Source organism: Methylobacterium jeotgali (assembly GCF_022179345.1).
In the GTDB taxonomy this organism is placed as follows: Bacteria; Pseudomonadota; Alphaproteobacteria; order Rhizobiales; family Beijerinckiaceae; genus Methylobacterium; species Methylobacterium jeotgali.
Genome location: NZ_BPQR01000020.1, coordinates 1 through 55,492 on the forward strand (window position 1 = coordinate 1; position 55,492 = coordinate 55,492).

At 71.1% G+C, this 55,492-nt stretch carries 54 protein-coding genes and 1 riboswitch (1 of these 55 cut by a window edge); of the genes, 36 read left to right on the top strand and 18 right to left on the bottom strand.

From position 1 onward, the window contains the following. The 9 genes from MFF04_RS06190 to MFF04_RS06230 form a co-directional block, all read left to right on the top strand. The coding region (locus tag MFF04_RS06190) for an amino acid kinase family protein (RefSeq protein WP_444543502.1) at positions 1–298 on the top strand (298 nt) is incomplete at its 5' end. A 139-nt stretch (positions 299–437) separates the two neighbouring features. Then, complete coding sequence (frr, locus tag MFF04_RS06195) at positions 438–1,001, top strand: ribosome recycling factor (protein ID WP_238274580.1); 564 nt, start codon at positions 438–440, stop codon at positions 999–1,001. A 231-nt stretch (positions 1,002–1,232) separates the two neighbouring features. Beyond that, on the top strand, positions 1,233–1,994 hold the full coding sequence (locus MFF04_RS06200; protein WP_238274581.1) for an isoprenyl transferase: 762 nt from the start codon (positions 1,233–1,235) through the stop codon (positions 1,992–1,994). Continuing rightward, the gene (locus MFF04_RS06205; protein ID WP_238274582.1) at positions 1,994–2,854 is read left to right on the top strand and encodes a phosphatidate cytidylyltransferase; all 861 of its coding nucleotides are present in this window, start codon (positions 1,994–1,996) and stop codon (positions 2,852–2,854) included. The genes MFF04_RS06200 and MFF04_RS06205 overlap by 1 nt, the downstream gene beginning before the upstream one ends. Before the next feature lie 11 nt (positions 2,855–2,865). After that, positions 2,866–4,044: a 1-deoxy-D-xylulose-5-phosphate reductoisomerase gene (gene dxr, locus MFF04_RS06210; protein ID WP_238274583.1), complete on the top strand. Its 1,179-nt coding sequence runs from the start codon at positions 2,866–2,868 to the stop codon at positions 4,042–4,044. Positions 4,045–4,204: 160 nt separating this feature from the next. Beyond that, on the top strand, positions 4,205–5,356 hold the full coding sequence (rseP, locus tag MFF04_RS06215; RefSeq protein ID WP_238274584.1) for an RIP metalloprotease RseP: 1,152 nt from the start codon (positions 4,205–4,207) through the stop codon (positions 5,354–5,356). Positions 5,357–5,684: 328 nt separating this feature from the next. Beyond that, positions 5,685–8,234 carry an outer membrane protein assembly factor BamA gene (gene bamA / locus MFF04_RS06220; protein ID WP_238274585.1) on the top strand — a complete coding sequence of 850 codons (2,550 nt, stop codon included), beginning with the start codon at positions 5,685–5,687 and terminating at the stop codon, positions 8,232–8,234. A 49-nt stretch (positions 8,235–8,283) separates the two neighbouring features. Further along, on the top strand, positions 8,284–9,336 hold the full coding sequence (gene lpxD / locus MFF04_RS06225; protein WP_238274586.1) for a UDP-3-O-(3-hydroxymyristoyl)glucosamine N-acyltransferase: 1,053 nt from the start codon (positions 8,284–8,286) through the stop codon (positions 9,334–9,336). 221 nt (positions 9,337–9,557) lie between these two features. Continuing rightward, positions 9,558–11,786 (top strand): hybrid sensor histidine kinase/response regulator, encoded by a 2,229-nt coding sequence (locus MFF04_RS06230; RefSeq protein ID WP_238274587.1) that lies wholly within the window; start codon positions 9,558–9,560, stop codon positions 11,784–11,786. A gap of 111 nt (positions 11,787–11,897) precedes the next feature. Here MFF04_RS06230 and MFF04_RS06235 read toward each other — a convergent pair whose 3' ends face one another. Further along, a complete protein-coding gene (locus MFF04_RS06235; protein WP_238274588.1) occupies positions 11,898–15,740 on the bottom strand; it encodes an autotransporter domain-containing protein in 3,843 nt (1,280 codons plus the stop codon). 529 nt (positions 15,741–16,269) lie between these two features. Here MFF04_RS06235 and MFF04_RS06240 point away from each other — a divergent pair. From MFF04_RS06240 to MFF04_RS06285, 10 genes are all read left to right on the top strand, one after another. Further along, the gene (locus tag MFF04_RS06240) at positions 16,270–16,848 is read left to right on the top strand and encodes an NADPH-dependent FMN reductase (protein WP_238274589.1); all 579 of its coding nucleotides are present in this window, start codon (positions 16,270–16,272) and stop codon (positions 16,846–16,848) included. 55 nt (positions 16,849–16,903) lie between these two features. Further along, positions 16,904–17,242: a hypothetical protein gene (locus tag MFF04_RS06245; RefSeq protein ID WP_238274590.1), complete on the top strand. Its 339-nt coding sequence runs from the start codon at positions 16,904–16,906 to the stop codon at positions 17,240–17,242. 123 nt (positions 17,243–17,365) lie between these two features. Continuing rightward, the gene (gene rnr / locus MFF04_RS06250; RefSeq protein ID WP_238274591.1) at positions 17,366–19,684 is read left to right on the top strand and encodes a ribonuclease R; all 2,319 of its coding nucleotides are present in this window, start codon (positions 17,366–17,368) and stop codon (positions 19,682–19,684) included. A gap of 12 nt (positions 19,685–19,696) precedes the next feature. After that, on the top strand, positions 19,697–20,071 hold the full coding sequence (locus MFF04_RS06255; protein WP_238274592.1) for a TonB family protein: 375 nt from the start codon (positions 19,697–19,699) through the stop codon (positions 20,069–20,071). A 44-nt stretch (positions 20,072–20,115) separates the two neighbouring features. Next, entirely contained in the window at positions 20,116–20,604 is a 489-nt protein-coding gene (locus tag MFF04_RS06260; RefSeq protein ID WP_238274593.1) for a DUF983 domain-containing protein, read from the top strand. Continuing rightward, complete coding sequence (locus tag MFF04_RS06265; protein ID WP_238274594.1) at positions 20,555–21,295, top strand: NUDIX hydrolase; 741 nt, start codon at positions 20,555–20,557, stop codon at positions 21,293–21,295. The genes MFF04_RS06260 and MFF04_RS06265 overlap by 50 nt, the downstream gene beginning before the upstream one ends. Positions 21,296–21,427: 132 nt before the next feature. Then, a complete protein-coding gene (gene rpmG / locus MFF04_RS06270) occupies positions 21,428–21,595 on the top strand; it encodes a 50S ribosomal protein L33 (RefSeq protein WP_238274595.1) in 168 nt (55 codons plus the stop codon). Between the two features lie 398 nt (positions 21,596–21,993). Further along, the gene (locus MFF04_RS06275) at positions 21,994–22,530 is read left to right on the top strand and encodes a metallophosphoesterase (protein WP_238274596.1); all 537 of its coding nucleotides are present in this window, start codon (positions 21,994–21,996) and stop codon (positions 22,528–22,530) included. A 78-nt stretch (positions 22,531–22,608) separates the two neighbouring features. Further along, positions 22,609–22,920: a hypothetical protein gene (locus MFF04_RS06280; RefSeq protein ID WP_238274597.1), complete on the top strand. Its 312-nt coding sequence runs from the start codon at positions 22,609–22,611 to the stop codon at positions 22,918–22,920. 102 nt (positions 22,921–23,022) lie between these two features. Beyond that, positions 23,023–23,160, top strand: coding sequence for a hypothetical protein (locus MFF04_RS06285; protein WP_238274598.1), 138 nt, complete (start codon positions 23,023–23,025; stop codon positions 23,158–23,160). A 14-nt stretch (positions 23,161–23,174) separates the two neighbouring features. Here the strand turns inward: MFF04_RS06285 and MFF04_RS06290 are convergent, their stop codons facing one another. Further along, positions 23,175–23,417 (bottom strand): hypothetical protein, encoded by a 243-nt coding sequence (locus tag MFF04_RS06290; RefSeq protein WP_238274599.1) that lies wholly within the window; start codon positions 23,415–23,417, stop codon positions 23,175–23,177. Positions 23,418–23,591: 174 nt separating this feature from the next. On the opposite strand from MFF04_RS06290, the gene flaF reads away from it, so the two are divergent. After that, positions 23,592–23,954, top strand: a complete 363-nt coding sequence (flaF, locus tag MFF04_RS06295; RefSeq protein ID WP_238274600.1) for a flagellar biosynthesis regulator FlaF — start codon at positions 23,592–23,594, stop codon at positions 23,952–23,954. A gap of 183 nt (positions 23,955–24,137) precedes the next feature. Here the strand turns inward: flaF and MFF04_RS06300 are convergent, their stop codons facing one another. Both MFF04_RS06300 and thiC read right to left on the bottom strand, forming a co-directional pair. Continuing rightward, the gene (locus MFF04_RS06300) at positions 24,138–24,524 is read right to left on the bottom strand and encodes a FlaG family protein (RefSeq protein WP_238274601.1); all 387 of its coding nucleotides are present in this window, start codon (positions 24,522–24,524) and stop codon (positions 24,138–24,140) included. Between the two features lie 220 nt (positions 24,525–24,744). Then, on the bottom strand, positions 24,745–26,637 hold the full coding sequence (gene thiC / locus MFF04_RS06305) for a phosphomethylpyrimidine synthase ThiC (protein ID WP_238274602.1): 1,893 nt from the start codon (positions 26,635–26,637) through the stop codon (positions 24,745–24,747). A 74-nt stretch (positions 26,638–26,711) separates the two neighbouring features. Further along, a riboswitch (TPP riboswitch) is annotated at positions 26,712–26,818 on the bottom strand. Positions 26,819–26,865: 47 nt separating this feature from the next. Between thiC and MFF04_RS06310 the strand changes: the two genes are divergently transcribed. The 5 genes from MFF04_RS06310 to MFF04_RS06330 all read left to right on the top strand — a co-directional run bounded on the left by MFF04_RS06310 (position 26,866) and on the right by MFF04_RS06330 (position 32,072). Continuing rightward, on the top strand, positions 26,866–27,231 hold the full coding sequence (locus MFF04_RS06310; protein ID WP_373319973.1) for a restriction endonuclease: 366 nt from the start codon (positions 26,866–26,868) through the stop codon (positions 27,229–27,231). Between the two features lie 63 nt (positions 27,232–27,294). After that, the gene (locus tag MFF04_RS06315) at positions 27,295–27,519 is read left to right on the top strand and encodes a ribosome modulation factor (RefSeq protein ID WP_238274604.1); all 225 of its coding nucleotides are present in this window, start codon (positions 27,295–27,297) and stop codon (positions 27,517–27,519) included. Between the two features lie 116 nt (positions 27,520–27,635). Beyond that, entirely contained in the window at positions 27,636–27,947 is a 312-nt protein-coding gene (locus tag MFF04_RS06320; RefSeq protein WP_238274605.1) for an MmcQ/YjbR family DNA-binding protein, read from the top strand. 200 nt (positions 27,948–28,147) lie between these two features. Next, the gene (locus MFF04_RS06325; RefSeq protein ID WP_238274606.1) at positions 28,148–30,379 is read left to right on the top strand and encodes a transglycosylase domain-containing protein; all 2,232 of its coding nucleotides are present in this window, start codon (positions 28,148–28,150) and stop codon (positions 30,377–30,379) included. Between the two features lie 160 nt (positions 30,380–30,539). Next, on the top strand, positions 30,540–32,072 hold the full coding sequence (locus tag MFF04_RS06330) for a GGDEF domain-containing protein (RefSeq protein ID WP_238274607.1): 1,533 nt from the start codon (positions 30,540–30,542) through the stop codon (positions 32,070–32,072). Positions 32,073–32,090: 18 nt separating this feature from the next. On the opposite strand, the gene MFF04_RS06335 is transcribed toward MFF04_RS06330, so the two are convergent. The 5 genes from MFF04_RS06335 to MFF04_RS06355 form a co-directional block, all read right to left on the bottom strand. After that, positions 32,091–32,339 (bottom strand): hypothetical protein, encoded by a 249-nt coding sequence (locus tag MFF04_RS06335; protein ID WP_238274608.1) that lies wholly within the window; start codon positions 32,337–32,339, stop codon positions 32,091–32,093. Between the two features lie 233 nt (positions 32,340–32,572). Next, the gene (locus tag MFF04_RS06340; RefSeq protein ID WP_238274609.1) at positions 32,573–33,565 is read right to left on the bottom strand and encodes an energy transducer TonB family protein; all 993 of its coding nucleotides are present in this window, start codon (positions 33,563–33,565) and stop codon (positions 32,573–32,575) included. Positions 33,566–33,569: 4 nt separating this feature from the next. Further along, the gene (gene tolR, locus MFF04_RS06345; protein ID WP_238274610.1) at positions 33,570–34,055 is read right to left on the bottom strand and encodes a protein TolR; all 486 of its coding nucleotides are present in this window, start codon (positions 34,053–34,055) and stop codon (positions 33,570–33,572) included. A 109-nt stretch (positions 34,056–34,164) separates the two neighbouring features. Beyond that, positions 34,165–34,854 (bottom strand): MotA/TolQ/ExbB proton channel family protein, encoded by a 690-nt coding sequence (locus MFF04_RS06350; RefSeq protein WP_238274611.1) that lies wholly within the window; start codon positions 34,852–34,854, stop codon positions 34,165–34,167. A gap of 89 nt (positions 34,855–34,943) precedes the next feature. Continuing rightward, positions 34,944–35,411 carry a Tat pathway signal protein gene (locus MFF04_RS06355; protein ID WP_238274612.1) on the bottom strand — a complete coding sequence of 156 codons (468 nt, stop codon included), beginning with the start codon at positions 35,409–35,411 and terminating at the stop codon, positions 34,944–34,946. A gap of 402 nt (positions 35,412–35,813) precedes the next feature. Here MFF04_RS06355 and MFF04_RS06360 point away from each other — a divergent pair, with 402 nt between their 5' ends. Continuing rightward, a complete protein-coding gene (locus MFF04_RS06360; RefSeq protein WP_238274613.1) occupies positions 35,814–36,245 on the top strand; it encodes an Hsp20 family protein in 432 nt (143 codons plus the stop codon). A gap of 448 nt (positions 36,246–36,693) precedes the next feature. After that, a complete protein-coding gene (locus MFF04_RS06365; RefSeq protein ID WP_238274614.1) occupies positions 36,694–36,969 on the top strand; it encodes a BQ00720 family protein in 276 nt (91 codons plus the stop codon). Between the two features lie 31 nt (positions 36,970–37,000). Here the strand turns inward: MFF04_RS06365 and MFF04_RS06370 are convergent, their stop codons facing one another. Beyond that, the gene (locus tag MFF04_RS06370) at positions 37,001–37,780 is read right to left on the bottom strand and encodes an alpha/beta hydrolase (RefSeq protein WP_238274615.1); all 780 of its coding nucleotides are present in this window, start codon (positions 37,778–37,780) and stop codon (positions 37,001–37,003) included. Positions 37,781–37,923: 143 nt separating this feature from the next. Between MFF04_RS06370 and MFF04_RS06375 the strand changes: the two genes are divergently transcribed. From MFF04_RS06375 to MFF04_RS06385, 3 genes are all read left to right on the top strand, one after another. Further along, a complete protein-coding gene (locus tag MFF04_RS06375; RefSeq protein WP_238274616.1) occupies positions 37,924–39,147 on the top strand; it encodes a glycosyltransferase in 1,224 nt (407 codons plus the stop codon). 177 nt (positions 39,148–39,324) lie between these two features. Then, positions 39,325–39,846, top strand: a complete 522-nt coding sequence (gene infC / locus MFF04_RS06380; RefSeq protein WP_238274617.1) for a translation initiation factor IF-3 — start codon at positions 39,325–39,327, stop codon at positions 39,844–39,846. Between the two features lie 55 nt (positions 39,847–39,901). Continuing rightward, positions 39,902–40,753, top strand: coding sequence for an FkbM family methyltransferase (locus tag MFF04_RS06385; protein ID WP_238274618.1), 852 nt, complete (start codon positions 39,902–39,904; stop codon positions 40,751–40,753). 33 nt (positions 40,754–40,786) lie between these two features. On the opposite strand, the gene MFF04_RS06390 is transcribed toward MFF04_RS06385, so the two are convergent. Both MFF04_RS06390 and MFF04_RS06395 read right to left on the bottom strand, forming a co-directional pair. Then, the gene (locus tag MFF04_RS06390; protein ID WP_238274619.1) at positions 40,787–43,120 is read right to left on the bottom strand and encodes an amylo-alpha-1,6-glucosidase; all 2,334 of its coding nucleotides are present in this window, start codon (positions 43,118–43,120) and stop codon (positions 40,787–40,789) included. Between the two features lie 168 nt (positions 43,121–43,288). Next, positions 43,289–44,425, bottom strand: coding sequence for a glycosyltransferase family 4 protein (locus MFF04_RS06395; protein WP_238274620.1), 1,137 nt, complete (start codon positions 44,423–44,425; stop codon positions 43,289–43,291). A gap of 405 nt (positions 44,426–44,830) precedes the next feature. On the opposite strand from MFF04_RS06395, the gene rpmI reads away from it, so the two are divergent. Then, positions 44,831–45,034, top strand: coding sequence for a 50S ribosomal protein L35 (gene rpmI / locus MFF04_RS06400; protein WP_056244427.1), 204 nt, complete (start codon positions 44,831–44,833; stop codon positions 45,032–45,034). A gap of 49 nt (positions 45,035–45,083) precedes the next feature. Then, on the top strand, positions 45,084–45,449 hold the full coding sequence (rplT, locus tag MFF04_RS06405) for a 50S ribosomal protein L20 (protein ID WP_238274621.1): 366 nt from the start codon (positions 45,084–45,086) through the stop codon (positions 45,447–45,449). A 47-nt stretch (positions 45,450–45,496) separates the two neighbouring features. Here the strand turns inward: rplT and MFF04_RS06410 are convergent, their stop codons facing one another. After that, positions 45,497–46,153, bottom strand: a complete 657-nt coding sequence (locus tag MFF04_RS06410) for a cysteine hydrolase family protein (RefSeq protein ID WP_238274622.1) — start codon at positions 46,151–46,153, stop codon at positions 45,497–45,499. A 139-nt stretch (positions 46,154–46,292) separates the two neighbouring features. Here MFF04_RS06410 and pheS point away from each other — a divergent pair, with 139 nt between their 5' ends. The 3 genes from pheS to MFF04_RS06425 all read left to right on the top strand — a co-directional run bounded on the left by pheS (position 46,293) and on the right by MFF04_RS06425 (position 50,701). Continuing rightward, the gene (gene pheS / locus MFF04_RS06415) at positions 46,293–47,372 is read left to right on the top strand and encodes a phenylalanine--tRNA ligase subunit alpha (RefSeq protein WP_238274632.1); all 1,080 of its coding nucleotides are present in this window, start codon (positions 46,293–46,295) and stop codon (positions 47,370–47,372) included. Positions 47,373–47,459: 87 nt separating this feature from the next. Further along, entirely contained in the window at positions 47,460–49,880 is a 2,421-nt protein-coding gene (gene pheT, locus MFF04_RS06420) for a phenylalanine--tRNA ligase subunit beta (protein ID WP_238274623.1), read from the top strand. After that, on the top strand, positions 49,877–50,701 hold the full coding sequence (locus MFF04_RS06425; protein ID WP_238274624.1) for a DUF1186 domain-containing protein: 825 nt from the start codon (positions 49,877–49,879) through the stop codon (positions 50,699–50,701). The genes pheT and MFF04_RS06425 overlap by 4 nt, the downstream gene beginning before the upstream one ends. Before the next feature lie 7 nt (positions 50,702–50,708). Here MFF04_RS06425 and MFF04_RS06430 read toward each other — a convergent pair whose 3' ends face one another. Then, a complete protein-coding gene (locus tag MFF04_RS06430; protein WP_238274625.1) occupies positions 50,709–51,485 on the bottom strand; it encodes a HesA/MoeB/ThiF family protein in 777 nt (258 codons plus the stop codon). A 102-nt stretch (positions 51,486–51,587) separates the two neighbouring features. Between MFF04_RS06430 and dapE the strand changes: the two genes are divergently transcribed. Further along, on the top strand, positions 51,588–52,754 hold the full coding sequence (dapE, locus tag MFF04_RS06435; protein WP_238274626.1) for a succinyl-diaminopimelate desuccinylase: 1,167 nt from the start codon (positions 51,588–51,590) through the stop codon (positions 52,752–52,754). On the opposite strand, the gene truA is transcribed toward dapE, so the two are convergent. The 4 genes from truA to recR form a co-directional block, all read right to left on the bottom strand. Then, entirely contained in the window at positions 52,733–53,497 is a 765-nt protein-coding gene (truA, locus tag MFF04_RS06440) for a tRNA pseudouridine(38-40) synthase TruA (RefSeq protein WP_238274627.1), read from the bottom strand. The two genes, dapE and truA, sit on opposite strands and share 22 nt — an antisense overlap. A 207-nt stretch (positions 53,498–53,704) precedes the next feature. Further along, positions 53,705–54,634: a methionyl-tRNA formyltransferase gene (gene fmt, locus MFF04_RS06445; RefSeq protein WP_238274628.1), complete on the bottom strand. Its 930-nt coding sequence runs from the start codon at positions 54,632–54,634 to the stop codon at positions 53,705–53,707. A gap of 23 nt (positions 54,635–54,657) precedes the next feature. Next, entirely contained in the window at positions 54,658–55,176 is a 519-nt protein-coding gene (locus MFF04_RS06450; protein WP_238274629.1) for a peptide deformylase, read from the bottom strand. Positions 55,177–55,299: 123 nt separating this feature from the next. Beyond that, on the bottom strand, positions 55,300–55,492 hold the final stretch of the coding sequence (gene recR, locus MFF04_RS06455; RefSeq protein ID WP_238274630.1) for a recombination mediator RecR. It continues 413 nt past the right edge of the window; the window shows 193 of its 606 coding nt (coding positions 414–606); the start codon falls outside the window, past its right edge; it ends in the stop codon at positions 55,300–55,302.

Consider the following 55,492-nt stretch of genomic DNA (forward strand, 5'->3'; position numbering starts at 1 on the left):
GCAGCGCAACTCCGCCGCGCGCAGCACCGCGGCGGAGTTGCGCTGCGACGCGGTGCTCAAGGCGACCCAGGTCGACGGCGTCTACTCCGCCGATCCGAAGCGCGACCCGGGTGCCACCCGCTACGACCGCATCACCCATGACGAGGCCATCGCCCGCGACCTCAAGGTGATGGATACCGCCGCCTTCGCGCTCGCCCGCGAGAGCCGCCTGTCGATCGTCGTCGGCTCCGTGCACGCACCGAGCTCGATCACGGCGATCATCACCGGCGAGGCGCCCTGCACTCTCGTCGTGCCCTGAGGCGCGATCTCCAGACGGGCGGTCCGAACCATTTGCGGGCATGCCGTTTTTCGTCCATTGAAGCCGCATCCCGCTCCATCGCTGCCTCGGCACCGCGGAGGGAGCGACGCGACAACCTGAACGTGTGGAGACGCCCCGGATGGCCACCCCGGACTTCGACCTCGCCGACATCAAGCGCCGCATGCAGGGCGCGGTCGCCTCGCTGAGCAAGGATCTCGGCTCCCTGCGCACCGGCCGGGCGACCCCGAGCCTGCTCGACCCGATCCAGGTCGACGCCTACGGCTCGTCGATGCCGATGGCCCAGGTCGCGACGGTGAGCGTGCCCGAGCCTCGCCTGCTCTCGATCTCGGTCTGGGATCGCGGCATGGTGAGCGCGGTGGAGAAGGCGATCCGCGAGTCCGATCTCGGTCTCAACCCGCAGACCGAGGGCCAGACCATCCGCCTGCGCATCCCCGAGATGAACGAGCAGCGCCGCAAGGAGATGGTCAAGGTCGCCCACAAGTACACGGAGGAGGCCCGCGTCGCGGTCCGCCACGTGCGCCGCGACGGGCTCGACCAGCTCAAGAAGCTCCTCAAGGACAGCGCCATCAGCGAGGACGACGAGAAGCGCCACGCCGGCGACGTCCAGAAGGCCACCGACCAGTATGTCGGCGAGGTCGACGCGGTGCTCGCCTCCAAGGAGAAGGAGATCATGCAGGTCTGAGGCGGCCGCCGAAGTTTCGCCGCGCCGGCCTGCTAGGGCGCCGTCCGCCGGTGCGGGCATCCGCCCAACGCGCGGAAGACGGGCAAGACGAAGCCAGGACCGGCACCGGTCGCATCCGCGGGATGTCTCGCGGCCTTGAGATGCCCTAGGGTTGCGCCGCCCGCTTCGCCGGGCGGAGGAGGGGGACGCGTGGAGCGATCGGAGCACCCGCGTCGGGTCGAGACGGGCACGATGAGCGAGACCCAGACCATCGCGCGCCGGGAGGCTGCGCCGCAGCCCTGCCCGCCGCCCGCGCATGTCGCCATCATCATGGACGGCAACGGGCGCTGGGCCGCGCGCCGGGGGCTTCCCCGTGTCGAGGGGCATCGCCGGGGCGTCGAGGCGGTGCGCCGCTCCGTGCGCGCGGCGATCGACCTCGGCGTGCGCTACCTGACGATCTACAGCTTCTCCTCCGAGAACTGGCGCCGGCCGCCGGCCGAGGTCGCCGACCTGATGGGCTTGCTCAAACTGTTCGTGCGGCGCGACCTCGCCGAGCTCGACGCGGCGAACGTGCGCGTGCGCATCATCGGCGACCGCGAGGGGCTGAGCCCCGACATCGCCGGGCTGCTCATCGAGGCCGAGGAGCGCACCGCCCGCAACACCGGGCTGACGCTCGCCGTCGCCTTCAACTACGGCGGCCGCCAGGAGATCGTGCGCGCCGCCCGCCGTCTCGCCGAGGCCGTCGCCGCCGGCACGCTGCGGCCGGACGAGATCGACGCGGACCGCCTCGCGGGCGCCCTCGACACCGTCGGCATCCCCGATCCGGACCTCGTGATCCGCACCTCCGGCGAGCAGCGGCTCTCGAACTTCCTCACCTGGCAGACCGCCTATTCCGAGTACGTGCTGATCCCCGATTTCTGGCCGGATTTCGACCACGGCGCCTTCGCGGCGGCCATCGACGAGTACCACCGTCGCGACCGCCGCTTCGGGGGCCTGAGCGAGAAGGCCGGCTGATGGACGCGGGCCCCCCGACGGCCGCCGGGGCGGGACGCACCGGTCCCTTCGCCGGCCGCGAGCTCGCGCTGCGGGTGGTCTCGGGCCTCGTGCTCGCCGTCCTCGTCGTCGCGGCGCTCGTCGCCGGGGGCTGGGCCTTCGCCCTCGTCTGGCTCGCCGCCGGCATCCTCGGCGCGGCGGAGTGGATCACGATCAGCCGCACGGAGCCCCGGCTTCCGCTCGTCGCCGTCATCGCCGCCGCGCTCGTCGGCGCGGTGCTGTGCCTGCGCACCGGCCAGCCGGCCTGGGCCGCGCCCGCCGTCCTCGCAGCCGGCGCCGTGGCGCTCCTCGCCCTGGTCCGCGACGGGCGCGAGAGGCTGCGGGCCCTCGGCGCGCTGGGTGGCGGAGCGGTCGTCGCCCTGGTGCCCCCCGCGCTCCGCGACGCGCCGGGGATCGGCATCGCCGGCCCCGCCTGGATGTTCGCCGTGGTCTGGACGACGGATGTCGCGGCCTACTTCACCGGCCGCACCCTCGGCGGACCTAAGCTGATGCCCTCCGTCTCGCCGAAGAAGACCTGGTCCGGGGCGCTCGGCGGCCTTCTCGCCGCGACGCTCGCGGGGACGGCCGTCGTCGCCTACGGCCGGGCCGGCGCCGCCGATCTCGCCGGCATCCCGCTGATCGCCGCAGGCTTGGCGAGCGCGGCGGCCTCGGCGCTGAGCCAGGCCGGCGACCTTGCGGAATCCGGCCTGAAGCGCGTCCACGGCGTCAAGGATTCCGGACGCATCATCCCCGGCCATGGCGGCGTCATGGACCGGCTCGACGGGTTCTTCGCGGTCGCGCTGCTCGCCGGCCTCTACCTCATCCTGCGCCCCGCCGCCTGAAGGAGCGTGCCTTGACCCTCACCGTGACGATCCTCGGGGCGACCGGCTCCATCGGGCGCTCCACCACCGACCTCCTCGCCCAGCATAAGGAGCGCTTCCGGGTCGGCGCCGTCGTCGGCGGCCGGGACGCGGAGGCGCTCGCGAAGCTCGCCCGCGAGACCGGCGCCCGCTTCGCGGCGCTCGCCGACGAGGCGGCGGGTCCGGGCTTGCGCGAGGCGCTCGCCGGATCGGGCATCGCCTGCGGGGCCGGCGAGGCGGCGGTGCTGGAGGCCGTGGGGCAGGAGGCCGACATCGTCGTCGCCGCGGTAAGCGGTGCCGCGGGCCTCAAGCCGACCCACGCGGCCCTGCGTCTCGGCCGCACCGTGGCGCTCGCCAACAAGGAGAGCCTCGTCTGCGCCGGCGCCGCCTTCATGCGCGATGCCGCCCGCTACAACGCCAAGCTGCTGCCCGTCGATTCCGAGCACAACGCGCTCGCCCAGGCGCTCGGCGAGGGCGCCGTGTCGGACGTGGCGAAGATGACGATCACCGCCTCCGGTGGCCCGTTCCGCACCTGGAGCACCGAGCGGATCGCCGCCGCGACGCCGGCGGAGGCCGCTGCCCACCCGACCTGGTCGATGGGCATGAAGATCAACATCGACTCCGCCTCGCTGATGAACAAGGGCCTGGAGCTGATCGAGGCGCACCATCTGTTCGCTATCGAGCCCGACCGGCTCGACGTGATCGTGCACCCGCAATCCATCGTGCACGGGCTCGTGTACTGGCGCGACGGCGCGGTGACGGCCGGCCTCGCCATGCCCGACATGCGGGTGCCGATCGCCCACTGCCTCGGCCTCGGCGAGCGCCTGACGATCGAGCGCGGCCGGCCCCTCGACCTCGCCGCCGCCGGCAGCCTCACCTTCGAGGCCGCCGACGAGGCCCGCTTCCCCTGTCTGCGCATCGCCCGCGCCGCGCTCGCCCAGGGCGGTGCAGCGCCGACCGTGATGAACGCCGCCAACGAGATCGCGGTGGCCGCTTTCATCCGCGGCGAGATCCCGTTCTACGGCATCAGCGACCTCGTCGAGCGGGCCTGCACCGAGTTTGCGTCCCGCTACGCGCGCGCGCCGGACGACGTGGAGGAGGCGCTCGCCATCGACGCGCATGTGCGCGCCTGGAGCGCCGAGGCGCTGCCGCGCATGCGCGCGGCCGGCTGAGCCGCCCCGCCGTTAACGCTGTCGCGGCCGCCCGCTTGCGGAGAGGCCGGGGACGCGAGACGTTACGGTCCGGGCCCGCGGATTGCGTTGGCCGGATGCCCTCCCGATCTGCTACGGATCGGGGCTGGGGACAGGCGGGCGCTGCCCGTGAGGATCGACCATGGACTTCCTGAACGCGATGGGCGGGACCGCCACCGGCTTCTTCGGTGCGCTGATCCCCTTCCTGATCGTGCTGACCGTCGTCGTGTTCGTGCACGAGATGGGGCACTTCCTGGTCGGCCGCTGGTGCGGGGTCGGCGTCAACGCCTTCTCGATCGGCTTCGGGCCGGAGATCGTCGGCTTCAACGACCGGCACGGCACCCGCTGGAAGCTCTGCGCCATCCCGCTGGGCGGCTACGTGAAGTTCAAGGGCGACGCCAACGGCGCCAGCGTGCCCGATCCCGAGGCCGTGGCGCGGATGAGCCCGCAGGAACGGGCGACCAGCTTCCCGACGCAGCCCGTCTCGAAGCGCGCGGCGATCGTCGTGGCGGGCCCGCTCGCCAACTTCATCCTCGCCGTCGCCCTGTTCGGCGGCGCGATCTGGGTCGGGGGCCGCTACGAGCTGCCGGCCCGGATCGAGGCGGTCCTGCCGGACAGCGCGGCCTCCCGCGCCGGCTTCGAGGCCGGGGACGTCGTCACCGCCATCGACGGCAGCCCGGTGCGCAACTTCATCGACATGCAGCGCACGATCGCCTCGAGCGCCGACAGCACGCTGACCATCACCGTGGACCGCGCCGGCGCCGAGCGGCAGCTCACCGCCACACCCGAGGTCTACGAGGAGAAGACTCCCTTCGGCCGCCATCGCGTCGGCCGCCTCGGCCTCCAGGGGCCGAAGGGCAGCGACGCCAAGCTCGTCCGGTACGGGCCCGTCGACTCCTTCGTGCTCGGCGTGCGCGAGACCTACTTCGTGGTCGAGCGGACCTTCAACTACCTCGGCAAGCTGATCACGGGCCGTGAATCCCCCGACCAGCTCTCCGGGCCGATCGGCATCGCCAAGGTCTCGGGGGAGGTCGCCAGGATCGGTGGCGTCGGCGGCCTCGTCGGGCTCGTCGCCCTGCTCTCGGTGTCTATCGGCCTCCTCAACCTGTTCCCCGTGCCGCTTCTCGATGGCGGGCACCTGATGTTCTACGCCTTCGAGGCGGTGCGCGGGAAACCCTTGAGCGAGCGGACGCAAGAGATCGGCTTCCGCGTCGGCCTCGCCCTGGTGCTGATGCTGATGCTGTTCGCGACCTGGAACGACACCATCGGGTCCTACCTGCGCAGCGGTACCTGAGGGCGGCCGGGCATCGCCCGGCGCACCGGTTCGAAGAGCGTCGCGCGGTCGCCTTGCGGCCGCGCGTCCCGTTTCGGAAAAGCCTTCCCGACGCTGCATTTACGCCGCATTCACCCTGATCGGCGATACGAAACAGGCTTTCTCGCGCGTTAAGTGGCGCGAAGGCCACGTCCTCCCAGAATTGCCCCCGCTGACCGGCTCGAGCGGTTGCTTCGACCCGGAATCCCGATAGAAGCTCAGCCGGGACCAGTAGGGCGGGACGATCGGCCAACGATCGCCTGTCGGCGGGTGCAAGCCCGCTTCCGAAGAATAACAGACGGGCGATTGAATGATGTCGATGACGGGGAAGCGCCGGCGCAAGTCGGTGGAACGGGCCATCGTCCTGGTCGCCGCCGCCGCTGCCGGCATGGCGCTCGCCGCTCCGGCGCAGGCGCAGCAGATCGTCGTCCAGGGTAACAAGCGCGTCGATTCCGACACCATCCGCTCCTACGTGACGGGCACCGCCTCCGGCTCCGCCGAGGAGGCCCGCCGCAACCTGCTCGCCAGCGGCATGTTCTCGGACGTGCGCGTGAGCCAGAGCGGCGGTCGCACCGTGGTGACGGTGCGCGAGAACAACGTCATCAACCGCGTCGTCTTCGAGGGCAACAAGAAGGTCGAGAAGGGCACGCTCGAGGCCCAGGTCGAGACCAAGGCCCGCAGCGGCTTCAACGAGGCCGTAGTCAAGTCCGACATCGAGCGGATCCGCGACGTCTACCGCCGCTCCGGCCGCGGCACCGCCAAGGTCAGCTACCGGACGGTCGACCTGCCGAACGGCAGCATCGACGTGATCTACACGATCGACGAGGGCGACAAGACCGGCATCGTGTCGATCAACTTCGTCGGCAACCAGGTCTACTCGGAGTCCAAGCTTCGCGACCTGATGTCGTCGTCGGAGATGAACTTCCTGAGCTTCATCAAGACCTCGGACGTCTACGATCCGGACCGGATCGCCAACGACCTCGACATCGTGCGCCGCTACTACCTCAAGAACGGCTACGCCGACTTCCGCATCGTCAACGCCGACGCGCGCTACGTCGAGGGCGAGACCACGGGCTGGGTCATCACCGTGACCGTGGACGAGGGCGCGCAGTACCGCGTCGGCGCGGTCGCGGTCGATTCGCGCCTGCCGGGCGTGAGCGGCGAGCAGTTCGTCGGCGACGTCCGCGCCTCGGTCGGCGACGTCTACAACGCCGAGGACGTCGAGAAGACGCTCACCAGCATCACCAACGACGTCGCGCGCCAGGGCTACCCCTTCGCGCAGGTGCGCCCCACCGGCCAGCGCGACCGTGCCACCCAGCAGGTCTCGCTCGGCTTCGTGGTCGAGGACGGCCCCCGCGTCTACGTCGAGCGCATCAACATCCGCGGCAACACCCGCACCCGCGACTACGTCATCCGCCGCGAGCTCGATATCACCGAGGGCGACGCCTACAACCGCGTCCTCACGGACCGCGCCGAGCGGCGCCTGAACGGCCTCGGCTTCTTCAAGAAGGTCCGCTTCTCGAACGAGCCGGGCTCCTCGCCCGACCGCGTCATCATCAACATCGACGTCGAGGATCAGCCCACGGGCTCGTTCTCGGTGGCCGGCGGCTACTCGAGCCAGGACGGCATTATCGGCGAGGTCTCGGTCTCAGAGTCGAACTTCCTCGGCCGCGGCCAGTTCGTCCGCGTCGCCGGCACCGGCGGCCAGTACTCCCGCGGCTTCGACTTCTCGTTCACGGAGCCGTACTTCCTCGGCTACCGTCTCGCGGCGGGCTTCGACGCCTTCTACAAGTACAGCGACCTGACCCGCTACTCGCGCTACGAGACCACCGTCTACGGCGGTCAGCTCCGCGTCGGCCTGCCGATCACGGAAGAGTTCGGCGTGACGATGCGCTACTCGCTCTATAACACCGAGCTGAAGGTGCCGAACTCGATCAAGCGGCCCTACAACGACTGTTCGAACCCGATCCCGGGCTACACGGCGGTCTACGGGCCCGGCAGTGTCATCAACGGGCAGAACGTCAGCGGTCTCGCCCAGTACCCGCTCTGCGCCTACAACGGCGAGGCCTCGATCGCGATCAAGGGCTCGCAGGCCTCGACGCTCACCTCGCTCGCCGGCCTGACGCTCGCCTACTCCGATCTCGACAGCCTGAGCCTGCCGAAGAACGGCCTCTACGCCGAGCTGAAGCCCGACGTCGCCGGCATCGGCGGCGACTCCAAGTTCTTCCGCGTGACGGGCGAGGCCCGCTACTACAAGGAGCTCTGGGAGGACGTCGTCGGCTTCGTGAAGTTCCAGGGCGGTCACATCCAGGCGCTCGACGACCGGCCGCTGCGCATCACCGACCAGTTCTTCCTCGGCCCGTCGCTGGTCCGCGGCTTCGCCCCGAACGGCCTCGGCCCGCGCGACGTCGGCATTGCCGACAGCCGCTCGAACGCGATCGGCGGCTCGACCTACGTGGGCGGTACCCTCGAGGTGCAGTTCCCGCTCTGGGGCGTCCCGCGCGATCTCGGCCTGAAGGGCGCCGTGTTCGCCGATGCCGGTACGCTGTTCGGCTACCACGGCCGCCGCATCTTCAACGTCAACGGCGACGCCTTCATCAACGGCCTCGGTCCGACGGGCTGCAACTTCAACGCCTTCTCCATCGGCGTCGAGCCGGAGTGCGTGAACGTCCACGACAAGGCCACGATCCGCTCGTCGATCGGTGCCTCGATCCTCTGGAACTCGCCGCTCGGACCGATCCGCTTCGACTACGCCTACGCCCTCTCGAAGGACGAGGGCGTGCGGGTCCCCGGCACGAACTTCAAGGTCGGCAAGGACCAGACGCAGGCGTTCCGCTTCTCCGGCGGCTCGCGCTTCTAAGAAACGGCCGGCGCGTCGCCCTCCTTCACGGGCGGCGCGTTACCCTGCGATGGACCTCGCTTTCTTCACACCCGCGCTCAGCCTCAGCCTCGGCGACATCGCCGAGGCTGCCGGCGTTTCCGTGCCCGACGGCTTCGACCGGGGGCTGTTGATCGCGGGCGCGGCGCCCCTCGAGAGCGCCGGCCCGGCGGACCTCGCCTACATGGACAACGCCCGCTACGGGGAGGCGCTCGCCGCGACCCGCGCCGGGGCGTGCCTCGTCTCGCCGCGCTTTGCCGCCCGCGTCCCGGCGGGGACCGCCGCCCTCGTCTGCCGCGACCCCTACCGGGTCTACGCCGGAATCCTCGGCCGGCTGCATCCGGACGCCATGCGGCCGGGCTCGCTGTTCGGCGCGAGCGGGGTCTCGGCCGGCGCCCACGTCCATCCCGAGGCGCGCCTCGAGGAGAACGTGCGGATCGATCCCGGCGCCGTCGTCGGCCCCGGCGCCGAGATCGGCTCGGGCAGCGCGATCGGCCCCGGCGCCGTCGTCGGTCCCGGTGTGCGGATCGGCCGCGACAGCTCGATCGGCGCGGGCGCGACGCTGACCCACGCGCTTCTCGGCAACCGGGTCATCGTCCATCCCGGCGCCCGCATCGGCCAGGACGGGTTCGGCTTCGCCATGGGCGCGAGCCACCTCAAGGTTCCACAGGTCGGCCGGGTCATCGTGCAGGACGACGTCGAGATCGGCGCCAACACCACCATCGACCGCGGCGCCAGCCGGGACACGGTGATCGGCGAGGGCACCAAGATCGACAACCTCGTGCAGATCGCCCACAACGTGGTCATCGGCCGCCACTGCGTGATCGTCTCCGGGGTCGGCATCTCCGGCTCGACGACGCTCGAGGACTACGTCGTCCTCGGCGGCCAGGTCGGAGTCGTCGGGCACCTGCGCATCGGCCGCGGCTCGCAGATCGCCGGCTCCTCGAACGTCAACCGCGACGTGCCGCCGGGCAGCCGCTGGGGCGGCACGCCCGCGAAGCCGGTGCGGGCCTGGTTCCGCGAGCTGACGACGCTCGCGCGTCTCGCCGAGCGCGGCGCGGAGCCGCCCGAGCGCGAGAGCTGACAGAGCGCGGTCGGCCTCCCGGCGCCGCGCCTTGCGATCCCCCGCATGGCCTTTCCCTCCGCGGCCGTCTCGGTCAGGTTGCAGCCTTGAGCGATCCGTCGCGGTTCATCCGCTGCGGCCTCGCCCGCCTCGACCCTCCCGAGCCGGAGACGCCCGACACCGCATGCCGTCCTCTCCCGTGACGACCCGTCGCCCGACATCGCCTCGCCGCGCGCTGGACCATGCCTGACCGCCGTGCCGAACGGCCTCCGGCCGGATCGCCTGCCGGCGCCGCCGGGGCTCTGCTGCCGCCTCCGCCGCTGCGCGCCGCCTGGCTCCTCGTCGGCCTCTGCCTCGTGCTGCCGGTCGCGCTCCTCGTGCTCGCGGCCTTCGACAATCGCCGGGAGGTGCTGCGCGAGGCGAACGAGCGCGTCGAGCGCACCGTGCGCATCCTGCACGAGCATAGCACCAAGGTCTTCGAGACGCAGAGGCTGATCCTCGACCGCGTCAACGGCCGGCTCACCTACGCCGATCTCGCCAGCGCGACCGAGCGCGAGGCGCTTCACCGCTTCCTCGCGGAGATCCAGCGCAACTACGATCAGGTCGCGACGATCACCATCGTCGACGAGACCGGCGCGCTCCTCGTCAGCAGCCGCCTGCCGCCGCCCGTTCCGGAGATCGGCTATGCCGATCGCGACTGGTTCCAGGTCCTGCGGGGGGAGGACCCGCCGGAGGTCTACGTCTCCCGCTCCTACGCTGGTCGCCAGTCCGGCCGGACGGTCTTCAACGTCGCGCGCCGCATCGATCGCGGCGACGGGCGGTTCCATGGGGCGATCACCGTCTCCGTCGCCCGCGACTACTTCGAGTCCTTCTACCGGGAGGTCGACCCCGACCTCGCCCACGCGGTGCTTCTGCTGCGGGCGGACGGGCAGATCCTCGCCCGCGAGCCGCATACCGATCTCACCTCGGTCCCGCTCGACTCGCCGATGCTGCGGATGATCGGCTACGGCGACAAGGGCACCTACACGACGCGCTCGTCCATCGACCGCGTCGAGCGGATCTTCTCGTTCCGCAAGCTCGACGACTATCCCGTCTATACCGGGTTCGGGCTGAGCACCCGCGTCGTCCTGGAGACGTGGCGGCGCAACGTCCTCGGCTACGCTCTCGTCGCCGGCCTCACCGCCCTGGCCCTCCTCGCGGCTTCCCTGCTGGCGCTGCGCCGGACCCGGCAGGAGCAGGTCGCGACTGCCCGCTGGCGGGCCGCCGCCGCCGCCCTGGAGCGGGAGGCCGCCGAGCGCGAGGCGGCCGAGGCCCGCTTCCGGCAGGCCCAGAAGATGGAGGCGCTGGGCCATCTCACGGGCGGCATCGCCCACGACTTCAACAACCTGCTCACGGTGGTGATCGGCAATCTTGAGATGGCGCGCCGCCGGGCGGGAGACGTCGAGGACAGGGTCCGCCGCGGCATCGAGCATGCGATGGACGGCGCGCGGCGGGCGGCCGTGCTCACGCACCGTCTCCTCGCCTTCTCCCGGCGATCGCCCCTGGCGCCGGAGCCGGTCGCCCTCGACCGTCTCGTCGACGGGATGGCGGGCCTGCTCCGCAGCACGCTGGGCGAGCGGATCGCCGTCGAGACGGTCGCGGCGCCGGACCTCTGGCCCGTCGAGGTCGACGTGAACCAGACCGAGAACGCGATCCTCAACCTCGCGGTCAACGCCCGCGACGCGATGCCGGAGGGCGGCCGCCTCACCATCGAGACGGCCAACCTCATCCTCGACGAGACCGCTGCGGCCGCCCATCCGGAGATCGAGCCGGGTCCCTACGTGACGCTCGCCGTGACGGACACGGGGACCGGCATGGCGCCGGAGGTGGCGGCGCGGGCCTTCGATCCGTTCTTCACCACCAAGGCGGTCGGCGAGGGCTCGGGGCTGGGGCTCGCCCAGGTCTACGGGTTCATGCACCAGTCCTCCGGCACCGCGATCCTCGACTCGACGCCGGGCGTCGGGACGACGGTGAGGCTGCTCTTCCCGCGATGCGCCGGGGAGCTTCCGCCGGGCACCGAGCGGGTTCCGGCCCTGCTGCCGGAACCGCCGGAATCCGCGCCCCGTCCCGGGCTGACGGTGCTCGTCCTGGAGGACGATGCCGGCGTGCGCGCCGTCTCCGTCGCGGCGCTGGAGGAGGCGGGCTACCGGGTCTTCAAGGCCGCGGACGGTCCGGACGCCCTCGACCTCCTCGACGCGCATCCGGAGACCGCGCTGCTCTTCACGGACGTCGTGCTCGCCGGCCCCCTCGACGGGCGGGCCGTGGCCGTCGAGGCCCTGCGCCGCCGGCCGGGGCTCAAGGTGCTCTACACGACGGGCTACGCGCCCGACGCGGTGTTCCGCTCGAAGCCCGAGGAGGAGGCCGCCGTTCTCATGAAACCATTCACGGCCTCGATCCTGGCCCGACGGGTCCGGGCGCTCCTGCGGGACTGATCCTCCGCGGTGGTTCTCCGGCTCCGGGCTTCGAGAGTGTCGGCGCCGCTTGGAAACCACGAAGGGGCCGCGCTCGCACGCCGGCCCCTTCGATCTCGATCGGGCAGGACCTCAGAAGGCGTAGCGCACGCCGCCCCGAACCGCCTGGATGGTGTCGCTCGAGGCGAGCTCGGCGTCGTAGTTCACGAAGCCGGTCCAGCCGGGGGCGAGGTTCGCGCCGATCCCGACGCCGACCAGCGCCCGGTCGCGGTCGAGGCGCCGCCCGTTGACGATGAACGGCACGGTCGGGGCCAGGGCGAAGGCCGAGGAGATGGTCCGGCTGACATCCGCGAAGTCGTGGACGAAGGCCGCCTTCACGCCGAGCGTCACCGCTGTGGTGCCGAGGGTCACCGCCGTCTCCAGCCGGCCACCGACCAGGGTGCGGGCGGAGAGGAAGTCCCGCGGCCCGATACTCAGGTTGAACGGTCCGGCCCCGACCTCGCGCACGCGGTCCTGGTCGAAGGTGTTCACCTGGAAGCCGACGAAGGGCGACAGCACCGTGCCGGGTGCCGCCGCGAAGCGGTAGCCCGCCTCGCCCGCCGACAGGAACTGGTCGCCGGAGACGCTGCCCTGCGCGCCGCCGGGCTGGAGGGCGATGGCGCCGAGCGAGCGGTTCACGCGCCCGTCGGCCCGGGCGTAGCCCACCGCGGCGTTGGCGTAGAGCGCGCCGCTGGTGATGCCGCCGTAGATGCCGACCTGGCCGTTGTCGGTATGGGCCCGCTCGCCGACCCGGTTGAGGCTGACATCGACCGAGCCGTAGCCCGCCGCGATGCCGAGCACGGTGCCGGCCTGCGGGTGGAAGTCGACGCCGGCCGCGACGCCCGCGATGGTTTCCCGGCGCCCGGCCGCGTTCGCCGTGCCGTCGACGCTGCCGAACTGGCCGTAGCCCGTCGCCCAGAGGCCGTAGCCGCGGCTCGTCTCGATGACGCGGGGCTCCGGCACCGGCCCGCGGCGGGGCAGGTCGGCGGCGTAGACCGCCGGCGGCAGGGTGAAGCTCTGCGGGCCGGCCTCGAAGGTCGCGGCATAGGCCCGGTTGAGGAGCTGGTCCCCGAAGGCGCGGCTGGAGCGGAGCTGCGGATCGGCGAGCGCGGCGTAGCTCTGGCCGGCGAGCCGGTCGAGGACGCCCGCGAGCGCCGCGTCGCTCTGGCTGTCGAGGGCGGCGAGCGCCGCCGTGTTGCCGGCGAGCGCCGCATCGAGGCCACCGGCCACGGCGCGCTGGTTCGCCGTTTGCGCGACGAGGCCGAAGCTCTGCTGGGCCAGCGTCACGTAGGCGTTGTTGGCGTCGCGGCTGACCGTGGCCCGCAGCAGCGTTGGCAGGCCGTTCGAGGTCACCGAGGCGAAGGCGCCGCTGAGGCCGCCCGCCGCGCTCGCCACGGTGTAGCGGGTGCCCGGCGCGTAGGTGCCGGCGGTGGCGTTGACCGCGAGCGTCCCGTTGAGGGCGCCGGTGCCGCCGACCGCCAGGCGCGAGGCCTGGCCGTTGGCGGCGATCGTGGTGCCGAGCGTGCCGGCGGCCTGCTGCACGTAGTTGCCGGTCACCGAGAGGGTGCCGAGCGGCGCGGCCGCGTTCCCCGGCGAGACGAGCCCGCCGTTGGTGAGGGTGCCGGTGATCGTGCCGGTGCCGGCGAGCGTGCCGCCGGCGCCGATGCCGGTGTTGGCCGCGAGCGCCGAGTTCACGGTGAGCGTGCCGCCGGTGACGGAGGCGCCGCCGGAGAAGGCCTGCGTGCCGCCGGCCGCCAGCGTCCAGGCGCCGTCGGCCTGCGAGAGCGTCGTGAAGCCGGCGACGTTGCTCGCGAGCGTGCCGTTGCCGGTGAGCCGCAGGGCGTTGATGCCGGCGCCGTTGGCGGTGATGTTGCCGCCGAGGCTGGAGCCGGTGCCGAGGGTGACGGTGTTGCGGCTCGCCGCCACGTCCGCGAACGTGATGTTGCCGCCGATCCGGCCGGTGTTCGTCAGCGTATGGTTGCCCATGCCGTAGACGAGGGCGCCGTTGAGGGTGCTGGCGTTCACCGTGGTGCTGTTGCGGCGGTTCGCGGTCGTGGTGTTTTGGGGGTCGGCGTCGGTGAAGCGCACGTCGCCGGTGATGACGCCGCCCACGTTGTTGGTGAGGCTGGCGTTGCCGCGGCCGTAGACTACAATCGCTTGACCAACTCCGCCGAAGACAGCGCTGGTGATCTGTCCGTCATTGACAATCGTAAAGCTCTGAGCGCGTCCCTGGATTGCACGCACGTTACTACCGTTCGCTTCGATACGACCGCTTGCTGCATTCGTAACGGTGAGCGCTCGTACGTCGTCATCTGAGTCGATGGCTGCAACAACTGACGTTCCTGGGTTAAGTATAGGTCGGAACGCCGAGATGAGGCCATTGTTAGTTATAGACATCGACGAAATGTTTTCGCCGGCGTAAACGCCTCGCGCGCTTCTATTCTCAGTGCCTGTTGATACAGATATTGTTCCGTTGTTGACGACCCTCACGTTATCGATATCCGCGCCGGTGGAATTTGCTCGTATCCCATAAATTCTAGAAGATCCGGCAAAAGGATTGCCGAAAGGAGCAACCGTACCGTTGACGACGACGCTCGTGTTTGAGGCCGACAGATTGACGGCAATGACGTCCGGAGCAGAGATTGCGGGATCGGACGGCCCTTTCCGCAAGGTATTGTTGACGGTGAGCTGGGCGCCGGCACCCGTCACCTGGATCTGGCCGCCGACAGTCTGCGTCGAGCCGGCCCCAAGGGTCAGGTTGCCGCCGGCCACCGTGAGGTCGCCGGAGATGGTCTGGCTGGAGCCGCTGCCCGTGGTCCAGGCGCTGCCCGCGCCGGTCTGGGTGAGGCTGGTGAAGCCGGAGACCGCGCCGGTGAGCGTGCCGGTGCCGGTCAGCACGAGGGCGTTGTTGCCCAGGCCCTGACCGGCGATGTTGCCGCCTATGCTGGAGCCGGTGCCGAGCGTCACCGTGTTCACGCTCGCGGCCACGTCGAGGAACGAGATGTTGCCCGAGATGCGGCCGGTGTTGGTGACGGTCTGGTTACCGCCGCCGAAGGCGACGTTGCCGTTGATGGTGCCGGTGTTGGTGAGCGTGCCGGTACGGCGCAGGTTCACGACGGTCGTGGCCGTCTGCAGGTCCTGGTCGGTGTTGCGCACGTCGCCGTTGATGACGCCGGTCGCCGTGTTGGTGATGACCGTGTTGTAGGCGCGGGTCGTGGTCGCGCCGGCATTGCCGGCGTTGAGGGCGAAGGTGGCGATCGCCGCCTCGCCGGCCGTGGTGGTGCCGATGGTGCCGCTGTTGTTGATCTCGTACTGCGCGGCGCGCCCGCTGAGGGCGCGGGCGTTGGCGCCGGTCGCCAGGATGCGGCCCGCGGCGGCATTATTGATGACGAGCCGGTCGGTATCGTCGTCGGAATCGACGCCGGCGACCGCGGAGGTCGTCGCCGTGGCGGAGGTGCCCCGGGTCGCCTGGATCAGGCCGGTGTTGTTGATCGTGAACAGCGTCGTGTTCTCGCCGGAGTAGATGCCGCGGGCGATGCCGTTGCCGTTCTGCGTCACGCTGATCGTGCCGCCGTTGTTGACCGTGGTGCTCGCGTACTGGGCGCCGTCCGGCGCGCTGGAGAAGGCGCCGTAGACGCGCGTCGTCGTGTTGCCGGCGGGCGCGGCGAGGGTGATCGTGCCGGTGTTGTTGAGCGTCGACAGGTCGCCCGCGAGGTTGATGCCGTAGTTGTCGCGGTTCAGCGGCGTGGTGTTGGCGAGCGTGCCGGCGTTGTTGACGGTGCTCGACCCGTTGACGCGCACGTTCGCGAAGCTCGGGTTGGCGCCGGCGCTGGTCTGCGAGGTGCCGACGCTGGCGCTGGACTGGATAGTGACAGTGAGCGCGGTGACGCCTGCCGGCGCGACGAAGCCCGTAGCCTGCGTCCCCGTGCAGTTCACGGTTTGGCCGCTCGTCGGCGTGGCGGGTTGGCAATCGGCCATCGCCTGCGCGGCGGCGAAGGTCCAGACCGGAACACTGAGCAGCAACGAGCGGCGCAATGACAAACCAAGGTTTGGCATTCAAATTTCCCCCAAAGGCGACGTCTTTTTGTAGACTTTCGGCACACCGGCAGTCGGTTCGGCATCAGTTGTGCGGATGGGAGGCGCCGTCAATTTGTAATCCTTATTCTCTGTTCACGAAAATAAGATGATGCTCAAAAGCAACAAACTCATCATCAGATTGCAAGAAAGTATTGATGGTCATATGTATTATCGGAAATTCCTATGTTACGAACAGGAATTAATGATCGGGACAAAAAGGCAATTGGAGCAAGTTCACGGGGCCGTGATCGGACCGGCCGTTCCGCCGGTCGGGTCGATCCGGTGATTCTCGTCGTGCCGGCAAAGCATCGGCCCGTGCTGGACCCTCGACGGGCGAGAGCTACCTAACCGTCCGGCGCCGTGGCGGAGCGGCGAAGAAGGAGCCTGCATGTCCCTCGTCATCCCGGTCATCCTCGGCAGCGTGCGCTCGGACCGGCAGGGCATCCGGGCGGCGCGCTTCCTGATCGCCCGCCTGGAGGAGCGCGGGCACGAGGCGCCCCTCGTCGATCCCGCGGAGCTGAAGCTCCCGATCCTCGACCGGATGTACAAGGAGTACCCGAAGGGCGGCGCGCCGGCCGTGCTGGAGGATCTCGCCGGGCTGCTGCGCCGGTCCGATGCGTTCCTCGTCGTCTCGGCCGAATACAACCACTCGATCCCGCCGGCCCTGTCGAACACGCTGGATCACTTCCTCGAGGAGTATTCGTGGCGGCCTTCCGGCATCTGCTGCTACTCCGCTGGACAGTATGGCGGCGTGCGCGCCGCGATGCAGCTGCGCGCCATGCTGGCCGAGCTCGGCACGTCGAGCATTCCCTCGCTCCTGCCGATTCCCCGTATCGGCAAGGCCCTCGACGAGGCCGGGACCCCGGCCGAGGAATGGCTCGGCAAGGCCGCCGGCCGCTTCCTCGACGAGCTCGTCTGGTACGCCGAGGCGCTGAAGGCGCAGCGCGCCGGGGGCACGCCCTACTGAGCGACTGGCATCACCCTTGCCCGATCCCGGCGAGCGCCGCCGAACCGAGGAGACCATGACCGAGGCCGCATCCACCGCCCGCACCCTGCTCTCGGGGCTCGTCAAGGCCGCGCTGATGTCGGACGACCGCGCCAGTCTGCTCTGGCGGGAGGAGGCGGCACGCGGGCTCGCCGCCCTGCGCGCGGCGCCCGAGGCGGCCCGCGCGCTCAGGCTCGACGGCCTCTGGACGCTCGCCGTGCAGGATGCCGAGGCGCCGGAGTTCCGCGAGGAGGAGGGGCGCGTCTCGTTCGGGTTGCCGGCCGCCTGCCCGTTCGGCGTCGAGGAACTGCTGGACGAGGGCTTCGGTCTCGACGAGGCGGTGGAGCGCGTGCGCAAGTCCGCCGCCACCGGCTGACGGCTTCGCGGGGGATGACGGGCGCAAGGCGGCCCCGCCGCCGTTGCCCCGGAGCGCTTCGGCGCCCATCTTCCCGGGACGCAGGCGCTTCCCTCCCTTCCTCCGCGCCTCGGACGCTCCTTCTTGGCCAAACGCATTCCGAAGCCGGCAGGCTCCGACCTTCCCGACCGTGAGCAGGTGCTCGCCTTCATCGCCTCCGCGGGAGAGAAGGTCGGCAAGCGCGAGATCGCCAAAGCCTTCAACCTGAAGGGCGCGGCCCGGATCGGCCTCAAGGCGCTCCTCAAGGAGATCGAGGCCGAGGGCGCGGTTACCCGCGGGCGCGGAGGTCTCTCGAAGGCCGGGCGCCTGCCGGCGGTGGTGCTCGCCGATCTGCGCTCCCGCGACCGCGACGGCGAGTTCCTGGCCGTGCCCGTGGAATGGGACGCCGCGCACGGCAAGCCGCCGGTGATCCTCGTCTCGCCGCCCCGCAGGGGCGGGCGCAACAGCCGCCAGCCGGCGCCCGGCATCGGCGACCGCGCCCTGATCCGCGTCGAGCCCGACGGCGAACGGGACGACCGCTACACCGGCCGCGTCATCAAGGTGATCGGCAAGAACCGCTCCGAGGTCATCGGCGTGTTCCGCGCCGGCGCCCAGGGCGGCCGCATCCTGCCCGTCGAGAAGCGGGCGCAGGGGCGCGAGATCCTGATCCCGCCGGGCGAGGAGGGGGAGGCCCGCGACGGCGATCTCGTGAGCGTCGCGCTCGAGCGCGAGACCCGCTTCGGTCTGCCGCGGGGCCGGGTGCGCGAGCGCCTCGGCTCGCTGGGCTCCGAGAAGGCGGTGAGCCTCATCGCGCTCCACCTCCACAACCTCCCCCACGTCTTCGCCGCGCCGACGCTCGCCGAGGCCGACGCGGTGAAGCCCGCGACGCTGAAGGGCCGCGAGGACTGGCGGACGGCGCCGCTCCTCACCATCGACCCGCCGGACGCCAAGGACCACGACGACGCGGTGATGGCCGAGGCCGACCCGGACGAGGCCAACCCCGGCGGCTTTATCGTCACCGTCGCCATCGCGGACGTCGCCGCCTATGTCCGCCCCGGCAGCGCGCTGGACCGCGAGGCGCTGGAACGGGGCAACTCGGTCTACTTCCCCGACCGGGTGGTGCCGATGCTGCCCGAGCGCATCTCGAACGACCTCTGCTCGCTGCGCGAGGGCGAGGACCGGCCGGCGCTCGCCGTGCGCATGGTCGTCGGCGCCGACGGCGTGAAGCGCCGCCACTCGTTCCACCGGGTGATGATGCGCTCCCGGGCCAAGCTCGCCTACGCGCAGGCGCAGGCCGCCATCGACGGCCGCCCCGACGACAAGACCGGCCCGCTGCTGGAACCGGTGCTGCGCCCCCTCTGGGCGGCCTACGCGGCGCTGACCAAGGCCCGCGAGGCGCGAGGGCCGCTCGCCCTCGATCTCCCCGAGCGCAAGGTGATCCTCGGGCCGGACGGCGCCGTCGACCGGGTGATCGTGCCGGAGCGCCTCGATGCCCACCGGCTGATCGAGGAGTTCATGATCCAGGCGAACGTCGCCGCCGCCGAGACCCTGGAGGCCGCCCGCCAGGCGCTGATCTACCGCGTCCACGACGAGCCGGCCCTGGAGAAGATGCGGGCGCTTGGCGAGGTGCTCGCCTCTGTCGGCATCAAGCTGCCGCGGGAGGGCGCGTTGCGCCCGGCGCTGTTCAACCGCATCCTCGCCTCGGTGGCCGGGAGCGAGCACGCGGTCTTCATCAACGAGGTCGTGCTGCGCTCGCAGGCGCAGGCCGTCTACGCGGCGGAGAACCTCGGGCATTTCGGGCTGAACCTACGCCGCTACGCGCATTTCACCTCGCCGATCCGCCGCTATGCCGATCTCATCGTCCACCGGGCGCTCATCACCGCCTGTCGTCTCGGGAGCGACGGGCTCTCCCCCGACGTGTCGGTGGCCGAGTTGAACCAGATCGGCGAGCAGATCTCCGGGGCGGAGCGCCGCGCCATGGCCGCCGAGCGCGAGACCGTCGACCGCCTGATCGCCCATCACCTCGCCGATCAGGTCGGGGCGACCTTCAGCGGGCAGATCTCCGGGGTCACCCGCTCCGGCCTCTTCATCAAGCTCGACGAGACCGGCGCCGACGGCTTCGTGCCGGTCTCGACGCTCGGCGCCGAGTATTTCCGCCATGAGGAGGGCCGGCACGCCCTCGTCGGCGAGCGCAGCGGCGAGAGCTTCCGCCTCGGCGACCGCGTGGAGGTGCGTCTCGTGGAGGCGGCCGCGGTCGCAGGGGCGCTGCGCTTCGAGCTTCTGAGCGAGGGCCGCCCGCGCTCCGGGGCGCGGCCGGCGGCCGGAGGACGGCGCGGCAGCTCTCGACCGCCCGCCGGGAAGGCCGCGCCGCCGTCGCCCGACGGCGCGCGTCATCGCGGGTCCCGGCGGCCGAAGGGCCGCTGAGCGCTGGGAGGGATGCCTGTGAATCGTCGGCCGCCTTCGGCTCTCGCCGCCGGCCTGTGCGCGGCGCTTCTCGCGGGCCTGCCCGCGCCGGCCTCGGCCGTCGAGAAGGCGCAGTGGGGGCCGCTCGCCTCGGCCCACGTCAAGCGCTTCCTGCGCTATCCGGCGGCGGAGCGGCGCGCGCGGCAGGAGGGCCGGGCCCTCGTCCGCTTCCGTGTCGACCGCGCGGGCCGGGTGAGCGACCCGTCGATCGTGGAAAGCGCCGGGCGTCCGGCCCTCGACCGGGCGGCGCTCGCCGCCGTGCGCGCCGCCGATCCCCTGCCGCCGCCGGACTGGCTCCCGGACGGGGATACCGTCACCGCGACCCTGCCCGTCGCCTTCCGCCGCTAGCCGCCGCATGGACAGCCGCCCCGGCGGCCCTTAGGCTCGCGGCCATGAGTGCATCGCCCGCGCCCGTCCGCACCGGCATCGTCGGCTCGATGCTGCGCGGCTTCCGTTGTCGCTGCCCCCATTGCGGAGAGGGGCGCATGTTCGGCCGCTTCATCAAGGTGGTGCCGGAATGCGAGGTCTGCGGCCTCGAGATGCACCATCACCGGGCCGACGACCTGCCGCCCTACCTCGTGATCTTCATCGTGGCCCACATCGTCGGCTATCTCATCCTCGAGGCCGAGCTGGGCTATGAAGTGCCGCTCTGGGTCTCGCTCACCGTCTGGCCGCTCGTCACCGTCGGCATGGCGCTCGCGCTGCTTCAGCCGGTGAAGGGCGCGGTGGTCGGCCTGCAATACGCGCTTGGCATGCACGGCTTCGCCGCGCTACCTCGGCCGCGAGACGAGCTCCGCGCCGAAGGGGAGGGGCCGGCCGGGGAGACGCCGCGTGGAGCCATCGACGGACGGATCGCCGGCGCCGGGATCGGCCACGCCTGAGCGGGTCCGGGCGCTGCGCCCTCGGGACGCCGCGACCCTCATCCTCGTGGAGCGGAGCCGGCGCGCGCCCCGCGTGCTGATGGGCCGGCGCAACCCGAACCTCGTCTTCATGCCCGGCAAGTTCGTGTTCCCGGGAGGCCGCATCGAGGCGGTCGACCGGCGCATGCCGGTGACGGGCGCGCTCTCCGAGCGGACGGAGGCGCTGCTGCGCACCCGTGTCACCCGCCCCGCCCAGGGACTCGGGCGCACGCTGGCGCTCGCCGCGATCCGCGAGACCTTCGAGGAGACCGGCCTCGTCGTCGGCACCCGCGAGTACGGGCCGCCGGAGACGGCGCCCGCGGGCGCTTGGCGCAGCTTCGCCGACCACGGCGCCATGCCGGACCTCGAAGCGCTGCATCTCGTCGCCCGCGCGATCACGCCGCCGGGCCGGGTCCGCCGCTACGATACCCGCTTCTTCGCCGCCGAGCGCGGTGCCGTGGCGGCCGAGCAGCCGGGCATCGTCGGAGAGGGGGCGGAGCTCGTGGAGCTCGCCTGGGTCCGTCTCGACGAGGCCCGCCGCCTTGACTTGCCCGGCATCACCCGCCTGATCCTAGACGAGCTGGAGGAGCAGATGGCGGGGGGCTTCGCGCCGTTCCGGCCGCTGCCCTTCCACATCATGCGCCACGGCCGCCGGGAGCGGGTGCTGCTCTGACGGGGCGGCACGCGCCTTGACGCGGACGGGCCGATCAGGCATTCACGCGGCCGTTCTTCCGGCCGGGCTCTCCCGGCCCTTTTGCGTTTCGCGCTGACGCGGAATGCCGCAAGTCCGCAGGAGCGCCGCGCCATGGCCAAGGCCGTCACCGTCAAGATCAAGCTCGTCTCGACCGCCGACACGGGATACTTCTACGTCACGAAGAAGAACTCCCGCACGCAGACCGAGAAGCTGACCATGAAGAAGTACGATCCCGTCGTGCGTAAGCACGTCGACTTCAAGGAATCCAAGATCAAGTGAGATCGTTCGCGACGGCTGGAGCCGCGCAGGGATGCAGGGCCGCCTCGCGAGGGGCGGCCTTTTTCTTTGGCCGCGACGCCCGAATAAAAAGAGCGCGCCGGGCGCAAGGGCCGCGACGCGCTCCAGGATCGAGGGTCACGCCGGCTCGTGGGGGGATCCGCTCACCGGTGTGAGGCGCGGTTTACGCTCCTGGCCGGATTCGGCAACTCACGCCTTCGCGATCCGAAGACCTGCCCGCGATGATGGAAGAAGAGGACTCCCTTTCCGAGCGCGCAACGGAAGATATGTTTCTCTCCTGTAGCCTCGTGACGATCGACTTGTTCCCGACGGAATGCGGCAAGCCGGACTCTCGTCGATGATCACGTTCGGGTGAACCATCGACGGCGGGGAAGCGGCGAATGGCGACGCATTTCACGAGCGACACCCATTTCGGCGATCCTCGCGTCCTGCGCATCGACAAGCGGCCCTTTCCGGACCTCGCCACGCACGACGCCACCCTGATCGCGAACTGGAACGCCGTCGTGGCCCCCGAGGACGAGGTCTGGCACCTCGGCGACTTCGCCCTCGGTCCGCCGCCCGAACGGCTGGCGGAGATCATCGCTGCGCTCAACGGGATCAAGCGCCTCATCGTCGGCAACAACGACGGGCCGGCCACCCTGGCGCTGCCGGGCTGGGCCTCCGTCGCGCACTATGCCGAAACGGTGGTCGAGGGGCGCCGCCTCGTGCTCTGCCACTACGCCTTCCGGACCTGGAACGGGATCGGGAAGGGCGCCCTCAACCTGCACGGGCACAGCCACGGCCGCCTGACGCCCGCGCCCCGCCAGTACGATGTCGGCGTGGACGCGCAAGGGCCCGCGCCGGTTCGGCTCGACGCGATCCTGCGCTCCCGGCGGGGCGGGAAAAGGCGGTCCGGCATGGCGGAACCATCCGCTTAGCCTAGCCGTTCAAGCCGCAGACAAGGCCGTTCAAGGCCGATTCCCGACAACCCGACCAGCGTGCCGCAGGGTGATTCCATGCGTACCCGACTGCTATCCGCACTCGCCGCCGCGACCTTCGTCGCCGGCCTCTCCCCGGCCCTCGCACAGAGGGCCTGCCTCGATGCGCAGCGCAAGGTCGACGAGGCCAACGCCCTGCGCTTCCAGGCCCGCCAGGAGGCCCGCATCGGCAACCACGACCGCCTCTGCGACACGCTCGACGAGGTCGGCGACCGCTACAACGAGGCGCGGGACGCCTTCGACGATTGCGGCGCCGGCGTCGTCGCCATCGACCTGCGCAGCGAGCTTCGCAACCTGCGCATGGCCAAGACCGTGAACCGCTGCGACTGAGCCCGCGACAAACGCGTGCGCCGGCGCACTCCCGCCCGGCCAAGCTCGATGCATAACCCCTCTCGCGCGCCCTCGCCGGCTGCGCCGCCAAGGTAGACCGCCATGATCACCGATACCCTCACCCTCTCCGCCGAGAAGACCCTCCCCGCGACCGGCCCGTCCTTCGCCGCCGCTCTCTGCGGGTTCGTCAGCACCACCGTCGCCGCGACGATGGTGATGTTCCTGATCAGCAGCGTCTGAGCGGGATCCCCGGATCAGGGCGCGACGGACCAGAACCGCTTGCGCGTGAACAGCATCTCCGGATTGCCGACGCTCGGCACCGGGGTTGCGACGGGACAGGGCGCCGGAGCGCGCGAGAGCGCCGCCGGCGTCGGAACGGAGGCGACGGCGGGGCGCAGGCCGAGCCGCTGCTGCACCTCCGGATGGCGGGCCGCCGCGATCGTCGCCACGCAGGCGATCAGCCCTCCGGCCACGGTGCCTAAAAGAAAGTTCATCATCCTCGCGGAATCCCGGGGACAGCGGCGGGACGCGGCACCGCGACTCGCTGCTCGCGCGAGACGGGGGCATCTTTGCGGCCGTCGATACTCACCATGTCTTAAAGGAGAGCGTGCGACATACCCATCGTGCCCGTACCGCATCGCGGTTCGGCTTGACGATGGAGTGACCCTTCGATGCGAAGCGCCGCCAACGCCTACGCCAGAGCCGCCAACAGCGCGTTGACCGCCCGCGAGGCGGAATCGGCGGTGCTCATCAAGGCCGCGCAGCAGCTCCAGCTCATCAAGGACGACTGGGCGAATCAGTCGGCCGGCCTCAACCGGGCCCTGTCCTTCAACCAGAAGGTCTGGACCGTGATCGCCGGTGCCGTGAGCGAGCCCGACAACCCGCTTCCGGCGGACGTGAAGAGCAACGTCGCCGACCTGTCGCTCTTCGTCTTCCGGCGCATGGTCGACACCATGGTCGAGCCGAGCGCCGAGAAGCTCGGCGCGCTGATCTCCATCAACCAGAACCTCGCCGCCGGCCTCTCCGGACGCTGAACGGCTTGAGTTAGCGGGTCCTTCGGGACCCGCCGTCGCCCACGGTCGAGCGGTCGTCCGGGCCGCTCCGACGCTGCCGAGAACCGGCACGCCTGCGATGCCGGCTGGATCATCGGTCGCAACACGACGGTGCGCGCCCGCTCGCGCGGGCACGCCGAAAGGATCGCTCGTCGCAGGGTCGCGTCAGGCGATGCGGTCGACCGGTTGCTTGACCTCGCCCTTCACCGGCGCGGCGCGGGCCGCGGTCGCCTCGGCATAGGCGCGCGCCTTGAGGACGGTCGCGGTGGGCAGCTGCACGACCACGTCGCCGCTGCCCGGATCGACCACCTGATAGACCATCTGGCGGGTGTCCTGGTCGCGGATGAACTGGGTGCGATAGTCCAGGCTCGCGCGCTCGGCGGCGCGCGCCGACTCGCCGAGATCGACGGTCACGGCCGGCTCGAGGGGCTGCTCGGCGGCCTTTGCGTGATCGCGCGGCGAGGCGTTGCGCGGCGCGGGTGCGGCCACGGGCTCGACGGGCAGACTTGAGACGGCCCGCTCCACGGGCCGGATTCCGGTGATCTCGCTCATCGCTGAACTCCTGCGATCGGGAGATGTCACAGGATCAAACGACAGCCGCCTTACCGAGACCTTAAGATGGCCGGTGCGTTCGGACCGGCGGTTAACGGACCGTCACCGCCGACGCAAAAAAACGGAGCATCCGCGGGCGTCTGAAATCCGCAAGAAGAAAGCCGGGCCCGCGAGGAGCCCGGCTTTCGGATGCCGTGTTCAGCCGATGTCGCTGAGGCGCCTACTCGGCGGCGTCGACGTAGAGCTTGCCGCCCTCGGCCAGGAACTCCTGCGACTTCGCCTTCATCCCGGCCTCGCGCTCGGCGCTCGACATCACGGGGGCGGTGTGGATGACCTCGCCGGCCTCCTCCATCGCAAGCACCTCGGCGCGCAGGTCCTGCGTGATCTTCATCGAGCAGAACTTCGGCCCACACATCGAGCAGAAATGCGCGACCTTGTGGGCGTCCTTGGGCAGGGTCTCGTCGTGGTAGGCGCGGGCCGTGTCCGGGTCGAGGGCGAGGTTGAACTGGTCCTCCCAGCGGAAGTCGAACCGGGCGCGGGACAGGGCGTCGTCGCGAAGCTGCGCGGCCGGGTGGCCCTTGGCGAGGTCGGCGGCGTGGGCGGCGATCTTGTAGGTGATGACGCCGGTCTTCACGTCGTCGCGGTTCGGCAGCCCCAGGTGCTCCTTCGGCGTGACGTAGCAGAGCATCGCCGTGCCGAACCAGCCGATCATCGCCGCGCCGATGCCCGAGGTGATGTGGTCGTAGCCCGGCGCCACGTCCGTCGTCAGCGGGCCGAGCGTGTAGAAGGGCGCCTCGCCGCACTCGCGGAGCTGCTTCTCCATGTTGACCTTGATTTTGTGCATCGGCACGTGGCCGGGGCCTTCGATCATCACCTGGCAGCCCTTGTCCCAGGCGACCTTGGTGAGCTCGCCGAGCGTCTCGAGCTCGCCGAACTGGGCGGCGTCGTTGGCGTCCGCGATCGAGCCCGGCCGCAGGCCGTCGCCGAGCGAGAACGACACGTCGTAGGCCCGCATGATGTCGCAGATCTCGTCGAAGCGCTCATAGAGGAACGACTCCCGATGCCCGGCGAGGCACCAGCGCGCCATGATCGAGCCGCCGCGCGAGACGATGCCGGTGACGCGGCGCGCGGTCAGCGGCACGTAGGCGAGGCGCACGCCCGCATGGATCGTGAAGTAGTCGATGCCCTGCTCGGCCTGCTCGATGAGGGTGTCCTTGAAGACCTCCCAGTCGAGCTTGAGCGGATCGCCGCCGACCTTCTCCAGCGCCTGATAGATCGGCACCGTCCCGATCGGCACGGGCGAGTTGCGGATGATCCAGGAGCGGATGTTGTGGATGTTGCGGCCCGTCGACAGGTCCATGACCGTGTCGGCGCCCCAGCGGATCGACCAGACGAGCTTCTCGACCTCCTCGGCGGCGGAAGAGGTGACGGCCGAGTTGCCGATGTTGGCGTTGATCTTCACGAGGAAGTTGCGGCCGATCGCCATCGGCTCGACCTCGGTGTGGTTGATGTTGGCCGGGATGATCGCCCGGCCGCGGGCGACTTCGTCGCGCACGAACTCCGGCGTCACGAAGGCCGGCACCGAGGCGCCGAAGCTGTCGCCGTCGGCGAGCTTGGCCTCCGCCTGCTCCAGCATCGCCTGCCGGCACAGGTTCTCCCGGTGGGCGACGTAGATCATCTCCTCGGTGATGATGCCGGCCCGCGCGAACTCGTACTGCGTCACGAGCTGGCCCGGCGCGGCCTTGCGCACCACGCGTTCGGCGGGGCAGGGGGCGACGAGCTTGTCGGCGGCGGCGAAGCCGTTGTCCTCGGGCTTGACCGCGCGGGGCTCGACCGTGGCGTAGCCGCGCTTGGCGATCCAGGGCTCGCGCACGCCGGGCAGGCCCTGGTTGAGGTCGATGCGCGCGTCCGTCTCCGTGTAGGGGCCGGAGGCGTCGTAGACGCGCACCGGCTCCTCCTTCGGATCGGTCAGCGCGATCTGGCGGTAGGGGACGCGGATGTCCTCGCGGCCGGCGACGGTCTCGTAGACCTTGCGCGAGCCGGTGACGGGGCCGGTGGTGACGGTCTGCGGGCTTCCCTTCGGAAGATCCTTCGGCAGGACGGGTGCGTTCATCGTGAGGATCCCTCCCATTGGAGCGATCCGACCGTGCCGCCGCAAGACAAGGACGCGGTCGCCACTTCGGGCGCGTAGCCGCGGGTTCCCGTCCCTCCGCCGGTATGAGCCGGATCAGGTTCAAGGGTCAGGGCGTCCGGCCCTATCTCAGCCCCCTCGCGGGGCCCCCCTCGGAACGTTTCGAATCTCTACAGGTATGCCAGGGATGTCAATCTGCGCGGGACGGCCGTGATGGGACGCCGACAGCGGCGCTGGCGCGAAGAGCAGGCCGAACCTCTCCGGGAGGCGCCGGTCGTCTGCGCCCTCTGCGAGCGGCCGATCCCGCCGGACGCCCGCTCCAGCCTCCACCACCTCACGCCGAAGCTGAAGGGCGGCGCCAAGGCCGGCACTGTGCGGCTGCACCAGATCTGCCACTCCGCCATCCACGCCCGCTACAGCGAGGCGGAGATCGCCCGGCGGCTGGCCGACGTCGACGCCTTGCGCGCAGACCCGGAGCTTGCCCGCTTCCTCGCCTGGCTGCAGGGCAAGCCCGACGGCTTCCATGCCGCGACGCGCATGACCCGCCGCCTGCGCGAGACGCGCGGTGACCGCTGAGCCGATCCCTCCGCGCTCTCGCGCGTTGGCCTGCACGGTCAGACGACGTTTCAGGAGCACCCGATGAGCGAATCCATCATTCCCGGCGAGATCGGCACGGCCAGCGACAGCCCCCTCATCCAGGGCCGCAACGCCCGCGTCTACGACAAGCCCCGCGAGAGCTGCCCCTATCCCGAGGGTTCGGAGGAGCGGAAGGTCTGGCTCTCCGCCTACGATGCCGAGACGGGCGGCGACGCGGAGCCCAAGCGCACGGAGTTCGTCGACGCGGAGGGGCGCCAGCGCTTCTGAAAGTCGGGCGGCCGGCCTCGCGTGCGCGTTACGCACGGATGTTCTCGGCGAATGGCCGGCGGGCAATGCGTCGGTTATCCTGCCTTGGCCGATCCATGAGAGCCGGGCGACCCGCCATGACGCCGGATGAGTTTCGGACGCTGCTGCTGGGTTTCGATGGCGTCGACGAGGGGGCGCACAGGGGCCACCCCGATTTCCGGCTCGGAAAGAAGGTGATCGCGTCCCTCGGATATCCGGGCGAGGGCTGGGCGATGGTGAAACTGCCTCGCGAACACCAGGAGATGCTGATCGCCTCCGCGCCCGAGACCTTCTCCGCGGCTGCCGGTGCCTGGGGCAGGCAAGGCAGCACGCTGGTCGATCTCGCGCGGGCCGATGAGGCCACGGCGCTGGGCGCCATCAGGGCGGCTTGGGAGAACGCGGCCACGTAGCCGCGCGAACACCGGATATCCGAGCCGCATCGCCCGCGTGGGCTACGTCGCGGCGGCGCACCAAGCGCCGGGCCGAGCTCGGCGATGCCGGCGAAGGCCGGTTAACGCAACCTAAACCCGCCGCATTTACGGTGCGCTAACGACGCCGGGGAGCGCCGGCCCGCCGGCCCGGCGCGGTTCGAGGGCTCATACGGGCACTGATGGCGAGATCGCGCGACGAACGGGACGAGCCGAACTTCGACGTGCCGGAAGGCCGTATCGGCGGACGCGGCGCGCTCGATCTGCGCCTGACGCGGGCCGACCGGCCCGCCGGGGGCGGTCGGCGGGATCAGGAAAAGAGGGGCGACATGCCCAGGAACGCCCCCAGGGACGCGCGGGGAGACCTGCCGAGACGATCCGGCGCGACGACGGCCCGGCGAGGCGGCTCCGGCGGCGGGCGCGGAGGCGGCAAGCGCCGCCGCTCCATCCTCGGACGCCTCGTCTATGCCGGTATGCTGGTCGGGCTCTGGGCGGTGATCGGCGTCGCCGGGCTCGTCGCCTACCACGCCTCGCAGCTGCCGCCGATCGACCAGCTCGCCGTGCCGAAGCGGCCGCCGAACATCGCGATCCTGGCGAGCGACGGTTCGCTGCTCGCCAACCGCGGCGAGACCGGCGGGCGCGTCGTGAGCATCAAGGAGCTGCCGCCGTACCTGCCGCGCGCCTTCGTCGCCATCGAGGACCGGCGCTTCTACGGCCACTGGGGCGTCGACCCCCTCGGCATCGCTCGCGCGGTCGCGCAGAACATCACCCGGCGGGGCGTGTCGCAGGGCGGCTCGACCCTGACGCAGCAGCTCGCCAAGAACTTGTTCCTGACGCCCGAGCGCTCCGCCTCCCGCAAGATCCAAGAGGCGATCCTGGCCCTGTGGCTGGAGCACAAGTACTCCAAGGACGAGATCCTCGAGCTCTACCTTAACCGCGTCTATTTCGGCGCCGGCGCCTATGGGGTCGAGGCGGCGGCCCAGCGCTACTTCGGCAAGCCCGCCAAGAGCGTGACGCTCGCCGAGGCCGCGATGCTCGGCGGCCTCGTGCAGGCGCCCTCGCGGCTCGCGCCGAACCGCAACCTGCCGGCCGCCCAGGCCCGCGCGGCCCAGGTGCTCGCGGCGATGCAGGAACTCGGTTTCGCCTCGCCCCAGGACACGAAGCTCGCGCTCGCCCAGCCGGCCCGGCCGGCGGGAAGCCGCGGCGGCGGCTCGGCCAACTACGTGGCCGACCTCGTCATGGACGTGCTCGACGACTTCGTTGGCAAGTTCGAGACCGACATCGTCGTGCAGACGACGGTCGATCCGGCGCTCCAGGCCACGGCCGAGAAGGCGCTCACCGACACCCTCAACGCCAACGGCGCCCGCTACAATGTCGGCCAGGGCGCCCTGGTCTCGATGCGGCCGGACGGGGCGATCCGCGCCCTGATCGGCGGGCGCGACTACGCGCAGAGCCAGTTCAACCGGGCGACGACCGCCAAGCGTCAGCCGGGCTCCTCCTTCAAGCCCTTCGTCTATCTCGCCGCCGTGGAACGGGGCGCGACGCCGGAGACGGTGCGCGACGACGCGCCGATCCGCATCGGCAACTGGCAGCCGGAGAACTACTCCCACCGCTACGAGGGGCCGGTCACGCTGCGCACGGCGCTGGCGCTCTCGCTCAACACGGTGGCGGTGCGCCTCGGCCAGGAGGTCGGCGCCAAGGCCGTGGTGCAGACGGCCCAGCGGCTCGGCATCTCCTCGCCGCTCCAGGCGAACGGCTCGATCGCGCTCGGCACCTCCGAGGTGACGCCGCTGGAGATGGTCGGCGCGTACAGTTCCTTCGCCAATGGCGGCAACGCCGTCATCCCCTACGTGGTGGCGAGCGTGAAGGGCGTCGACGGCAAGCCGCTCTACAAGCGCGGCGAGGCCGGGCTCGGCCGCGTCGTCGACCCGAACGCGGTCGGCATGATGAACGCCATGATGCACGAGGTCTTCGTCATCGGCACCGCCAAGAAGGGCGACATCCCCGGCTGGGAGCTGGCCGGCAAGACCGGCACCAGCCAGGATTTCCGCGATGCCTGGTTCATCGGCTACTCGGGCAGCCTCGTCACCGGGGTCTGGCTCGGCAACGACGACGGCGAGCCGACCAAGAAGGCGTCGGGCGGCAACCTGCCGGTGGATATCTGGAAGTCCTACATGAGCGTCGCGCTGAAGGGGCAGACCCCCGTGCCGCTGCCGGGCCTCAACCGCTGGCGCCGGGCGCCCGAAACAACCGCGTCCGTCGCCTCCGGCGGCGGGCCGGGCGGGCTCCTCGGCGCGCTTCTCGGCGAGCCGCAGCCGGCCGCGGCGCCCCCGCCGCGCCCGGTCCAGCCGCGACAGCCCTCGCGCCAAGGCGGCGACGACCGCAACTTCTTCGAGAAGCTGTTCGGTCTCTGAGCGTCGTCCGGTTGCCGCGGTGAAGCCTTGCGCGGCGGTGGAAAGCGGTGCGCGCGACCGCCGTTAAGGATATCCGGTCACGGTGCGAATACCGATCGTGCGCGATCCTTCGCGGATGAAGCGATTCGCTGTCCCGGCTGTCTTCCGACGCTTTCCGGCGATGCTCCGCACGCATCTGCGTGACCGGGCCTCCCGCCTGATCGCCTGTCTCGGCCTCAGCGTGACCGTGGGGCTCACGTTCCTCGGCGCCTACCTGATCAAGGACCTTCACGACACCGCCTGGCGGCAGGCGAAGATCAACACCACTAACCTGCTCGGCCTCATGGAGCAGATGGTCGCCCGCGACATCGAGATCTACGACCTCTCGCTGCGCGCCGTGGCCGAGCAGGCGCGGACCGGCGCCTTCAACAGCCTCGGCGCCGACAGCCTGCGCTCGGCCCTGTTCGATCGGGCCGCGACGGCGACCGGCCTCGGCACGATCATGGTGACGGACGCGTCCGGGCGCGTCGAGGTCGCCTCCGATACCAGGGTATCACCCGGCCTGTCGGTCGGCGATCTGCACGATTTCGCCGTCCATCGCGATCATGCCGACGCAGGCCTCTACATTTCCCACCCGCGCAACTCGCGGGCGAGCGGACGGCCGGTGATCGGTCTGAGCCGCCGGCTCGCGACCAGCGACGGAACCTTCGCCGGCATCGCGCTCGGCGCCATCCATCTCACCTACCTGCAGCAGCGCTTCGACCGGCTGCACATCTCGGAGGGCAGCGCCGTCAACCTGTTCCACAGCGACGGCACGCTCCTCGTGCGGCAGCCTTTCATCGGCGCGAATGTTGGCCGCAGCATCGCCAAGGGCGAGACCTACCGGCAGTTCCAGCAGTCGCGCCGGGGCATGTTCGTGGGACGATCGGCGGTCGACGGCAATGCTCGGCTCTACGCGTTCGCCCATGTCGACGGGGCGCCGCTGATCCTCGACGTTGCGGTCGGCGTCGACAGCATCAACGCGCTCTGGCGGCCGAAGGCGATGATGGTCGGCGCCCTGGTCTTCGGCCTCGCCGTCGTCACCCTCGGCCTGACGTTCCTTCTCCAGCGGGAGGTGGTCAGGCGGGCGGCGGCCGAGAAGCTCTCGTCCAAGGCCAATGCGGAGCTGGCGTCGCAGGCGCGGACCGACGGCCTCACCGGACTGTCGAACCGGCGCCGCTACGACGAGCTCCTGGCGGCGGAATGGCGCCGTGCCGCGCGCACTGGCGCGCATCTCTCGCTGCTCGTGCTCGACACCGACCACTTCAAGCGCTTCAACGACCATTTCGGCCATCCGCGGGGCGACGAGGTGCTGCGCGCCATCGCCGATTGCCTGAAGATGTCCGTCGATCCGCGCGATGCCTTCCCCTGCCGGATCGGCGGCGAGGAGTTCGCGGTGATCCTGCCGGGCGTCGACGCGCCGGAGGCGAAGGCGATCGCCGAGCGGATCCGGCGGTCGGTGGTCGATCTCCAGATCGCCCACGCCCCTGAGGTCGGCGGCGTCTCGACCATCAGCATCGGCGTCGCCCACATCGTCCCGAGCGCCGAGGACGAGCCGTCGATGCTGTTCCGGCGGGCGGACGAGGCCCTCTACGAGGCCAAGCACGCCGGCCGCAACCGGGTCCGGGTGCATCAGGCCCCGGTCGAGGAGGCCGTGGCCGTGCTGCGCGCCTGAGGACGGGAGCGCCGGGGATCAGACGGCGCTGGTGGTGCGCTTGCGCTTCTTCGGGGCGGTCGCGGCGGCGGCCTTCTCGGCGGCGGCCTGCTCGGCGTCGGCGGCTTCCTTGGCGAGGCGCAGGGCCCGCAGGCGGACGGTGCGCTCGTCGACGGCCTTGATCGACGCGAGGTGCTCGGCCATGGCCTGAGCGCCCTCCTTGGCCATCCGCTCGGCGCGCTCGGCACGCTCGGCGGCCCGGATCTGGGCGTCGTTGTCCTGGCTCATTTCTGTCCTTCCCGCGTGCGCGCTCGCCCGTGCGGGCACGGGCCCTGCGGCATCGCTCGCGTCTCTGGGCTGACCGTGCTCCGATGGAGGGGGGCCACCGCTGCCCGAGGGACTCGGGCGGTACGGCCCGCGAAGCAGGCTGCTCTTCGTGTGACCTAGCATGTGGGCCCGAGCCTTGGCCAATTCCAGGCTCCGAGCGGCCGAGTTCGGCGGGGATAACGGCCGCCGCGGGCTCAGCCGCCGGGGCTGAAGCGCATCGGCACCGTCACCGACAGGCTCGGCAGGGTGATTCCGGCGGGCGCCGGCGGCAGGCTGCCGCGCACGGCCGCGAGCGCCGCGCTGTCGATGGCGCCGACGCCGCTGCTGCCGGCAAGCCCCGCGCTCGTCACCTGACCCCCCCGCGTGACCGTGAAGCGCACCGTGGCGACGCCGCCCGAGGTGCCGGCGGCCGCGTTGCGGTTCATGCGCCCGCGGATCGCGGAGGACAGCATGCCCTTCCACTGGGCGAGCGCGTTGGCGTCGTTGCCGCTCGCTGCCTCACCGGTTCCGGCCCGGCGGGAGGTCGAGGCGGAGTTGCGGGCCGCGTTGCCCTGGCTCTCGGCGGCCGCGCGGGCGCGGGCCTCCCGGGCCGCCTTGGCGCGGGCCTCGCGGCGCTGCTCCTCGCGCTTCTCCTCCATGCGCTCGCGGATCTCCTCGCGGCGCCTGGCCTCGCGCTCGGCCTTGAGCTTCTCGAGCTTGGCGAGGTCGGGCTTCGGCTTCTCGATCTTCTTCTCCGGCTCCTTGGCGGCGACCGGGGGAGGCGGCGCCAGCGGCTCGGCCTCGGGGGCCGTCGAGGTGATGACCTGGCTGTCCGGCTCGACGGGCGGCGCGTCCGGCGGGCGGATCTCGGCGACCTCCGGCGACTTCTCGGGAACGGTCTCCTCCGGCATGACCTGGGTCGTCGCCTCGGGCGGCTTCACCTGCTCCATCTCGGGGGGCAGCTCGGTCGGCGTCTCCAGCGGCGCCGGCGTCGTGTCAGCCGTCTGGCTGGGAGCAACGGTGTCGGCTTCCGCCATCTGCGGCGCGAGGTCGACGGAGACGGTGTTCTCGCCCGGCGGCTGCGGCGGGCTGAGGCGCAGGTAGGCGATCGCCAGGAGCGCGGCGAGGTGCAGCGACAGCGCGACGAGGAAAGCGGCGGCGAGCCCGGCCGGTTGGCGCGGGCCGCCGGTCGTGACGGCGGTGCTCATGGGATCAGCGCGGCGCTCCCGCGGCGGGGGCAGGGGCGGCGGAGGGCGCCGGCCCGCCGGGAGACTGGGCGATGAGCGAGACCTTGGAGAAGCCCGCCTGCCCGACGAGGCCCATCACCTCCATGATCCGACCGTAGGGCACGTCCCGGTCCCCGCGCACGAGCACGACCTGGCTCGGGTCCTCGGCGGCGATCTCGCGCAGGCGCGGGGTGAGCGTCTCGGGGGTGAAGATCTCCTTGGCGATCGAGGGCTGGCCGTCCTTGTCGATCGTCACCTCGAGGGGCTTCTTGGCCTGGCCGACCTTCGCCGCGGCGGTCTTCGGAAGCTGGACGGGCACGCCCGTCGTCATCAGCGGCGCGGCGACCATGAAGATGATCAGCAGCACCAGCATCACGTCGACCATCGGCGTGACGTTGATCTCGGACATCGGGGCGGTGTCGAGCCCGTCCTCGTCCTCGTCGCCGCCGGAGCGGATCGAGCTCATCGCCATCGTTCGCCCTCCGGGGGAGCCGGGCGGCGCCGGTGCGCGCCCGCAGGTCCTTCAGCTTCGGAAAGGCCGGAGCGGAGCCCCGGCGGTCGTCGTTCGTTCGGAGTCGCGCCTACTCGGCGGCGGCGCGGCTCTGGAGGCTGCGCTCGCGGGCGAGCCGGTTCCCGAGGACCGCGATGCAGGCGGTGAAGGCGCTCTGGATGCGGCCGACGTCGCTGGTAAGCTTGTTGTAGGCCATCACCGCCGGGATCGCGACGACGAGGCCGATGGCGGTGGCGAACAGCGCCTCTGCGATGCCCGGGGCCACCACGGCGAGGGAGGTGTCCTGGCTCTTCGCGATCGACGAGAACGAGTTCATGATGCCCCAGACCGTGCCGAACAGGCCGACGAACGGGGCCGTCGAGCCGGAGGTGGCGAGCAGGTTGAGGCCGCCCTTGAGCCGCTTCACCTCAAGGCCCAGCGCCCCGCGCATCGCCCGCTCGATGCGCTCGCGGCGCTCGGCCCGGGTCTCGGTCGGGTCCTGGTCGCGCCAAGCGTCGAGCCCGGCCGCGACGACGTGGGCGGAGATGCCGGTGCCCTTCCCATCGAGGGAGCCGCCCGAGCGCACCAGGGCCTCGAAGGCCTTGGCCTGCCGCTTGGCCTTGGCGAGGCGCACCACCTTCTCGAACACGACCGTCCAGCAGGCGATGGAGGCGACGACCAGAAGGATCATCACGCCCTTCACGATCGGATCGGCCTGGAGGAACAGGCCGAGGAACGAGAGGTCGTGGACGGCACCGGCCGGGGCGCTGATCGGATCCATGGGGGGTTCCTCGGAGGGCTATCGGGGTTGGCTGCGCGACCCGGGGGCCGCTCCGGCCGAGCGGGTTGCCGGCCGGGTGGGAGGCCGCCTCAGCGGTCGAAGGGCACGCTCGCCTTGGTCTCGGTCTCGATGCGCTCCAGGCAGCTCTCGCGGCTGGCGTCGCCGCCCTCGCAGGCGAGCACGTCGTTGAGCAGCAGGCGGCCGATCTTCGGGCAGGCCATGCCGGCGAAGTCGAAGAGCTTCACCACCGTCTTGCGCTCGGCCACCGGGCCGAGTTCCACCGCCAGCCGCTTCTGGGCGACGCCCTCGCCGTCGAAGGCGAAGACGTCGACCTTGAGCGACTTCAGGGCCGGGCCACGGTTGTCGACGAGGAGGTACGTGCGGCAGGCCTCGCCCGCCGGCTCCAGCCGGTTGAGCTGCAGCTTGATCGGTGTCTTGGCGTCCTGCGCGAGGGCCGGGAGCACGGCGGGGGCGGAGAGGAGCGCTGCCAGGGCGAGCCTTCCGGCGGCCCTCGAGGCGCGCCGTGCGGGGCTGCCGATCCCATCCGCCTTCGTCATCGGGTTCCTCTCGAACTCGCGTGGCCGGGCCTACCGGCGCTCCACGGGCCAAAAGCCGAGCGCGCCCGCCGCCTTGGCGGCATGGCGATCCTCGGCGTCCTCGATCCCATGGTGCGGGGCGATAGCCGAGTCGAGGGGGGAGGATCAACCCGCCGCTACAATTTCAGAGCGATTCCAAACTGTTACGCGCGAGCGGCCGCGCTGCTAAGTTGCTCAATCATCCCATCCATAACTGCCGCATCATCCCGTTGACCGCAGTTTTCCAGGCCTTGATGAGCGGGCTGCGGCGCCCATATCGAACCCGTCGGCCGATGGACCGGCGCGGGTGCTGCGCGAGCGGGCCCAAACCACGAGAAGTGCCGCTTCGGCTCGCCGAGGGCTTCGCGAGGAACGGAATCGCCCATGACGCGCCCATCCCCGTTCGGGCATCCTTTCCTGCTCGGCTTCGACGAGATCGAGCAGGCGCTGGACCGCGTGTCCAAGGCCGCGAACGACGGCTACCCGCCCTACAACATCGAGCGCCTGCCCCGGACCGAACAGCAGCCGGACCGGATGCGCATCACGCTCGCTGTCGCGGGCTTCACGCGTGACCAGCTCGACGTGATGCTGGAGGAGAGCCAGCTCGTGGTGCGCGGCCGGCAGGTCGACGACCGGGAACGCCACTTCCTGCATCGCGGCATCGCCGCGCGGCAGTTCCAGCGGGCCTTCCTGCTCGCCGACGGCATGGAGGTCCTGGGGGCCGATCTTTCGAACGGTCTCCTCTCCATCGACCTCGTGCGGCCCGAGCCCGAGCGCGTGGTGCGCAAGATCGCGATCCTCGCCCGCGACGAGTGACGGAAAGCCTCTGCGGTCGTTGCCGTCGACGGGAAGGCGTTGGCCGGCAGGACCGCGCGCGCTCCGGACGGAGCCGTCGGCCATGTCCGGGACGCGAAGAGGTATGCTGTCGACGCGATGAGCTCGCTCACGACGGGCATCAAGAGGATCGTCCTCTTCGCGTGCATGATCTCGGCTTTTCCAAGCTCTCGTGCCGGCCCGAGCACCTCTCAGCCGAAGTGCAGGCACTGTCTCGTCACGATGCGCGCGGCCTGAAAGCCTGCCGGAAGGCCGGCGGCCTCCGCGAATCCCCGCCCTCGGAGGCGGGGATTCTATTTTCCGCCGACGCCTTTGCATCGGTGGGCGGGCTACATATCTCTCCCTCGAAGCTCTCGGGTTTCACCCCGGCCGCGGCTCGTCGACACGAGGGCCCCAGCCTCCCGGCTCTGCCTTTGAAGGAGGGCACGACATGATCAGCGAGACCAACACGAAGACCCTCGGCGCCGCGCCGACCTTCACTCCGACCGACCTTGCCGCCCTCGGCGAGGGCCACGTCGCCTACGTGAAGGCGATGCGCTCGGAGGATGTGAAGCGCTTCTTCCCGCAGGCGCCGGACCTGAGCCCCGGCCTCGACCTCTTCGCCCTGCTCTCGGCGAACGGCACGCCGATCCTGCTGGCGGATTCCCGCGACACGGCGGTGGCCGGCGCCATGGCCAACGACCTGCACACGGTCAGCCTGCACTGAGCCCGCGGCCGGGGCGCGACGCGCCTCGGCCTCAGCCCATCTCCGCCACCGCCCCGATCAGCCGCGCGATGTCCTGCGGCCGGGACAGGCGGTGGTCGCCATCCGCGATCAGCGTCATCACCGTCCCCTCGGTCGGAAGCCGGTCGAGGAGCTTGAAGGCGTGGGGATGGGGCACGTCCGGGTCGCGCATCCCCTGGAGGATGTGCACCGGGCAGCGCAGGTCGAGAGGCCCGGTGAGCAGGCGGTGGCGGCGCCCGTCCTCGATCAGGCGCATGCTCACTGGGTCGGGCTCGGGCGCGTAGGCGCTCTGACGCATCCAGACGCCGTCCCGCAGCAGCCGCTCGCGGATCTCGTCCGGGAACATGTCCCACATCAGGTCCTCGGTGAAGTCGAGGGCCGGGGCGATCAGCACCAGGCCGGCCGCCGGAGGCTGCCCACGCGTCAGCCGGGCGCGGGCGGCGAGGCAGGCGATCCAGCCGCCCATCGAGGAGCCGATCAGCACCGGACGCTCGGCCGCGTGGGCGTCGAGGACGGCCTCGGCGTCCGCGAGCCATGTGGATATCGTGGATGCGGCGAACGCGCCTTCCGAGGCGCCGTGCCCGCTGTAGTCGAAGCGCACCAGCCGCCGTCCGGCGCGCTCGGCCCAGGCGTCGACCGCCCGCGCCTTGGTCGCGCCCATGTCGGAGCGGAATCCGCCGAGCCAGACCACCGGCGGCCCCGCGCCGTCGCGTACCTTCACGGCGATGCGGCGGCTGCCGCTCTCGTCGGAGACCCGGATGAACCGGGTCGGAATCCTATCCTCGTCCGCCATCGATCCCTCATCTCCCGCGTCCGGATCGGGTTCGTGCCCGTTTTCCGCAGACGCTTCGTTTACCAGACCGTAAAGCGCTCGCCCGATCCTTGCCCGATGAACCCGTTTCCGCCCAGGCCGCAGGCCGCCCGCCGGCCCGTCCGATGAACGGAGGCTTCCCCTCCGAGCCCGGTCCGCTTGCCGGCGCGCGCATCCTCCAGATCATCCCGGAGCTCGACGCGGGCGGGGCGGAGCGCACCACCGTCGACATCGCCGCCGCGCTCGCCGCGGCGGGCGCCAAGCCGCTGGTCGCGAGCGAGGGCGGCCGCCTCGTCGGCGAGCTTCAGGCGAAGGGCGGCGTCTGGCTGCCCTTCCCGGCGGCCTCGAAGAACCCGCTCGCCATGGCCGTCAACGTCGCCCGGCTGGTGCGGCTGTGCCGGCGCGAGGGGGTGCAGATCATCCACGCCCGCTCGCGGGCCCCCGCCTGGGTGGCGCTGGCGGCGGCGCGGCGCCTGCGCGTGCCCTTCGTGACGACCTATCACGGCAGCTACTCCGGCCGCACCGGGGTGAAGGTGCTCTACAACTCGGTGATGGCCCGCGGGGACGTGGTCATCGCCAACTCCCACTATACCGCCGCGCTGATCCGCTCGTTCCATGCCGAGCAGGCGGGCGACCGGGTGCAGGTCATCCATCGCGGCACCGACCTTTCCGCCTTCAGCCCCAACGCGGTCGCACCAGGGCGGGTCGAGGCCCTGCGCCGGGCCTGGGGCGTGCAGCCTCACGAGCGCGTGGTCCTGCTCGCCGCCCGGCTCACAGCCTGGAAGGGCCAGCGGGTGCTGATCGAGGCGGCCGCCCGGATGCGGGACGCCGGCGTTGCAGATTTCTGCGTGGTGCTCGCCGGCGACGCCCAGGGGCGCACAAGCTACGAGCGGGAGCTCGACAACCTCGTCGCTGCCCGCGGACTGGAGGGGATCGTGCGCCGGGTCGGGCACTGCACGGACATGCCGGCGGCCTTCCGCGCGGCCTCCGTCGTCGCGGTGCCGTCCGTCGAGCCGGAGGCCTTCGGGCGCGCGGCGGTCGAGGCGCAGGCCCTCGGCGCGCCGGTGGTGGTCTCGGACCTCGGCGCCGTGCCGGAGACGGTGCTCAGCCCGCCCGCCGTGCCGGCCTCGCAGCGCACCGGCTGGCGGGTGCCCGCGGGCGATCCGGTCGCCCTGGCCGAGGCCCTGGAAGAGGCGCTGGCGATGGGCGCGAGCGCGCGGGACGGGCTCGCCCGGCGCTCCCGCGAGCATGTCGCCGCCCATTTCTCCCTCGAGCGCATGACGGCCGACACGCTCGACGTCTACGCCCGCCTCCTCGCGGGCTCGGGAGCGCTTCCCGGAGGCGCATGAGCGTGCGCCCTGAACCAAACGGGGCCGCGCCCGTTGACACCGCGACGGGTTCGGACAAGGTGTCGTGTCCGGGAAAGACCGGACCGATCGGTGGCCAGGGCGCCCGCGAGGGTGTCAGTGGCTGCCGTTTCGTCGTTTCATAAGGAGATCGCTGCCATTCGTAGACCAATGAGAGCCATGCCGGCCCCGCAGAAGGACGGGCCGCGCGCCAACCGGGACATCCGCGGCGTCCGCGAGGTCCAGCTCATCGACGAGACCGGCCAAAACCGCGGAGTGGTGCCGTTCTTCGACGCCCTTCAGATGGCCGAGGAGGTCGGGCTCGATCTCGTCGAGATCGCGCCGAACTCGGTGCCGCCCGTCTGCAAGTTCCTCGACTACGGCCGCTTCCGCTTCCTCGAGCAGAAGAAGCAGAACGAGGCCCGCAAGCGGCAGAAGACGGTCGAGGTCAAGGAGATCAAGCTCCGGCCCGGCATCGACAAGCACGACTACGACGTGAAGATGAAGGCCATGCATCGCTTCTTCGAGGAGGGCGACAAGGTCAAGGTGACCCTGCGCTTCCGCGGCCGCGAGATGGCACACCAGGATCTCGGCCTGAAGCTCCTTGAGCGCGTGAAGAGCGAGACCATCGATCTCGCCAAGGTCGAGAGCGAGCCGATGCTCGAAGGCCGCCAGATGATCATGATCCTCGCGCCGCGCTGACGCGGGGATCCCGATCCTTGCCTCATTCCCGCGGGACGGCCTCGCAGGCGAAGTCTTGACCGAAGCCTTTCTTTCCCGCCGCGTCCGCCTCGGCGGGCGCAGGCGGCTGATCCACGCGCCGGCCGGCGACTGGATGCTGTCCCGCTACCGGGACGGAGGGCGGGGCTTCCGGCATTTCCGGCAGCTCGCCGCCGCGGTGCTCGATCCTGATTCCGTGGTCCTCGATGTCGGCGCCAATATCGGCCTGACGGCGCTGCTCGCCGCCGACGTCGCGACCCGGGGCCGCGTCTACGCCATCGAGGCGGCGCCCAGGAACTTCGCGGCGCTCCGCCGCAACGTCTCCGAGCAGGGCGCCTCGGCGATCCGGCCGATCCACTGCGCGGTCGGCGCGGAGGAGGGGAGCGTGCCCTTCTTCGACAACTCCGTCTTCGGCTACGTGGTCACGGGCGCCGACATGGCGGGATCTCCCAGCATCGCGGTGCCGATGCGGCCCATCGACGGCATCGTCGCCGAGCAGGGGCTGGAACGGCTCGACTTCATCAAGATCGACGTGGAGGGTTTCGAGCAGGATGCGCTGACCGGCGCCGCGGCGACCCTCGACCGCTTCGCGCCGCTGGTGATGCTGGAGTTCAACTCCTGGTGCCAGATCGCCTCCTTTGACCGCAGCCCCCGGCGCTTCCTCGAATGGCTGCTCGACCGCTTCCCGGAGCTGCACATCTGGCGCCACGGGGAGCTGCGCTCCGTGCGCGACCTCGGCGTCTACCAGTTCCTTCACGCCAACCTGATCGAGCACCACTGCAACACCGATCTCCTGGCCGCCCGCTCGCCGGAGCGGATCGAGCGGCTGCGCAGGTCGCTCGATGCTGCCCGCGGGTTCCTCGGCTGGCGGGCGCGGCTCGGTCTCTGAGCCCCCGCCCGCCCGGCGGCGCGTCCGAAAGAGCTACTTCAGCAGTGCCACCTGCGCGTCGCCGACCCGGCGCAGCACCTTCACCGTCACGTCATCGGCGTGCCGCTCCAGACGCAGGTCGACGCGGCTGTCGCCGAGCTTCAGGTTGAAGATCGAGATCGCCTCGAGGAAGTTCGGCAGGGTCGGGTTGCGGAAGCGGATGCGGTTGCGGCCGTGGTCCAGTTCGAGGCCGAGGCAGGCGGCCAGGAACGCGAAGGGCGCTGCCGCCGCCCAGGCCTGCGGGCTGCACGCGACGGGGTAGGAGACCGGACCGCGCTGGCGGCGGCGCATGAAGCCGCAGAACAGCTCCGGCAGGCGCTTCTGGTCCTGGTAGAGGGCGGTGTCGAACATACCTTCGAAGATGCGGGACGCCTCCGGCTTGAGGTCGTAGCGGGCGAGGCCGAGGGCGATCACCGCGTTGTCGTGGGGCCAGATCGAGCCGTTGTGGTAGGACATCGGGTTGTAGCGCGCCTCGCCCCTGGCGATGGTGCGCACGCCCCAGCCGTTGAACCCGTCCTTCGAGAGGAGCTGCGCCGCCACCGCCTGCGCCCGCTCGGGCAGGGCGATGCCGGTGAAGAGCGCGTGGCCCGCGTTCGACGAGCGCACGGCGCATTGGCGCTTCTCGCCGTCGAGGGCCAGCACGTAGGTGCCGATCTCCTCGTTCCAGAAGGCCTTGTCGAAGCTCTCCCGCAGGCTGCGGGCCTCGTGGCCGAGACGCTCGGCGAGCGCGTCGTGGCCGAGCATCGCGGCGAGCTTTCCCATGCCGTTCTTGGCGGCGTAGACGTAGCCCTGGACCTCGCAGAGCGCGATCGGACCCTTCGCGAGCTGCCCGTCGGCGTGGAAGATCGAGTCGTGGCTGTCCTTCCAGCCCTGGTTCTCGAGGCCCTTGTCGGTGTCGCGGGCGTACTCGACGAAGCCGTCGCCGTCCCGGTCGCCGTACTCGTTCATCCAGGCGAGCGCGAGCTCCAGCGCCGGCCAGATCCGGGCGATGGTCTCCCGGTCGCCGGTGATGGCGTAGTACTCCCAGGCCAGCATCACGAAGAGCGGCGTGCCGTCGATGGTGCCGTAGTAGTGGCGGAACGGCACCTCGCCGAGCATCGCCATCTCACCCCGGCGGGTCTCGTGGAGCACCTTGCCGGGCTGTGCGTCGGCGGCCGGGTCGACGGCCTTGGCCTGGGTCGAGGCGAGGTAGCGCAACACGCCCTTGGCGAAGTTCGGGTCGATCCACAGCGCCATCATCGCGGTGATGATGCCGTCGCGGCCGAACACCGTGGAGTACCAGGGGATGCCCGCGAAGGGGTAGATGCCTTCCGGCGTGCGGCTCGCGAGCATGTAGAGGTCGGCGGTCGCCCGGCAGGCGGCCTCGTTGAACTGGTCGTTCGAGGAGATGACGGTGGTGATGCCCGCGGTCATCGCGCGCAGGTCGCGGCGGGCGTCGCGGTAGGCGCGGGCGAAGGCGACGCCCTCCGGCAGGTCGCGGGGCAGGCGCGCGGCGTTGCTGCCCGAGGCCGCCGCGAGCCCGGCGGCGGCGTCCTCGCCGACCTTCTCGGCGGCGGGCGCCGAGGTGAAGGCCCGGTGCGACTCGCAGACGATGCGCACGAAGAGCGAGGCGCGGCCGCCGGGCTTGAGGTGCACCTGGAACTCGGCCTTGCCAGGCTCGATGTGCCGGGGCTTCGGGCCGAAGTGCACGGCGGTGGTCCGCACCATGTCGTCGAGGCCGACGTAGCGGAACTGCACCTCCTTGTCGCTCGCCACCTGCACGCTGCGCTTGCCGCGCACCGGCCGGTCCATGCCGCGGACCTCGAACAGGTCGCGGTAATCGGCATCGAAGGTGAGGGTGACGCGCAACGTGCGCTCGCGGGAATCGTAGGAGCGCAGGCCGATACGGTCGTAGCAGGCGCCCCGGAACAGGAACTTGGTGCGCTCGATGGCGATCACCTCCCGCGGGATGGTGCTCTCGTCATGCGCGTCGATGCGGATGTCGGGCGTCGTCATGTCGACGCTCAGCGCGCCGTTGTCGTCCTGCATCACGGAGGACAGGAGCAGCGGGCGCTGGTCCTCGATGGTGAAGTGCAGGCGCGAGAGGTAGCGCGTGTCCTGGAAGTAGAGACCTTCGGGGCCGGGCAGCACGCCGATATCGCCGTAGCTGTCGAGCACGGCGAAGGCCTCGCCGAACTTCAGTGAGCGCAGGGGGCGCTCCACCAGGGAGGTCTGTGCCTCGATATGGTACTGGGGAAGAACCTCGTCGGCGTCCTGGAAGCCGTGCCGGGCGACCGGCTCCTCCGCGTGGTGCCGCGCCGCCGTCGCCGTGGGTTCGTTGCCCGCCATGCCTGCCCTCTCCGGTTCGCCGATCCCGAGACCGGCAACGAATCGATAGGGCCGCCGAATCGCTGATCTGCGACGCGGCGGCCCTGTGGCCGTCTTGATTGTGACCCTGAGTTAGGCGCTTCCGAGGCCCCGGAAAGGGCCGGAGGCGCCGCGCCGGGCCCGAAAAGTTCAGGCCGCCGGCATCGCCGCCGCGGAGAGCGAGGGCCGGGCCGAGCCGTTCATGTCGCCGTACTGGGGCGCGAAGGCCGCGGCGGTCGGCAGCTTGATCACGTCGGGCTGGCTCGCGATGAGCTGCTCGTAGGCGGCGACGTACTTCTTGACCATGCACTCGGCGGTGAACTGGCTCTCGAAGTGGCGGCGCACGCCGGCGCGGCTCATGGACTTGACGGTGTTGACGGCCGCGACCGCGTCGTCCATCGTCGCGCAGAGCACGCCGCTGACGCCGTCGGCGATCACCTCGGGCACCGAGCCGTTGCGGAAGGCGATCACCGGCGTGCCCGCCGACATCGCCTCGATCATCACGAGGCCGAAGGGCTCCGGCCAGTCGATCGGGAAGGCGAGCGCCAGGGCGTTGCCCAGGAAGTCCTTCTTCTGGTCCTCGTTGATCTCGCCGATGTACTCGACCAGCGGGTGGTGCGTCATCGGCTCGATGACCTCGTCCCAGTACTCCTGATCGGCCTTGTCGACCTTGGCGGCGATCTTGAGCGGCGTGCCGGAGCGGATCGCCATCTCGATCGCGCGGTCGGGGCGCTTCTCGGGGGAGATGCGGCCGAGGAAGGCGAGGTAGCCGCCGTTGGCCTCCGGATAGTACGGGCAGTTCTCCGCGGGCAGGCCGTGATGGATGGTCGAGAGCCAGTTGACGTTCTTCGGCATCGGCAGGCGCTGGTTGTCGGAGATCGACACGAGCGGCATGCCGGTGAAGGTCGCGTAGACGGGCATGAAATCCGGCACGTCGAGCCGGCCGTGCATTGTCGTGAGGCACTTGTGGTTCAAGTCCTCGAACAGCGGATACTGCAGCAGGTCGATGTGGAAGTGGATGATGTCGAACTCATGCGCCCGGCGGCGGATGTGATGCAGCATCGCGAGATGGCTCGCGGTATGGTCGCGGTAGCCGAGCAGGCGCAGGCCTTCGGGCGTGCAGGACGCGAGGTTCGCGGTTGTCCGCGAGTCGCCGCTGGCGAAGAGGGTCACCTCGTGTCCCTGCCGCACGAGCTCCTCGGTGATCCAGGACACGACGCGCTCGGTGCCGCCGTAGAACTTCGGAGGCACGGCCTCCGACAGCGGGGCAATCTGGGCAATGCGCACGAATGGTCTCCTGTGAGGGCGAATGTTGGGGTTGAGCTAACCCGATCCGGCCTGAGTGGGACATGAACGGAACGGACAGCCAAGGTTATGGTTCCAGACCGCCGCGCGAAGTTGTGAGGGCGGGCCACGGGGGGATGTCGAGAGCATTTCCCAAGTTGTCGGACCTATCCACGCGATCCCCCGGAAGCCGGCGTGTCGGGCGCCGTTGCAGGAAGCGGGCCGCGTCCGGGCGGCCTCGCGCGAAGCTCCATTGCCGGGGCCTCGACTTTCTGCCATAAGCCGCCCCGCATCGAACCGACCGGCCGATCAGGGCTGCCGTGGCGGTTCGTGCTGCTCCAGAAGCAATCAGGGCGCGAGCGGGCCGGCCCCACCGGCCGATCCCGCATTCGCGCAGCGGAGAGCCAAATGCCCAAGCTGAAGACCAAGTCGGGCGCCAAGAAGCGCTTCAAGATCACCGGCACCGGTAAGGTGATGTACGCCCAGGCCGGCAAGCGCCACGGGATGATCAAGCGGACGACGAAGCAGATCCGCAACCTGCGCGGCACCACGACCCTGTTCGAGGGCGATGCCGCCAACGTGAAGAAGTACTTCCTGCCGAACCAGCGGTAAGTCTCTCTCGCCCAAGCGATCTGTTTTCTAGAATTCCAGGAGATATCCCATGGCCCGCGTCAAGCGCGGCGTGACGAGTCACGCGAAGCACAAGAAGGTCATCAAGGCAGCCAAGGGCTTCTACGGCCGCCGCAAGAACACCATCCGCGCCGCGAAGTCCGCGGTCGAGCGGAGCATGCAGTACGCGTACCGCGACCGTAAGAACAAGAAGCGCACCTTCCGCGCCCTCTGGATCCAGCGCCTCAACGCCGCGGTCCGCGAGCACGGCCTCACCTACTCGCGCTTCATCGACGGTCTGGCCAAGTCCGGCATCGTCGTCGACCGCAAGGCGCTCTCCGAGCTCGCCATCCACGAGCCCGCGAGCTTCGCGGCGGTGGTCGAGAAGGCGAAGTCCGCCCTGCCCAAGGCCGCTTGAGAAAGGCTGCCTGATAAGGGTCGGCCGATACCCGTCCGGCGCGTCCTCTAGCGGGGCGCGCCGCTGGACGTTGCGAATGCCGCCCGGAAGGTCGCGCTGTCCGTGAGGATGGCATCGCCCATGAAGCGCAGGCTCTCGAGGCTGCGCTCCGCCGCCTCGGCATGACCTCCGGCGCAGGCGTCCGTGACGACGATGGGTACGATGCCGAGATCGGCCGCGTGCCGCACCGTCGGTTCGATGCCGATTTCGGTGGCGATCCCTGCGATGGCGAGCGCCGCGATGCCGCGGTCTCGCAACGCGAAGGTCAGCGGCGTTCCCTCGAAGGCCGACATCGCGAGCTTGTCGAAGACGATCTCGTCCGCGTCCGGCGCGAGTTCGGGCACGAGGGCGAAGGCCGGGCTGTCGCGCAGGAACCAGGGCTTCACGGCCTCCGGATCGTCGGTGCGCTGCCAGGCCATGCCCATCCGGGTGGCGAAGCTCCCGGTCCAGGGCTTCGGCAGCGACAGGTGGCGGGTGTAGACCACCGGCACGCCGGCCTCGCGGCAGGCGCCGCGCAGATCGACCACCACTTTCGTCACCGCGTCCGCGCCCTTGATCTGGCTGCAGATGCCCGCCTGCATGTCGTAGATCAGGAAAGCCAGCGTCCCCGAGGCGCAGACGTCCTCGAGGGTGCGGAGCACCGGCAGTCCGTGGATGCGCGTCAAGGCGGTCCTCCCGTCATCGCGCGCTACACTAGCAGCGCCCGACCAGCGTTCAATGACGGCGGCCCCGCCGTCCGTTTCTCGACAAGGTCCGGTGAGCGTGCCAGAAGCCGCGCCGAACCGCAGCCCCCGGCATCAGACGATGGACTTCGCAGAACTCGAACGCGACCTTCTCGCTCAGGTTGACGCCGCCTCCGACGAGGCCGCGCTGGAGACCGTTCGCGTCGCGGCGCTCGGCAAGAAGGGCAGCGTCTCCGAGCTTCTGAAGACACTCGGCGCCATGACGCCCGACGAGCGCAAGGAGCGCGGGCCCCTCATCAACGGTCTGCGCGACCGGGTGCAGGGCGCCTTGACCCAGCGCCGCGACGCGCTGGCCGAGGCGGCGCTGGAAGCCCGCCTCGCCGCCGAGCGGGTCGACGTCACGCTGCCCGTCCGCGAGGCGCCGGAGGCGCGCGGGCGCATCCACCCGATCAGCCAGGTCATCGACGAGATCACCGCGATCTTCTCCGACATGGGCTTCTCTGTGGCCGAGGGGCCGGACATCGAGACGGACGAGCTCAACTTCACGGCGCTCAACTTCCCGCCCGGCCACCCGGCGCGCGAGATGCACGACACGTTCTTCCTGCCCCCCGACCGTGACGGAAAGCGCAAGGTGCTGCGCACCCACACCTCGCCGGTCCAGATTCGCACCATGCGGGCGAAGGAGCCGCCGATCCGGGTGATCATCCCGGGCCGCACCTACCGGCACGATTCCGACCAGACCCACACGCCGATGTTCCATCAGGTCGAGGGGCTGGTGATCGACCGTTCGGCGAACTTCGCCAACCTGAGATGGGTGCTGGAGGAGTTCTGCCGGACGTTCTTCGAGGTCGACGGCGTGAAGATGCGCTTCCGCCCCTCGTTCTTCCCCTTCACCGAGCCCTCGGCGGAGGTCGACATCCAGTGCTCGCGCAAGGGCGGCGAGATCCGCTTCGGCGAGGGCGAAGACTGGCTCGAGATCCTCGGCTGCGGCATGGTCCACCCGAACGTGCTGCGCAACTGCGGCCTCGATCCGGACAGCGTCCAGGGTTTCGCCTTCGGCGTCGGCATCGACCGCATCGCCATGCTCAAGTACGGCATGCCGGACCTGCGCCCCTTCTTCGAGGCGGACGTGCGCTGGCTCCAGCACTACGGCTTCCGGCCGCTCGACGTGCCGAGCCTGGTGGGCGGGTTGACGAGCTGAACCGCCGTTCGCCGTGTTCCGCTCGGTGTTCCTATCTTCCTTGGCGACCCGTCCACCGCATGGATCGCCGGGCCAAGGTCCGAAGAAATGAAATTCACCCTCTCCTGGCTCAAGGACCATCTCGACACGGCGGCCTCGCTGGAGACCGTCGCCGAGACGCTCACCCGCATCGGGCTCGAGGTCGAGCGCGTCGAGGACAAGGCGGCGGCGCTGAAGCCCTACGTCATCGCGCGGGTCCTCACCGCCGAGCAGCACCCGAACGCCGACCGGCTGCGGGTCTGCAGCGTCGAGACCGGCGAGGGCGCGCCCGTGCAGGTCGTATGCGGGGCGCCGAACGCGCGCGCCGGCATGCTCTCGGTGTTCGCCCCTCCCGGCACCTACGTGCCGGGCAAGGACATCACCCTCTCGGTCGGCACCATACGCGGGGTCGAGAGCCGTGGGATGCTCTGCTCGGGCGCCGAGCTCGGCCTCGGCGACGATGGTGACGGCATCCTCGACCTGCCCGCCGATGCGCCGGTCGGCACGCCCTACGCGGTCTGGGCCGGGCTCGACGATCCGGTCATCGAGATCAACCTGACGCCGAACCGCCCGGACTGCACCTCCGTCCACGGCATCGCCCGCGACCTCGCGGCGACGGGCCTCGGCGTGCTCAAGCGCGAGCCGATGCCGCCGGTGCGCGGCGAGGGCCCGGCGCCGGCTGCCGTCACCCTCGACTTCGACGATTACGACCGCGGGCTCTGTCCGTACTTCGCGCTCCGCCTCGTGCGCGGCGTGCGCAACGGGCCCTCGCCGGACTGGATGCAGGCGCGTCTGCGGGCGATCGGACTGCGCCCGATCAACGCGCTGGTCGACATCACCAACTACATGACGTTCGACCGGGGCCGGCCGCTCCACGTCTTCGACGCCGCCAAGGTCGCGGGCGCGCTCACCGTGCGCCGGGCCCGCGAGGGCGAGAGCCTCGCGGCCCTCGACGGCCGCACCTATGCGCTCACCGACGAGATGGTGGTGATCGCCGACGGGAACGGCGTCGAGTCGATCGGCGGCATCATCGGCGGCGAGGCCACGGGCTGCGACGAGTCCACCACCGACGTGCTCATCGAGTCGGCCCTGTGGAGCCCCGCCAACATCGCTCAGACCGGGCGCCGGCTCGGGATCATCACCGACGCCCGCTACCGTTTCGAGCGGGGCGTCGACCCGGCCTTCGCGCTGGCCGGCCTCGACCTCGCCACCCGCCTCGTCACCGACATCTGCGGCGGCAGCCCGAGCGATCCGGCGATCGCCGGCGAGCCGCCGGAGACCTCCCACGTCATCGACTTCCCCTGGACGGAGGTGCGCCGGCTCGCCGGCATCGAGTTGTCGCGGGCAGAGATGAAGGTGAGCCTCGAATCCCTCGGCTTCCACATCGCCGGCTCCGGCGACCGGGTGAAGGTGCTGCCGCCTTCCTGGCGCCCGGACATCGAGGGCAAGGCCGACCTCGTCGAGGAGATCGTGCGCATCGCCGGCCTCGACCGCATCGAGCCGAAGCCCCTGCCGCGCCAGAGCCACGTCGCGACCGCCGTCCTGACGCCGCTTCAGAAGCGTACCCGCCTCGCGCGGCGGGCTCTCGCCAGCCGCGGGCTGCTGGAGGCCGTCACCTGGTCGTTCATCCCGCGGGAGGATGCGGTGCTGTTCGGCGGCGGCGCGCCCTCGCTGGCGCTCGCCAACCCCATCGCCTCCGAACTCTCGGACATGCGCCCGAGCCTGGTGCCGGGGCTGTTGCGCGCCGCGCAGCGCAACGCCGACCGGGGCTACCCGGATGCCGCCCTGTTCGAGGTCGGCCAGTGCTTCGCCTCCGACGAGCCGGAGGGCCAGAGCATCCGCGCAGCCGCCGTCCGGCGCGGCACCGGCGGCCATGCCGGCGCCGGCCGCCACTGGGACGGCGCGGCCGGGCCCGTCGACGCCTTCGAGGCCAAGGCGGACGCCATGGCGCTCCTCGCCGCCCTCGGCGTGCCGACCGGCGGCCTCCAGGTCGCGGCGGGCGGCCCCGCCTGGCTGCATCCCGGCCGCTCCGGCACGCTCCAGTTCGGGCCGAAGACCGTCGTCGGCCATTTCGGCGAGGTCCATCCCCGCGTCGCCAAGGCGCTTGGTCTCAAGGGCGTGATCGTCGCCTTCGAGATCACCCTCGACGCGCTGCCGCTGCCGAAGCATCGCCCGACCAAGGTGAAGCCGGCGCTCGCGCTCTCGGACTTCCAGCCGATCTCCCGCGACTTCGCTTTCGTGGTCTCCCGCGACGTGGCGGCGGGCGAGGTGGTGAAGGCCGCGGCCAGCGCCGAACGCAAGCTCGTGACGGGTGTCGACGTGTTCGACGTCTACGAGGGCGCGGGCGTGCCGGAGGGCTCGAAGTCGGTGGCCATCGCCGTCACGCTCCAGCCCGTCGAGAAGACGCTGACCGACGCCGAGATCGAGGCGGTCAGCGCCCGCATCGTCGCGGAGGTCTCCCGCAAGACCGGCGCGACGCTGCGGGCATGACCGTCGCGGCGCTCCGCGAGGCCCGGCACCTGCCGGAGGACGCGCTGCGGCGGGCTCAAGGACAGCCCGATGCGATCCTGGCGCCGGTGCTCGCCGCGATGGAGGCGGCCGCTTCCGGTGTCGAGCTGGACGAGGCCGAGGGCAACCTCGTGTTCTGGGGGCTGCACGCGCTCGCCGGAGCCCGCGAGACCCGCGCCTTCGCCCCGCTGCTCGCCCTGCTGCGCCAGGACGGGGACAGCCTCGACGCCCTGTTCGGCGACGCGCTGACCGAGACGCTGGCGCGGGTGCTGGCGAGCCTCCACGACGGCTCCAGCGAGGGTCTGTTCCGCCTCGCCCTCGATTCGACCCTGGACGACGGCGTGCGCAACGAGGTGCTCGGCGCCGCCGCCTTCCTCGCCCACCAGGGCCTCTTGCCGCGGGACGCGTTCCGCGACGTCCTCGCCCGCTTCGACGACAAGCGCGTCGCGGTGGAGGAGCTGGGGTGGGTCGGCTGGGAGGAGGCGATCGCGCTCCTCGGGCTCGCGGACCTCGCCCCCCGCGTCGAGGCCGCCCGCCGGGATCGCCGCCTGACCGGCGAGTTCAGCGACGCCGAGTGGTTCAAGACCACCCTGCGGCGGGCTCGGATGCGCCCGGACTCGCTTCGCGACTTCGAGGAGCGCGGCCTCGGCACCCTCGACGACCCGGTCGCAGCGCTGGCCTGGACGGCGGAGGGCGCCGGCGAGCCGGTCAGGAACCCGTGGAAGGATGTCGGCCGCAACGATCCCTGCCCCTGCGGCAGCGGCCTGAAGTTCAAGAAGTGCTGCCTCGGGAAGGCCGCGTGAGCCTCGCTCAGCGCACTGTGCCGCTCAGCGGGTTCGTCTCGTCCCAGCCATAGCCCAGCGTCTCGAAGCGCATCGAGCGGGCGTCGACCATCAGGAGGCGGCCGACGAGGGGCTCGCCGAACCCGGTGATCGCGCGCACCACCTCCATCGCCATCAGCGAGCCCATGACTCCGGCGAGCGCCCCGAGCACGCCGGCCTCGGCGCAGGGCGGCACGCTTCCCGGCGGCGGCGGGCTCGGGAAGAGGCAGCGATAGGTCGGGTTCGGGCGGCCGTCCGGGCCGGTCTCGTGGGGACGCAGCGTCGTGAGCGAGCCGTCGAAGCGGCCGAGCGCCGCCGTCACCAGCGGTCGTTTCGCATGGAAGCAGGCGTCCGAGACCGCGTAGCGGGTGGCGAAGTTGTCGGAGCCGTCCGCGACGATGTCGTAGCCGGCAATAGTTTCCTCTGCGTTCGCCTCCGTGAGGCGGAACGGGTGGGACACGACCTTCACATGTGGGTTGAGGGCGGCCACGGCCTCGGCGGCGCTTTCGACCTTGGGGCGGCCGATGTCGCCGGTGCGGTGGATGACCTGCCGCTGGAGGTTCGAGAGCGAGACGGTGTCGTCGTCGGCGATGCCGATGGTGCCGATGCCGGCGGCCGCCAGATACTGGATCAGCGGCGCTCCGAGCCCGCCGGCGCCGACCACCAGCACCCGCGCGGCCTTGAGCCGGTTCTGCCCCGGCCCGCCGACCTCCGGCAGCACGAGATGGCGGGCGTAGCGTTCGACTTCTTCGGGAGCGAGGGCCATGCCCGCGAGATAAGCCGGCGCGGGCGCGGGCGGAAGAGCGTGGCTTGCCGGAGGGCGGGGCGGGGCGCATGAGGGCGTCCGGTCAATCTACCGGATCCGGCCATGGCCTCTGAACCCTCCGCCCTCGACCTCGCCCGCGCCCTGATCCGCTGCCCCTCGGTGACGCCGCAGGAGGGCGGCGCGCTGGCGCTGATGGCGGGGGTGCTGGCCGAAGCCGGGTTCGCCGTGGAGCGGCCGGTCTTCTCCGAGCCCGGAACGCCGAGCATCGAGAACCTGGTCGCCCGCATCGGCGAGGGCCGCTGCCTTCTGCTGGCCGGCCACACCGACGTGGTGCCGCCGGGCGACGAGGGCGCCTGGCGGCACGGGCCTTTCGCGGGCACGGTCGAGGACGGGCTGCTCTACGGGCGCGGGGCCGTCGACATGAAGGGCGGGCTCGCCTGCATGATGGCCGCGACTCTCGACTTCCTCCGCGAGCGCGGGCCGGAATTCGGCGGTGCCATCGGCTTCCTCGTCACGGGGGACGAGGAGGGACCTGCGGTCAACGGCACCGTCAAGCTCCTCGAGTGGGCGCGGGCGCGAGGGGAGCGCTTCGACCACTGCCTGCTCGGCGAGCCTACGAACCCCGGCCGCCTCGGCGAGATGATCAAGATCGGCCGGCGGGGCTCGCTCAGCGGCCGCATCACCGTCCACGGTAGGCAGGGGCACGTGGCCTACCCGCACCGGGCGGAGAACCCGATTCCGGGGATGCTTCGGCTCGCTCAGGCGCTGCTCGCCGAACCGCTCGACGGCGGCACCGCGCATTTCGACGCCTCGAACCTCGAGCTCACGACGCTCGATGTCGGCAACCCGGCCACCAACGTCATCCCGGCCCTGGCGACCGCCGTGTTCAACGTGCGCTTCAACGATACCTGGACGGCGGACAGCCTCGGCGCCGAGATCCGCCGCCGGCTCGACGCGGCGGCCGGGGGCGTGCGCTTCGCGCTCGACATTCAACCTTCGAATTCGCCCGCCTTCCTGACGGAGCCCGACGCCTTCGTCGGCCTCGTCTCCGACGCGGTCGAGGCCGAGACGGGCCTGCGGCCGGAGCTTTCCACCACGGGAGGCACCTCGGACGCGCGCTTCATCAAGGACGCCTGCCCGGTGATCGAGTTCGGCCTCGTCGGGGAGACCATGCACCGCACGGACGAGTGCGTGGCGGTGGCCGACTTGGAGCGGCTGACCGCGATCTACCGGCGGGTGCTCGACGCTTACTTCCCGGCGTCGGCGTAGTCGACGCCGGTCAGCGTCAGCCCGCAGGCCGGGGCCATGGGGCCGCAGCGGCTGCGGTCCCGCGCTGCGAGGATGGCAGCCACGTCGTCGGGCGTGAGCCGATGCGAGCCCGCCAGCATCAGCGTGCCGACCATGCTGCGCACCTGATGGTGCAGGAAGGAGCGGGCGTGGGTCGTCACCACGATCTCCTCCAGGGGCCCGGCGGCCTCGCGGGCGACGTCGAGGCGCTCGAGCGTCCGCACCGGGCTCGCGGCTTGGCACTCGGCGGCGCGGAAGGCGGAGAAATCGTGCCGGCCGAGCAGGCGTTGCGCCGCGGCGTGCATCGCCTCGGCGTCGAGCGCCCAGGGCACATGCCAGACGTAAGGCCGGACGAGCGCGGCGGGGCTGCGCCGGTTGAGGATGCGGTAGCGGTAGTGCCGACGGATCGCCGAGTGGCGAGCGTCGAACTCCGGCCCGACGAGGTCCGCAGCGATCACCGCCACGGGGAGGGGGCGAAGATGCGCGTTGATCGCGTCGCGCACCGTGTCCGTGCGCCACGCCTTCGCGAGGTCGAGATGGGCGACCTGACCGGTGGCGTGGACGCCGGCATCGGTGCGGCCGGCGCAGGTGAGCCGAGCGGCCTCGCCGGAGAAGCGTTCCACGGCGGCCTCGACGGCGCCCTGCACGGTCGCATCCTCCGCCTGCCGCTGCCAGCCGCAGAAGGGCGCGCCGTCGTACTCGATGAGGAGCCGGTAGCGGGGCATCGCGCTCAGCCGCGGCTTATTCCTCCCCGCTCTGCGGGGGAGGGTGGCCTCCGAAGCGGGTCGGGAGAGGGGAGCGACGGTGCAGGAGAGGACGCGGCAGGCGTGAAGGGCAGCGCCTCTCTCGGAAGCTGGGTTCCCCTCTCCCGACCCCTGCCGACACAGAGGCCACCCACCCCGCAGAGCGGGGAGGGAGGAGGCCGTGGGTCCTCATGCCAGCCGCGCGCCGGGCTCGAGCCGCGCGCCTCGCAAGAACTCCGCGCCGCTCGCGGTGCCGCCCTTTCCGGCGCGGCGCAACTCCGTGAGATGCACGGCGCCCGTAGCGCAGGCGATCGTGCCCTCCGCGTCGAGGAGCGTGCCGGGGGAGCCACTGCCCTCGGCGGCCTCTGCGCGCAGCACCTTCACCCGCTCCGGGCCCTTGCCGAGATCGGCCTCGAAGAAGGCGCCGGGGAAGGGCGAGAGCCCGTTGATGTGCGCGGCGACCTCCTCCGCCGGGCGGTCCCAGGCGATGCGGGCCTCGTCGTTGCCGATCTTGGCGGCGTAGAGCACACCTTCGTCGGCCTGCGGCGTGAAGGCGAGGCCGTCCGTTTCGAGCCGGCGGAGCGCCTCGGCCATCAGGTCGGCGCCCAGCGGCATCAGCGCGTCGTGCAGGTCGCCCGCCGTCACGCCGGGCGTGATCGGCAGGCGGGCTTCCAGCGCGACGGGGCCGGTGTCGAGCCCGGCCTCCATGCGCATGATCCCGACGCCGCTCTCGGCGTCGCCCGCCATCACCGCCCGCTGGATCGGTGCGGCGCCGCGCCAGCGGGGCAGGAGCGAGCCGTGCAGGTTCAGGCAGCCGTGCCGCGGCGTGTCGAGGATGGCTTGAGGGAGCAGCAGCCCGTAGGCGACGACGACCGCGACGTCCGCCTCGTGCCGGCGGAAGGTCTCCGCTGCTTCGTCGCCCTTCAGCGAGGCCGGGGTCAGCACCGGCAGGCCGTGGCGCTCGGCCAGCGCCTGGACGGGGGAAGGGCGGAGCGCCATGCCCCGCCCGGCCTTGGCCGGGGCGCGGGTGTAGACAGCCGGCACCGTGTGCCCGTCGGCCAGAACGCGCGCGAGCGTCGGCACGGCGAAATCCGGCGTGCCCATGAAGACGACGCGCATGGTGCTCGACCCCGCCGGCCCGCTCAGGCCGCCTCGCCGCGCTTGGCCGCCTTGGCGAACTTCTTCACCACCCGGTCGCGCTTGAGCTTCGAGAGGTGGTCGATGAACAGCACGCCGTTGAGGTGGTCGATCTCGTGCTGGATGCAGGTGGAGAGGAGCCCGTCCGCCTCGATCTCCTGTTCGCGGCCCTCGAGGTCGCGGAAGCGCACGCGCACCCGGTCCGGCCGCTCGACCTCGCCGTAGAACTCCGGGATCGAGAGGCAGCCCTCGTCGTAGACGCGCTTCTCCTCCGAGGCCCAGACGATCTCGGGGTCGAGGAAGATGCGCGGCTCGCGGGCGTTCTCGTCCTTCGAGGTGTCGATGGTCACGACCCGCTTCGTCACGCCGATCTGGATCGCGGCGAGGCCGACGCCGGGGGCGTCGTACATGGTCTCCAACATGTCCTGGGCAAGCGTGCGGATCTCGTCGGTGACCGGGCCGACCGGCTCGGAGGGCAGGCGCAGGCGCGCGTCGGGGAGGATGACGAGGGGACGGATGGCCATGGCTTGGTCGGGGTGAAGGCGTCGGGGATGCGTTCGAATAGGGTGGGGCAGGGTGCCGGTCAAATGAGGGACCTGCGCTCTCTCTGCCCTCCCCCGCAACGGGGTAGGGCGACGGCTTCGCCGTCAGAACGCCGTGCGGCTGCGGATGGCGGCGGAGAGAGTGCCCTCGTCGAGATAGTCGAGCTCTCCGCCGACGGGGACGCCGTGGGCCAGCCGCGTGATCCGCCGGCCGAGATGGCTCATCGCCTCGGTGACGTAGTGGGCGGTGGTCTGGCCGTCGACGGTGGCGTTGAGCGCCAGGATCACCTCGGTGACG

What these genes read in the sequence shown, in the direction of transcription:
- MFF04_RS06375 (WP_238274616.1), top strand. Translation starts at nt 37,924, where the DNA reads ATGAACGGAGGCTTCCCCTCCGAGCCCGGTCCGCTTGCCGGCGCGCGC.
- infC (WP_238274617.1), top strand. Translation starts at nt 39,325, where the DNA reads ATGCCGGCCCCGCAGAAGGACGGGCCGCGCGCCAACCGGGACATCCGC.
- tolR (WP_238274610.1), bottom strand. Translation starts at nt 34,055, where the DNA reads ATGGCGATGAGCTCGATCCGCTCCGGCGGCGACGAGGACGAGGACGGG.
- lpxD (WP_238274586.1), top strand. Translation starts at nt 8,284, where the DNA reads ATGGACCTCGCTTTCTTCACACCCGCGCTCAGCCTCAGCCTCGGCGAC.
- MFF04_RS06200 (WP_238274581.1), top strand. Translation starts at nt 1,233, where the DNA reads ATGAGCGAGACCCAGACCATCGCGCGCCGGGAGGCTGCGCCGCAGCCC.
- pheS (WP_238274632.1), top strand. Translation starts at nt 46,293, where the DNA reads ATGGACTTCGCAGAACTCGAACGCGACCTTCTCGCTCAGGTTGACGCC.
- MFF04_RS06255 (WP_238274592.1), top strand. Translation starts at nt 19,697, where the DNA reads ATGCCTGTGAATCGTCGGCCGCCTTCGGCTCTCGCCGCCGGCCTGTGC.
- rpmG (WP_238274595.1), top strand. Translation starts at nt 21,428, where the DNA reads ATGGCCAAGGCCGTCACCGTCAAGATCAAGCTCGTCTCGACCGCCGAC.
- frr (WP_238274580.1), top strand. Translation starts at nt 438, where the DNA reads ATGGCCACCCCGGACTTCGACCTCGCCGACATCAAGCGCCGCATGCAG.
- MFF04_RS06450 (WP_238274629.1), bottom strand. Translation starts at nt 55,176, where the DNA reads ATGGCCATCCGTCCCCTCGTCATCCTCCCCGACGCGCGCCTGCGCCTG.
- MFF04_RS06230 (WP_238274587.1), top strand. Translation starts at nt 9,558, where the DNA reads ATGCCTGACCGCCGTGCCGAACGGCCTCCGGCCGGATCGCCTGCCGGC.
- flaF (WP_238274600.1), top strand. Translation starts at nt 23,592, where the DNA reads ATGCGAAGCGCCGCCAACGCCTACGCCAGAGCCGCCAACAGCGCGTTG.
- MFF04_RS06325 (WP_238274606.1), top strand. Translation starts at nt 28,148, where the DNA reads ATGGCGAGATCGCGCGACGAACGGGACGAGCCGAACTTCGACGTGCCG.
- pheT (WP_238274623.1), top strand. Translation starts at nt 47,460, where the DNA reads ATGAAATTCACCCTCTCCTGGCTCAAGGACCATCTCGACACGGCGGCC.
- MFF04_RS06390 (WP_238274619.1), bottom strand. Translation starts at nt 43,120, where the DNA reads ATGGCGGGCAACGAACCCACGGCGACGGCGGCGCGGCACCACGCGGAG.
- rseP (WP_238274584.1), top strand. Translation starts at nt 4,205, where the DNA reads ATGGACTTCCTGAACGCGATGGGCGGGACCGCCACCGGCTTCTTCGGT.
- MFF04_RS06360 (WP_238274613.1), top strand. Translation starts at nt 35,814, where the DNA reads ATGACGCGCCCATCCCCGTTCGGGCATCCTTTCCTGCTCGGCTTCGAC.
- MFF04_RS06330 (WP_238274607.1), top strand. Translation starts at nt 30,540, where the DNA reads ATGCTCCGCACGCATCTGCGTGACCGGGCCTCCCGCCTGATCGCCTGT.
- MFF04_RS06350 (WP_238274611.1), bottom strand. Translation starts at nt 34,854, where the DNA reads ATGGATCCGATCAGCGCCCCGGCCGGTGCCGTCCACGACCTCTCGTTC.
- truA (WP_238274627.1), bottom strand. Translation starts at nt 53,497, where the DNA reads ATGCCCCGCTACCGGCTCCTCATCGAGTACGACGGCGCGCCCTTCTGC.
- MFF04_RS06290 (WP_238274599.1), bottom strand. Translation starts at nt 23,417, where the DNA reads ATGATGAACTTTCTTTTAGGCACCGTGGCCGGAGGGCTGATCGCCTGC.
- MFF04_RS06260 (WP_238274593.1), top strand. Translation starts at nt 20,116, where the DNA reads ATGAGTGCATCGCCCGCGCCCGTCCGCACCGGCATCGTCGGCTCGATG.
- MFF04_RS06285 (WP_238274598.1), top strand. Translation starts at nt 23,023, where the DNA reads ATGATCACCGATACCCTCACCCTCTCCGCCGAGAAGACCCTCCCCGCG.
- MFF04_RS06205 (WP_238274582.1), top strand. Translation starts at nt 1,994, where the DNA reads ATGGACGCGGGCCCCCCGACGGCCGCCGGGGCGGGACGCACCGGTCCC.
- dapE (WP_238274626.1), top strand. Translation starts at nt 51,588, where the DNA reads ATGGCCTCTGAACCCTCCGCCCTCGACCTCGCCCGCGCCCTGATCCGC.
- MFF04_RS06365 (WP_238274614.1), top strand. Translation starts at nt 36,694, where the DNA reads ATGATCAGCGAGACCAACACGAAGACCCTCGGCGCCGCGCCGACCTTC.
- MFF04_RS06335 (WP_238274608.1), bottom strand. Translation starts at nt 32,339, where the DNA reads ATGAGCCAGGACAACGACGCCCAGATCCGGGCCGCCGAGCGTGCCGAG.
- thiC (WP_238274602.1), bottom strand. Translation starts at nt 26,637, where the DNA reads ATGAACGCACCCGTCCTGCCGAAGGATCTTCCGAAGGGAAGCCCGCAG.
- MFF04_RS06320 (WP_238274605.1), top strand. Translation starts at nt 27,636, where the DNA reads ATGACGCCGGATGAGTTTCGGACGCTGCTGCTGGGTTTCGATGGCGTC.
- MFF04_RS06370 (WP_238274615.1), bottom strand. Translation starts at nt 37,780, where the DNA reads ATGGCGGACGAGGATAGGATTCCGACCCGGTTCATCCGGGTCTCCGAC.
- rpmI (WP_056244427.1), top strand. Translation starts at nt 44,831, where the DNA reads ATGCCCAAGCTGAAGACCAAGTCGGGCGCCAAGAAGCGCTTCAAGATC.
- MFF04_RS06280 (WP_238274597.1), top strand. Translation starts at nt 22,609, where the DNA reads ATGCGTACCCGACTGCTATCCGCACTCGCCGCCGCGACCTTCGTCGCC.
- MFF04_RS06240 (WP_238274589.1), top strand. Translation starts at nt 16,270, where the DNA reads ATGTCCCTCGTCATCCCGGTCATCCTCGGCAGCGTGCGCTCGGACCGG.
- MFF04_RS06315 (WP_238274604.1), top strand. Translation starts at nt 27,295, where the DNA reads ATGAGCGAATCCATCATTCCCGGCGAGATCGGCACGGCCAGCGACAGC.
- MFF04_RS06340 (WP_238274609.1), bottom strand. Translation starts at nt 33,565, where the DNA reads ATGAGCACCGCCGTCACGACCGGCGGCCCGCGCCAACCGGCCGGGCTC.
- fmt (WP_238274628.1), bottom strand. Translation starts at nt 54,634, where the DNA reads ATGCGCGTCGTCTTCATGGGCACGCCGGATTTCGCCGTGCCGACGCTC.
- MFF04_RS06300 (WP_238274601.1), bottom strand. Translation starts at nt 24,524, where the DNA reads ATGAGCGAGATCACCGGAATCCGGCCCGTGGAGCGGGCCGTCTCAAGT.
- bamA (WP_238274585.1), top strand. Translation starts at nt 5,685, where the DNA reads ATGATGTCGATGACGGGGAAGCGCCGGCGCAAGTCGGTGGAACGGGCC.
- rplT (WP_238274621.1), top strand. Translation starts at nt 45,084, where the DNA reads ATGGCCCGCGTCAAGCGCGGCGTGACGAGTCACGCGAAGCACAAGAAG.
- MFF04_RS06355 (WP_238274612.1), bottom strand. Translation starts at nt 35,411, where the DNA reads ATGACGAAGGCGGATGGGATCGGCAGCCCCGCACGGCGCGCCTCGAGG.
- MFF04_RS06245 (WP_238274590.1), top strand. Translation starts at nt 16,904, where the DNA reads ATGACCGAGGCCGCATCCACCGCCCGCACCCTGCTCTCGGGGCTCGTC.
- MFF04_RS06430 (WP_238274625.1), bottom strand. Translation starts at nt 51,485, where the DNA reads ATGGCCCTCGCTCCCGAAGAAGTCGAACGCTACGCCCGCCATCTCGTG.
- MFF04_RS06275 (WP_238274596.1), top strand. Translation starts at nt 21,994, where the DNA reads ATGGCGACGCATTTCACGAGCGACACCCATTTCGGCGATCCTCGCGTC.
- MFF04_RS06425 (WP_238274624.1), top strand. Translation starts at nt 49,877, where the DNA reads ATGACCGTCGCGGCGCTCCGCGAGGCCCGGCACCTGCCGGAGGACGCG.